At 63.8% G+C, this 51,876-nt stretch carries 52 protein-coding genes and 1 pseudogene (1 of these 53 running past the window's edge); 28 read left to right on the forward strand and 25 right to left on the reverse strand.

Annotated features, from left to right (window positions below; genetic code table 11):
• A protein-coding gene (locus tag ACB032_RS12885; protein ID WP_371138052.1) for a bifunctional aspartate kinase/homoserine dehydrogenase II crosses the window boundary here: on the reverse strand, positions 1 to 2,372 show its 5' portion. 97 nt of this gene lie to the left of the window's left edge; only the first 2,372 of its 2,469 coding nucleotides appear in the window; its start codon is at positions 2,370 to 2,372; the stop codon falls past the left edge of the window.
• Positions 2,372 to 3,535 carry a cystathionine gamma-synthase gene (gene metB / locus ACB032_RS12890; protein WP_139396787.1) on the reverse strand — a complete coding sequence of 388 codons (1,164 nt, stop codon included), beginning with the start codon at positions 3,533 to 3,535 and terminating at the stop codon, positions 2,372 to 2,374. Before metB ends, ACB032_RS12885 begins: the two co-directional genes overlap by 1 nt.
• A gap of 208 nt (positions 3,536 to 3,743) precedes the next feature.
• Here metB and metJ point away from each other — a divergent pair, with 208 nt between their 5' ends.
• From metJ to ACB032_RS12905, 3 genes are all read left to right on the forward strand, one after another.
• Positions 3,744 to 4,067 (forward strand): met regulon transcriptional regulator MetJ, encoded by a 324-nt coding sequence (gene metJ / locus ACB032_RS12895; RefSeq protein ID WP_005308521.1) that lies wholly within the window; start codon positions 3,744 to 3,746, stop codon positions 4,065 to 4,067.
• A 35-nt stretch (positions 4,068 to 4,102) separates the two neighbouring features.
• A complete protein-coding gene (locus ACB032_RS12900) occupies positions 4,103 to 4,855 on the forward strand; it encodes a helix-turn-helix domain-containing protein (RefSeq protein WP_371138053.1) in 753 nt (250 codons plus the stop codon).
• Positions 4,856 to 4,939: 84 nt separating this feature from the next.
• Complete coding sequence (locus ACB032_RS12905) at positions 4,940 to 5,278, forward strand: tRNA-binding protein (protein ID WP_016349351.1); 339 nt, start codon at positions 4,940 to 4,942, stop codon at positions 5,276 to 5,278.
• A gap of 73 nt (positions 5,279 to 5,351) precedes the next feature.
• Here the strand turns inward: ACB032_RS12905 and ACB032_RS12910 are convergent, their stop codons facing one another.
• The 3 genes from ACB032_RS12910 to nudE all read right to left on the reverse strand — a co-directional run bounded on the left by ACB032_RS12910 (position 5,352) and on the right by nudE (position 8,494).
• Positions 5,352 to 6,623 carry an aromatic amino acid transport family protein gene (locus ACB032_RS12910; RefSeq protein WP_044799096.1) on the reverse strand — a complete coding sequence of 424 codons (1,272 nt, stop codon included), beginning with the start codon at positions 6,621 to 6,623 and terminating at the stop codon, positions 5,352 to 5,354.
• Positions 6,624 to 7,035: 412 nt separating this feature from the next.
• Positions 7,036 to 7,848, reverse strand: coding sequence for a 3'(2'),5'-bisphosphate nucleotidase CysQ (gene cysQ, locus ACB032_RS12915; RefSeq protein WP_011704554.1), 813 nt, complete (start codon positions 7,846 to 7,848; stop codon positions 7,036 to 7,038).
• A 37-nt stretch (positions 7,849 to 7,885) separates the two neighbouring features.
• Positions 7,886 to 8,494, reverse strand: a complete 609-nt coding sequence (gene nudE, locus ACB032_RS12920; RefSeq protein WP_016349349.1) for an ADP compounds hydrolase NudE — start codon at positions 8,492 to 8,494, stop codon at positions 7,886 to 7,888.
• Between the two features lie 138 nt (positions 8,495 to 8,632).
• On the opposite strand from nudE, the gene yrfG reads away from it, so the two are divergent.
• On the forward strand, positions 8,633 to 9,301 hold the full coding sequence (gene yrfG / locus ACB032_RS12925; protein ID WP_371138054.1) for a GMP/IMP nucleotidase: 669 nt from the start codon (positions 8,633 to 8,635) through the stop codon (positions 9,299 to 9,301).
• 169 nt (positions 9,302 to 9,470) lie between these two features.
• Here yrfG and tyrS read toward each other — a convergent pair whose 3' ends face one another.
• Complete coding sequence (gene tyrS, locus ACB032_RS12930; protein ID WP_371138055.1) at positions 9,471 to 10,739, reverse strand: tyrosine--tRNA ligase; 1,269 nt, start codon at positions 10,737 to 10,739, stop codon at positions 9,471 to 9,473.
• Between the two features lie 155 nt (positions 10,740 to 10,894).
• On the opposite strand from tyrS, the gene ACB032_RS12935 reads away from it, so the two are divergent.
• Complete coding sequence (locus ACB032_RS12935) at positions 10,895 to 11,710, forward strand: helix-turn-helix transcriptional regulator (protein WP_164927534.1); 816 nt, start codon at positions 10,895 to 10,897, stop codon at positions 11,708 to 11,710.
• 60 nt (positions 11,711 to 11,770) lie between these two features.
• Here the strand turns inward: ACB032_RS12935 and exeN are convergent, their stop codons facing one another.
• The 13 genes from exeN to exeC form a co-directional block, all read right to left on the reverse strand.
• On the reverse strand, positions 11,771 to 12,526 hold the full coding sequence (gene exeN, locus ACB032_RS12940) for a GspN family type II secretion system protein ExeN (protein ID WP_011704549.1): 756 nt from the start codon (positions 12,524 to 12,526) through the stop codon (positions 11,771 to 11,773).
• A gap of 61 nt (positions 12,527 to 12,587) precedes the next feature.
• Positions 12,588 to 13,079, reverse strand: coding sequence for a GspM family type II secretion system protein ExeM (gene exeM, locus ACB032_RS12945; RefSeq protein WP_016349344.1), 492 nt, complete (start codon positions 13,077 to 13,079; stop codon positions 12,588 to 12,590).
• Entirely contained in the window at positions 13,076 to 14,260 is a 1,185-nt protein-coding gene (gene exeL, locus ACB032_RS12950; RefSeq protein WP_244089516.1) for a GspL family type II secretion system protein ExeL, read from the reverse strand. The genes exeM and exeL overlap by 4 nt, the downstream gene beginning before the upstream one ends.
• Positions 14,261 to 14,379: 119 nt before the next feature.
• Entirely contained in the window at positions 14,380 to 15,393 is a 1,014-nt protein-coding gene (gene exeK / locus ACB032_RS12955) for a GspK family T2SS minor pseudopilin variant ExeK (RefSeq protein ID WP_371138056.1), read from the reverse strand.
• A 189-nt stretch (positions 15,394 to 15,582) separates the two neighbouring features.
• Positions 15,583 to 16,212, reverse strand: coding sequence for a GspJ family T2SS minor pseudopilin variant ExeJ (exeJ, locus tag ACB032_RS12960; RefSeq protein WP_371138057.1), 630 nt, complete (start codon positions 16,210 to 16,212; stop codon positions 15,583 to 15,585).
• A gap of 68 nt (positions 16,213 to 16,280) precedes the next feature.
• On the reverse strand, positions 16,281 to 16,640 hold the full coding sequence (gene exeI, locus ACB032_RS12965) for a GspI family T2SS minor pseudopilin variant ExeI (RefSeq protein ID WP_005308487.1): 360 nt from the start codon (positions 16,638 to 16,640) through the stop codon (positions 16,281 to 16,283).
• A complete protein-coding gene (exeH, locus tag ACB032_RS12970) occupies positions 16,637 to 17,188 on the reverse strand; it encodes a GspH family T2SS minor pseudopilin variant ExeH (RefSeq protein WP_011704543.1) in 552 nt (183 codons plus the stop codon). Before exeH ends, exeI begins: the two co-directional genes overlap by 4 nt.
• Positions 17,185 to 17,304 carry a prepilin-type N-terminal cleavage/methylation domain-containing protein gene (locus ACB032_RS12975; protein WP_017408947.1) on the reverse strand — a complete coding sequence of 40 codons (120 nt, stop codon included), beginning with the start codon at positions 17,302 to 17,304 and terminating at the stop codon, positions 17,185 to 17,187. The genes exeH and ACB032_RS12975 overlap by 4 nt, the downstream gene beginning before the upstream one ends.
• A gap of 47 nt (positions 17,305 to 17,351) precedes the next feature.
• Positions 17,352 to 17,783: a GspG family T2SS major pseudopilin variant ExeG gene (gene exeG / locus ACB032_RS12980; protein WP_005308483.1), complete on the reverse strand. Its 432-nt coding sequence runs from the start codon at positions 17,781 to 17,783 to the stop codon at positions 17,352 to 17,354.
• Positions 17,784 to 17,971: 188 nt separating this feature from the next.
• Positions 17,972 to 19,192 (reverse strand): GspF family T2SS innner membrane protein variant ExeF, encoded by a 1,221-nt coding sequence (exeF, locus tag ACB032_RS12985; RefSeq protein ID WP_011704542.1) that lies wholly within the window; start codon positions 19,190 to 19,192, stop codon positions 17,972 to 17,974.
• Between the two features lies 1 nt (position 19,193).
• Complete coding sequence (gene exeE, locus ACB032_RS12990; RefSeq protein WP_016349336.1) at positions 19,194 to 20,699, reverse strand: GspE family T2SS ATPase variant ExeE; 1,506 nt, start codon at positions 20,697 to 20,699, stop codon at positions 19,194 to 19,196.
• Entirely contained in the window at positions 20,699 to 22,732 is a 2,034-nt protein-coding gene (gene exeD, locus ACB032_RS12995; RefSeq protein ID WP_024943634.1) for a GspD family T2SS secretin variant ExeD, read from the reverse strand. Before exeD ends, exeE begins: the two co-directional genes overlap by 1 nt.
• 21 nt (positions 22,733 to 22,753) lie before the next feature.
• Entirely contained in the window at positions 22,754 to 23,602 is an 849-nt protein-coding gene (exeC, locus tag ACB032_RS13000) for a GspC family type II secretion system variant ExeC (protein WP_301270965.1), read from the reverse strand.
• A gap of 214 nt (positions 23,603 to 23,816) precedes the next feature.
• Between exeC and hslR the strand changes: the two genes are divergently transcribed.
• From hslR to ACB032_RS13040, 8 genes are all read left to right on the forward strand, one after another.
• Complete coding sequence (gene hslR, locus ACB032_RS13005) at positions 23,817 to 24,215, forward strand: ribosome-associated heat shock protein Hsp15 (protein WP_016349333.1); 399 nt, start codon at positions 23,817 to 23,819, stop codon at positions 24,213 to 24,215.
• A 108-nt stretch (positions 24,216 to 24,323) separates the two neighbouring features.
• On the forward strand, positions 24,324 to 25,208 hold the full coding sequence (gene hslO / locus ACB032_RS13010) for an Hsp33 family molecular chaperone HslO (RefSeq protein ID WP_024943636.1): 885 nt from the start codon (positions 24,324 to 24,326) through the stop codon (positions 25,206 to 25,208).
• Positions 25,209 to 25,357: 149 nt separating this feature from the next.
• Complete coding sequence (pckA, locus tag ACB032_RS13015) at positions 25,358 to 26,983, forward strand: phosphoenolpyruvate carboxykinase (ATP) (RefSeq protein WP_045790733.1); 1,626 nt, start codon at positions 25,358 to 25,360, stop codon at positions 26,981 to 26,983.
• A gap of 176 nt (positions 26,984 to 27,159) precedes the next feature.
• Positions 27,160 to 27,825 (forward strand): GntR family transcriptional regulator, encoded by a 666-nt coding sequence (locus ACB032_RS13020; RefSeq protein ID WP_011704535.1) that lies wholly within the window; start codon positions 27,160 to 27,162, stop codon positions 27,823 to 27,825.
• 33 nt (positions 27,826 to 27,858) lie between these two features.
• Complete coding sequence (locus ACB032_RS13025; RefSeq protein WP_371138058.1) at positions 27,859 to 29,661, forward strand: aminopeptidase P family protein; 1,803 nt, start codon at positions 27,859 to 27,861, stop codon at positions 29,659 to 29,661.
• A 112-nt stretch (positions 29,662 to 29,773) separates the two neighbouring features.
• Positions 29,774 to 30,169: a nitrous oxide-stimulated promoter family protein gene (locus ACB032_RS13030; protein ID WP_026141154.1), complete on the forward strand. Its 396-nt coding sequence runs from the start codon at positions 29,774 to 29,776 to the stop codon at positions 30,167 to 30,169.
• A gap of 120 nt (positions 30,170 to 30,289) precedes the next feature.
• Positions 30,290 to 30,742 carry a GNAT family N-acetyltransferase gene (locus ACB032_RS13035; RefSeq protein ID WP_371138059.1) on the forward strand — a complete coding sequence of 151 codons (453 nt, stop codon included), beginning with the start codon at positions 30,290 to 30,292 and terminating at the stop codon, positions 30,740 to 30,742.
• Between the two features lie 137 nt (positions 30,743 to 30,879).
• Positions 30,880 to 31,356: a glycine zipper 2TM domain-containing protein gene (locus ACB032_RS13040; RefSeq protein WP_005308463.1), complete on the forward strand. Its 477-nt coding sequence runs from the start codon at positions 30,880 to 30,882 to the stop codon at positions 31,354 to 31,356.
• A 65-nt stretch (positions 31,357 to 31,421) separates the two neighbouring features.
• Here ACB032_RS13040 and ACB032_RS13045 read toward each other — a convergent pair whose 3' ends face one another.
• From ACB032_RS13045 to ACB032_RS13055, 3 genes are all read right to left on the reverse strand, one after another.
• A complete protein-coding gene (locus ACB032_RS13045) occupies positions 31,422 to 33,401 on the reverse strand; it encodes a bifunctional 2',3'-cyclic-nucleotide 2'-phosphodiesterase/3'-nucleotidase (protein WP_371138071.1) in 1,980 nt (659 codons plus the stop codon).
• Between the two features lie 127 nt (positions 33,402 to 33,528).
• The gene (gene lysE, locus ACB032_RS13050; protein WP_011704530.1) at positions 33,529 to 34,149 is read right to left on the reverse strand and encodes an L-lysine exporter; all 621 of its coding nucleotides are present in this window, start codon (positions 34,147 to 34,149) and stop codon (positions 33,529 to 33,531) included.
• A gap of 213 nt (positions 34,150 to 34,362) precedes the next feature.
• Positions 34,363 to 35,145 carry a LuxR family transcriptional regulator gene (locus tag ACB032_RS13055; RefSeq protein WP_005315931.1) on the reverse strand — a complete coding sequence of 261 codons (783 nt, stop codon included), beginning with the start codon at positions 35,143 to 35,145 and terminating at the stop codon, positions 34,363 to 34,365.
• 62 nt (positions 35,146 to 35,207) lie between these two features.
• Here ACB032_RS13055 and ACB032_RS13060 point away from each other — a divergent pair, with 62 nt between their 5' ends.
• The 11 genes from ACB032_RS13060 (at position 35,208) to ACB032_RS13110 (ending at position 48,014) form a co-directional block, all read left to right on the forward strand.
• The gene (locus ACB032_RS13060; protein ID WP_043125540.1) at positions 35,208 to 35,831 is read left to right on the forward strand and encodes an acyl-homoserine-lactone synthase; all 624 of its coding nucleotides are present in this window, start codon (positions 35,208 to 35,210) and stop codon (positions 35,829 to 35,831) included.
• 267 nt (positions 35,832 to 36,098) lie between these two features.
• Positions 36,099 to 36,998 carry a LysR family transcriptional regulator ArgP gene (locus ACB032_RS13065; protein WP_371138060.1) on the forward strand — a complete coding sequence of 300 codons (900 nt, stop codon included), beginning with the start codon at positions 36,099 to 36,101 and terminating at the stop codon, positions 36,996 to 36,998.
• A gap of 100 nt (positions 36,999 to 37,098) precedes the next feature.
• Entirely contained in the window at positions 37,099 to 39,120 is a 2,022-nt protein-coding gene (locus ACB032_RS13070) for an exoribonuclease II (RefSeq protein ID WP_371138061.1), read from the forward strand.
• A gap of 188 nt (positions 39,121 to 39,308) precedes the next feature.
• Positions 39,309 to 39,902: a TetR/AcrR family transcriptional regulator gene (locus tag ACB032_RS13075; RefSeq protein WP_371138062.1), complete on the forward strand. Its 594-nt coding sequence runs from the start codon at positions 39,309 to 39,311 to the stop codon at positions 39,900 to 39,902.
• 21 nt (positions 39,903 to 39,923) lie between these two features.
• Positions 39,924 to 40,970, forward strand: a complete 1,047-nt coding sequence (locus ACB032_RS13080) for a DUF418 domain-containing protein (protein WP_371138063.1) — start codon at positions 39,924 to 39,926, stop codon at positions 40,968 to 40,970.
• Positions 40,971 to 41,424: 454 nt separating this feature from the next.
• A complete protein-coding gene (locus tag ACB032_RS13085) occupies positions 41,425 to 43,347 on the forward strand; it encodes a PTS mannitol transporter subunit IICBA (protein ID WP_016349321.1) in 1,923 nt (640 codons plus the stop codon).
• Positions 43,348 to 43,384: 37 nt separating this feature from the next.
• Positions 43,385 to 44,530 carry a mannitol-1-phosphate 5-dehydrogenase gene (locus ACB032_RS13090; protein WP_371138064.1) on the forward strand — a complete coding sequence of 382 codons (1,146 nt, stop codon included), beginning with the start codon at positions 43,385 to 43,387 and terminating at the stop codon, positions 44,528 to 44,530.
• A gap of 114 nt (positions 44,531 to 44,644) precedes the next feature.
• Positions 44,645 to 45,166, forward strand: coding sequence for an MltR family transcriptional regulator (locus ACB032_RS13095; RefSeq protein ID WP_005308438.1), 522 nt, complete (start codon positions 44,645 to 44,647; stop codon positions 45,164 to 45,166).
• Positions 45,167 to 45,342: 176 nt separating this feature from the next.
• Entirely contained in the window at positions 45,343 to 47,130 is a 1,788-nt protein-coding gene (locus ACB032_RS13100; RefSeq protein WP_371138065.1) for a cation:proton antiporter, read from the forward strand.
• On the forward strand, positions 47,127 to 47,702 hold the full coding sequence (locus tag ACB032_RS13105; protein WP_371138066.1) for a DNA-J related domain-containing protein: 576 nt from the start codon (positions 47,127 to 47,129) through the stop codon (positions 47,700 to 47,702). The genes ACB032_RS13100 and ACB032_RS13105 overlap by 4 nt, the downstream gene beginning before the upstream one ends.
• A 63-nt stretch (positions 47,703 to 47,765) precedes the next feature.
• Positions 47,766 to 48,014, forward strand: coding sequence for a hypothetical protein (locus ACB032_RS13110; RefSeq protein WP_011704519.1), 249 nt, complete (start codon positions 47,766 to 47,768; stop codon positions 48,012 to 48,014).
• 42 nt (positions 48,015 to 48,056) lie between these two features.
• Here ACB032_RS13110 and ACB032_RS13115 read toward each other — a convergent pair whose 3' ends face one another.
• Both ACB032_RS13115 and zntB read right to left on the reverse strand, forming a co-directional pair.
• On the reverse strand, positions 48,057 to 48,575 hold the full coding sequence (locus tag ACB032_RS13115) for a mechanosensitive ion channel domain-containing protein (protein ID WP_029301879.1): 519 nt from the start codon (positions 48,573 to 48,575) through the stop codon (positions 48,057 to 48,059).
• A 9-nt stretch (positions 48,576 to 48,584) separates the two neighbouring features.
• The gene (gene zntB / locus ACB032_RS13120; protein WP_024943648.1) at positions 48,585 to 49,577 is read right to left on the reverse strand and encodes a zinc transporter ZntB; all 993 of its coding nucleotides are present in this window, start codon (positions 49,575 to 49,577) and stop codon (positions 48,585 to 48,587) included.
• Positions 49,578 to 49,682: 105 nt separating this feature from the next.
• Here zntB and ACB032_RS13125 point away from each other — a divergent pair, with 105 nt between their 5' ends.
• The 4 genes from ACB032_RS13125 (at position 49,683) to ACB032_RS13140 (ending at position 51,722) form a co-directional block, all read left to right on the forward strand.
• A complete protein-coding gene (locus tag ACB032_RS13125) occupies positions 49,683 to 50,135 on the forward strand; it encodes a YaiI/YqxD family protein (RefSeq protein WP_011704516.1) in 453 nt (150 codons plus the stop codon).
• A 121-nt stretch (positions 50,136 to 50,256) separates the two neighbouring features.
• On the forward strand, positions 50,257 to 50,526 hold the full coding sequence (locus ACB032_RS13130) for a PepSY domain-containing protein (RefSeq protein WP_011704515.1): 270 nt from the start codon (positions 50,257 to 50,259) through the stop codon (positions 50,524 to 50,526).
• 48 nt (positions 50,527 to 50,574) lie between these two features.
• On the forward strand, positions 50,575 to 51,129 hold the full coding sequence (locus ACB032_RS13135; RefSeq protein ID WP_101149842.1) for a cytochrome b/b6 domain-containing protein: 555 nt from the start codon (positions 50,575 to 50,577) through the stop codon (positions 51,127 to 51,129).
• Positions 51,130 to 51,221: 92 nt separating this feature from the next.
• Positions 51,222 to 51,722, forward strand: a complete 501-nt coding sequence (locus tag ACB032_RS13140) for a metal-dependent hydrolase (protein ID WP_371138067.1) — start codon at positions 51,222 to 51,224, stop codon at positions 51,720 to 51,722.
• A 45-nt stretch (positions 51,723 to 51,767) separates the two neighbouring features.
• Here ACB032_RS13140 and ACB032_RS13145 read toward each other — a convergent pair.
• Positions 51,768 to 51,876, reverse strand: a pseudogene (locus ACB032_RS13145) (IS1595 family transposase); the annotation flags it as partial.

Consider the following 51,876-nt stretch of genomic DNA (forward strand, 5'->3'; position numbering starts at 1 on the left):
CGATAGCTGTCACTCTCGATGGCGAAGATATTGTCGCACGGCAGCAGATTGGCGAACGGGTGGTGGGGCTCCAGCGCCTCCAGCCCGACCCGCGCCTTGCCGTCATGCTCGAAGCGGGCGACGTAGCGCAGCACCTTGCCGACCCGGCGTGCCCCTTCGAAGGCGGTCTGGATCGGGTCATCCAGATCCTTGAGCCTGTCCATAAACTGATCCGTGCTCACCTTGCGCAGGGAGACAGGCACCAGGTTCTCCAGCTCGATGTCGGCAGAGTCGAGCTCGAAGCCCGCCTCCCGCGCCAGAATGAGCAGCTTGCGCCGCACATCCTGGCCGGAGAGATCCTCACGGGGATCCGGCTCGGTCAGGCCGTGCTGCCACGCCTCGTCCACCAGCTCGGAGAAGGGACGACTGCCGTCATACTGCTGGAACAGCCAGGAGAGGGTGCCGGAGAAGATGCCGGAGACCCCCTGAATACGGTCGCCGCTCTGGCGCAGCATCTGGATGCTGGACTGGATCGGCAGCCCAGCGCCCACGGTAGCGTTGTAGCGCCACTGCACCTGATGGTCGCGGCAGGTCTGCTTGATGCGCTGGTAGAACTCGCTGTCGGCGGCGCCGGCAAACTTGTTGGCAGCGATGATGTGAATGCCGAGCTGGGCAAAGTCCGGGTAGTAGCGGCTCACCGTCTCGCTGGCGGTCATGTCCAGCGCAATCAGGGTATCGAAGCCGTGCTGCTCCAGCTGGGCCAGCAGCTCGGGCCAGATCAGCGGCTTGGGGTTGAAGTTGTCCTGCACCTTGAGCGGATCCAGCCCCTCTTCATCGAGCAGGCCCCCTTCCGAGCTGAACACCCCGTAGAGGGTGAGCGCCAGGTTCAGTTCATGCTCGAGCCGCGCCTTCTCGCGGGCATAGAGGTTCAGCCAGTGGCCGCCGATGTTGCCCTTGCCGAACACCACCAGACCGACCCGGTTCGGGCGGCTGAACAGGGCGCTGTGCAGGGCGATCAGCAGTGGCTCCAGCACCACCTGGCGCAGCACGGCCACCAGACTCAGGCCGTCTTTGGCCACCTGCACGAACTCCAGCGGCTGATCCGCCAGCAGCTGGTAGAAGCGGTGGCACTGCTCGGCGTTGTCGGTGACGCCGGCCCCCACCAGCGCCACCAGGCTGTAGCCTTCGCGCTGGATAAGACCGGTGAAGCTGCCCTGCAGCTGGAAGTCGCGCAGCAGCTCGAACGCCCCCTGCGCCACCTCGAGGGTGTAGGCGAGGCGCAGAATCCGGCGATCTGGCTGGCGCTGCAGGGTGAGCGGGTTGAGGCGATGGCGGGCCAGATGGGCCTCGATGGTGGCCACCGTCTGTTCATAATGGGTCTGCGGCAGCACCTTGAGCTCGATCAGGGCGATCTGATCCACCGAGGAGACGATGCGGGCGCCGCCGGAGCGGGGGGCACGGCGCAGAATGTGGGTGCAGCCCTCGTCCGGGTTGTAGCTGCAGCGCAGGGTGAGCCGCTGGCGGCTGTCGGCCACCGGTTGCAGGGTGCGCGAGTGCAATACCGAGGAGCCGAGGCGGGCCAGCTCGTTGGCTTCGGCCAGGCTCAGGCGCTCCAGCAGGCGCGCTTCTTTCACCCGGCGCGGGTCGGCGCTGTAGACCCCGGCCACGTCGCTCCAGATGGTGGTGGATTCGCCGTCCGCCAGCAGGGCCAACAGGCTGGCGCTGTAGTCGGAGCCGTTGCGGCCGAGCAGCAATGAGCGTCCCTCCATGTCGGCGGCGATAAAGCCGGTCACCACGATGCGCCCGGCGTGTTCCGCCAGCCGCGCCTTGAGCAGTTCGCTGGACAGCGCGGTATCCACCTTGACCAGAGCACCATCCTCGGCGCGCAGGAAGCTGCGGGCATCGAGCCAGATGGCCTTGTCGCCGCGACTGGTGAGTAGGGCCGCCAGCAGGCGCGCCGACCACACCTCGCCAAAGGCGAGCAGGCCGTTGCGCTCGAAGCGGTCAAACTGTCCCTCCAGGGTCTTGGCGATCAGTTGCATGTCGTCGGCCAGCTGCTGGCTCAGCTCGAGGTGGAGTTCCCCTTCCAGCAAACCGTCGATCAAACTCTGCTGATAGGCCTGCAGGGCCGAGATGGCCTCGCCGGCGGCTTCATCGCCAGCTTCGGCCAGCTCCACCAGCTGGATCAGCCGGTTGGTGGTCTTGCCGGCGGCGGAGACCACCACCAGCTCTCGCCCGCCCCCCTGCTGCTCGGCTTGTTGTTCGAGAATGCTGGCGACCCGGCGATAACAGACCGGATCCGCCAGACTGCTGCCACCGAATTTGTGGACGTGACGTCGCTTCAAGCCTGCTTCTGTTGCCACCGCGATCTCTCCTTGTTGCTGCTGTTCCATTACTTCGCCACCTGCTGTGCCTGTGCAAACGCTGCGGCCAGATCGGCCACCAGATCCTCACCGTGTTCGATACCGACCGACAGCCGCAGCAGTTGGCTGCTGATGCCTGCCGCCTGCTGGGCGGCCGGGGTCATGGCCCTGTGGGTCATGCTGGCCGGATGGGCCACCAGACTCTCTACCCCGCCGAGGGATTCGGCCACCGAGAAGAGGGTGAGGGCCGCCAGGAAGGCGCGAATGCCCGCCTCATTGCAATCGAGCTCAAAACTTAGCATGGCGCCGAAGCCGGACTGTTGACGGCGCGCAATATCGTGGCCCGGATGGCTCGGCAGGCTGGGGTGATAGATGCGTTTGACCAGCGGCTGCTGCTGCAGGAAGGCGAGGATGCGGTCGGTGTTCTCCTGATGGGCGCGCAACCTGGGGGCCAGGGTGCGCAGGCCGCGCAGGGTGAGGTAGGAGTCGAACGCCCCGGAGGTGAGCCCCAGACAGTTGGCCCACCACACCAGGGAGTCGGCCAGCTCGGGTTCCTTGGCGATCGCCACCCCGCCCACCACGTCGGAGTGGCCGTTGATGTACTTGGTGGTGGAGTGCACCACCAGATCGGCCCCCAGCGCCAGCGGCTGTTGCAACAGCGGCGAGAGGAAGGTGTTGTCCACCGCCACCTTGGCGCCCGCCGCGTGGGACGCCTCGGCGATGGCGGCGATGTCCACCACCCGCAGCAGCGGGTTGGAGGGGGTTTCCACCCACACCAGCGCCGGCTGCTGGGCCAGTGCCTCGGCCAGTGCTGCCGCATCCCCCTGATCGACGAACTGCACCCGGTAATGGCCCTTGGCCGCCAGGTACTCGAACAGGCGCCAGGTGCCGCCGTAGCAGTCGTGGGGGGCGATCAGCAGATCCCCCGCCTTGAGCAGGGCGGTGGTGACCAGATGAACGGCCCCCATGCCGGTGCCGGTCACCACGGCGCCGGCGCCCCCTTCCAGCGCCGCCAGCGCGTCCGCCAGATTGGTGCGGGTCGGGTTGCCGGAGCGGGCATAATCGTATTGACGGGGCTCGCCAAAGTCGGCAAAGGTGTAGTTGCTGGAGAGGTAGATGGGCGGCACCACGGCACCGTGTTGCTGGTCAGTCTCAATCCCGGTGCGCACTGCCTGGGTGGCCTTGTGGGTCATGTCACTCTCCTTGATGTCTCTTCACACGCTGGCATGCTGTTTCTGCCACGCGCCATCCCGCCATTGCGGGCTCATGGTGAACCACACTACGCCAGCTTAAAAAGGCCGTCAACACTTCTAGACGTCTAAATGGCTTTGCTGTTGGATTGCCATTAAATTCCTTAAGGGTTAAAATCCGCGCTCACGGCTAAATGAGAACAGGTGGATCATGGGTACAGAGTGGAACGGCGACTACGTCAGCCCCTACGCGGAACACGGTAAGAAGAGCGAACAGGTCAAGAAGATTACCGTCTCGATCCCGCTCAAGGTGCTGAAGGTGTTGACCGATGAACGCACCCGCCGTCAGGTGAACAACCTGCGTCATGCGACCAACAGCGAGCTGCTCTGCGAAGCCTTCCTGCACGCCTTCACCGGTCAGCCGCTGCCCTGCGACGAAGATCTGCGCAAGGATCATCCGGACAGCGTCCCTGCCGAGGCGCGTGCCATCATGGAAGCGCTGGGCAAAGAGATCGAAGATTTCGACGCCGAGTAATCCAGCAGCAGATGCCAGACAGCAAACCCCCTTCGATGACGCGGCCCCAGGCCGCGTCATCGCTATCCGCCCCTTTCAGCCTGCGTCGCTACCAGAGCGACATCTGCAGCCACAGCCACGACCATGCCCAGCTGGTGATCCCCCTCGACGGTCCCATCGAGATCGAGGTGCAGGGCCAGGGGCGGCGGCTCGCGCCCGGCTTTGCCTGCATCATCGCCCCCGGTGAGCGGCACGACTATGCCGCCGATCCGGCGCTCTCGTTTCTGGTGCAGGAGAGTCACTGGCTGCCCGGCGAGCTGGGCGAGCGCCCCTTCATCGAACTGGACCAGGCCCAGCGCCACTACCTCGCCTTCCTGCACCGCATGGTGGCCGAGGGGCGCCACGTGGCCGGCATGGAGCAGGTGTGGCTGGGTCTGCTGGCAGAGGCGCAGCAGGCAGGCTCGCGCGGCCGTGCCCGCCTCGCCCCGCGCATCGGCAAGGTGCAGCGCCATATCGAGGCTCATCTCGCCGGGCCCCTCAGCAACGAACAACTGGCCGCCATCGCCTGCCTCGGCCAGAGCCAGTTCAAGCACGCCTTCCAGCAGCAGGTGGGGATGAGCGTCTCCCACTACATCCGGGCGCGGCGCATGGCGCTGGCGCGTACCCTGCTCGCCCACACCGCTCTGCCTGTCGGCGAAATAGCCAGCCGCTGCGGTTACCAGAATCAGGGGGCCTTCGGCGAGCGCTTCCTGGCCGAAACCGGACTGACCCCTTCCCGCTGGCGCCAACAAAACGGCCGCTTGCCGTAACCGGGCGGCTGTTTGCCGAAGACGGCGCAGGTGGTTTCGAGGCATGCTGAGGCTCATGCAAGGTATGGGCAACGAGGAGCCAAGATGCAGACCATAAGCTGGCAGGATTTCGAGATGGTGGAGCTCAGGGTGGGCACCCTGGTGCGGGTCGAGCCCTTCCCCGAGGCGCGCCGTCCGGCCTACAAGGTGTGGGCGGATTTCGGCCCCGAGCTCGGGGTGCGCAAGAGCAGCGCCCAGATCACCGACCTCTACCAACCGGAGGAGCTGGTGGGCCGCCAGATCGTCGCCGTGGTGAACTTCCCCCCCAAACAGATAGGCCCGATCCAGTCGGAGTTTCTGCTGACCGGCTTCTACCGGCCGGACGGCGCGGTGGTGATCGCCATCCCCGAGCAGGCGGTGCAAAACGGCGCCAAGCTGGGCTGACGCCACCACCGGACCGATACAAGAGAGGCGACCCTGGGGTCGCCTCTCTTTTTTTGCGGCTGGTTGCTCGCCGTTACTTCAGCAGGCTGAAGATCAGCGCCGACACCGCCAGCGAGCCGGTCAGCAGGATGAAGCCGTTGGCCCAGCGGTGGCGGAAGCGGGCCAGCGCCTCCACCTTGTAGATGGCCACCACCGGCATGATGAACAGGATCATGGCGATCACCGGGCCGGAGAGGGTCTCCATCAGTCCCAGGATCCCCGGGTTGATGATGGCGGCGCCCCAGATGGAGAAGAACATCAGGGCGATGCCGAGCCGGTCTGCCTTGGCCAGCGACAGGCCGGTGGGCTTGGCGATCAGGCTTTTCAGGCTCTCGCGGGCGCCGAGGAAATGGCCGAGGAAGGAGGAGCTGATGGCGATGAAGGCGATGAGCGGCCCCAGGGTCACGATCACCGGGTTGTCAGTGATGTTGGCGAGATAGGAGAGCACCGAGACGTTCTGGGCCTTGGCCTCGGCCAGCTGGGCCGGCGAGAGGCTCAGCACGCAGGAGAAGACGAAGAACAGCACGAAGCCCACCAGCATGACGGTGGTGTTGCGCAGGATCAGGCTGCTCTTGGCTTCCGCCTGCTCGCCGTACTCCCGGCGCTGCACGTTGGCAAAGCCGGAGATGGCGGCGGCGTGGCTGAAGGCGAACACGGTGACCGGCAGCGCCAGCCAGACGGTATTGAGGAAGCTGCCGCCCTCCAGGCTGCCCAGCTGCGGCCACTGCCACTGGGGGATCAGGTAGCAGGAGAGCGCCGCCAGGATGGCCGCCAACGGATAGACCATGACGGCAAAGGCGCGCAGCATCGCCTTCTCGCCGGCCAGCATCACGGCGATCATGGCGAACACCAGCAGGCCGGAGAGCATCACCCGGTTCGGGGCATCCATGCCGAGCTGATTGATCATGAAGCTCTCCACCGTGTTGGTCAGCCCGACCCCGTAGATGAGCAGGATCGGGAAGATGGAGAGGAAATAGAGCGCCGAGATGAGGCGGCCGGCCATCTTGCCGAAGTGCTCCTGGGCCACCTCGGTGAAGTCGGCGTGGGGGCGCGAAGAGGAAAGCACGAAGCGCGCCAGCCCCCGGTGGGCCAGGAAGGTCATGGGACCGGCCAGCACGGAGACGATGATGAGGGGCCAGATCCCGCCCAGACCCAGATTGATGGGCAGAAACAGGATGCCGGCGCCGACGGCGGTGCCAAACAGACTGATGACCCAGTGGGTGTCGTGGCGACGCCAGGGGGTGGCGCTGACGGTGGTGGAGCAGGAACCGGACAGCTCCTTGGTGACGTCTACAGATAAACTCATTACTAATTCACTTTTTGTCAGTGTTTTAATCTGAGTTCATTGTGGTTTATCGGGATTTAATACTCAAAAATCCACCCTGAAACATATCACTACCATTACGGGCTTCAGCCAGTGAGATTGGGAATGGAATCGGGATCACATAAATGAGTAAAACTTAATTTAGTTAAAAACATGAAATTTAAAACCAATTTTTCACTCTTGGTCAATTTTTTATTTTGGCCAAATGATCGTTTGCAGAATTACCTGAAAAATCGTGCCATTCCGCTGCCCTCTCTTGTGATGATTCACTGTCATTCCCGCGCTTTGCCAGCGGATATTTCTGTTCATCCCCGATGAAACCAGCGGATCACACCATGCAATCAGGCGGCCATGGGGCCGCCTGATTGCCGTCAATGATGACCTGTTCACCCGCTCAGTGCGCCAGAATGCTGCCCCAGGCGAGATCCGGATCCCCCATCACGATGAAGTCCGGGTTCTCCAGCGACTCCGTCTCGTTGTAGCGCAGCGGCTGCAGCGCCAGGCTGAGGATGCGGCCACCGGCCGCCTCGACGATGCACTGGGCGGCGGCGGTGTCCCACTCGCCGGTGGGGCCGAGCCGCACGTAGCAGTCGGCCGCCCCTTCCGCCACCAGGCAGGACTTGAGCGAGCTGGAACCGAGCGGGATCAGCTCGTAATTGATGGCCGGGTTGAGACGGCGGGTCAGGTTCTCCAGCTTCTGGCGACGGCTGATGGCCACCACCAGCGAATCGGGCTGATCGTGCTCGTGATGCATGGCACTGATGGGGTGCACCTCGCCGTTCGCCTCCTTGAAGGCGCCATGACCGCGCACCGCCCAGTAGAGCACGTTCGACTCGGGGGCATAGATGACGCCGAGCACCGGCACATTGTCCTGCACCAGAGCGATCAGGGTGGCGAAGTCGCCGCTGCCGGCGATGAACTCACCGGTGCCGTCGAGGGGATCCACCAGCCAGTACTGACGCCAGTTGGCGCGCTGGCTGAAGGGGATGTCGGCCGCCTCTTCGGTCAGCACGGGAACATGGGGAGTGAGCGCCGACAGCGCCTGTTTGAGGTAGGCATCGGCAGCAAGATCGGCACTGGTGACCGGGGTCGCATCCTCCTTCAGCTGACGCTCGAACTGACCGCCGTGATAGATTTCGTGAAGGATCCGGCCCGCTTCGCGCGCGATCTCCTTGACCCCCGGCACCCAGGCCAACAACTCCTGCATCTTGTTATCCTCTGTATTCAAACTGCCCGTCTGCGGGCTACTCTGCCTGCTCCGCCAGCCAGCGTTGGGCCAGCAGCAGCGCACTGATGCTGCGCGACTCGGTGAAGTCGGGTCGCGCCAGCAATTCGTCGATCCGGTTCAGCGGCCAGGGGATCACCTCGAGGGGCTCGGGCTCGTCCCCCACCCGCTGCTCGGGGAAGAGATCCCGCGCCAGCAAGATGTCCATCCGGCTGGAGAAGTACCCCGGCGCCAGCGACACCTGCTTGAGCAGGGTCAGGCTGTTGGCGCCGAAGCCCGCCTCCTCCATCAGTTCCCGGTTGCCCGCCTCGAAGGCATCTTCACCCGGGTCGATCAGCCCCTTGGGAAAGCCCAGCTCGTAGGAGTGGGTACCCGCCGCGTACTCGCGCACCAGCAGCAGGGTGTGGGCATCAAACAGCGGCACCACCATGACGGCACCCCGGTTGCCGCCACGCATCCGCTCGTAGACCCGCTCCTCGCCGTTGGAAAACTTGAGGTGGAGGGACTCCACCTTGAACAGCCGGCTCTCGGCCACGATCTCGGCCTTGAGGATCTCCGGCTTGCTCTTGTCGTGCGCCATGGTGTCGACGCTGAGGTGGACGGGTTTGCGTTGGTGGAGGTCACTCATCGGGGCTGGCTGCTCGTTAAAAAATCGTGTTTCAAGAGTAAACGACTCCCCTCTCGAACACCACGGGGCAAGGGTGGGAAAGCGGCGGTAAAAATCCGTTATAATGCCCGCCCGTTTCGACCCGACCACCGAGGCCTCATGCCGACCCCACTGCCCTGGCACCAGATAGACACTGTCCTGCTCGATATGGATGGCACCCTGATCGATCTCCATTTTGACAACCACCTCTGGCAGCAGCTGGTACCCGAGCGCTATGCCGAGCGACTCGGCCTGCCGCTGGCCGAGGCCAGAGTGCAGATCGAGGCGCACTACCAGGCCGTCAGCGGCACCCTCAACTGGTACTGCGTGGATTACTGGAGCGAGACCCTGGGGCTCGACATCCGTGCCCTCAAGCAGGAGATCCTGGCCAAGATCCAGTGGCGGCCCCACGTCATCCCCTTCTTGGCCGCCCTGCGGGCCGCAGGCAAGCAGCTGGTGCTCTTCACCAATGCCCACCCCGCCAGCCTGTCGGTGAAGGATGCCCAGCTGGGGCTGGCCGGCCACCTGGATCTGATGGTGAGCACCCATGAGCTGGGCTGGTCGAAGGAGAGCCAGCACTGCTGGCAGGCACTGGCCGGGCGGCTGGCGTTCGACCCGGCCCGCACCCTGTTCGTGGATGACAGCGAGCGGATCCTGCGCGCCGCCGCCGACTACGGCATCGGTTATCAGCTCGCCATCCAGAACCCGGACAGTTGCCAGCCCGAGCAGCACATCACCGCCTTCCCGGCGATCCGCGATTACGCCGAGTTATTGCCGCTGGCCGTGTAAGCCGAGAGGCAGGGGAGCATCTGGGCAATCAGGCACCGCCTCCCCCATCCCTTCCGCGATTATGCCGAGTTATTGCCGCTGGCCATGTAAGCCAACAGGGCTACAAGGCTCTCGAACTGATGGATAAACAAAAGGGCTGCCCAGGCAGCCCTTGTCGATCCCGGGTCGCTCACCCCTGCCACATCACCAGCCGGTACTGTTTCTTGCCCCGGCGCAGCAGCAGGTAGCGGCCGAACAGCCGGTCAGCCGTGGTCAGTTGCTCATCCCGGCGGATCTCGCCGTTGAGGCTGATGGCGCCTGCCGCCAGCAGCTCGCGGGCGATGCGCCTGGAGTTGGCCAGACCGCTCTCCACCAGCAGGGTCACCAGGCTGGTTTCCCCCTCGATTCGGCAGCTTGGCATGCCATCCTGCGCCAGCTGGGCCAGATCGCTCTCACCAAGACGGGCCACCTCGCCGCTGAACAGCAGTTCGCTGATGCGCTGCACCGCTGCCAGCGCCCCCTTGCCGTGCACCAGCTCCGTCAGCTCGTCGGCCAGCACCTGCTGAGCCAGCTTGCGCCCTTGCCGCTTCGCATCCTCCGCCTCCAGCGCCTCAATCTCGGTCAGCGGCATAAAGCTGTAGTAGCGCAGGAAGCGGTAGACATCCTCATCCGCCGTGCCGAGCCAGAACTGGTAGAAGGCGTAGGGTGAGGTGAGCGCCGGATCGAGCCAGACCGCGCCCCCTTCGGTCTTGCCGAACTTGGTGCCGTCGGCCTTGGTGATGAGTGGCAGCGTCATGCCATACACCTGTGCCTGATGCAGCCGCCGAGTGAGATCCATGCCGCTGGTGATGTTGCCCCACTGGTCGTTGCCGCCGATCTGCAGGGTGCAGCCGAGCCGCTGGTTGAGCACGGCGAAGTCCTGGGATTGCAGCAGGGCGTAGGAGAACTCGGTGAAGGAGATGCCCTGATCCGGGCGGGCCAGCCGCTGGCGCACCGATTCCCGGGCCAGCATGGCGTTGACCGAGAAGTGCTTGCCAATGTCGCGCAAAAAATCGAGGGCGGACATCTGCCCCATCCAGTCGGCGTTGTTGACCAGCAGCGGCGCCGCCAGCCCTTCGCTGGCCGGCAGCAGCGCTTTTATCTGGGCCGACAGGCTGGCCACCCAGCCCTGCACCGTTTCGGCACTGTTGAGGGTGCGCTCGCTTGCCTTGAAGCTGGGATCGCCGATAAGGCCGGTGGCACCACCCACCAGCGCCACCGGGGTGTGGCCCGCCAGCTGGAAGCGGCGCAGCATCAAGAGCGGCACCAGATGGCCGATGTGCAGGCTGCCAGCGGTGGGATCGAACCCGCAGTAGACGGTGCGCGGGGTGGCAAGATGGTCAGCCAGCGCCACCGGGTCGGAATTCTGGGCCACCAGGCCACGTCGGGTCAGCTCATCGAGCAGGTGGGGGTTGATCATGGGTTCTCCAACAGCAGGGGGAAAAGCCCACATCCTCGCCGCTCTGGCGTGCGCCGAATATGTCCCCCAGGGGACAGTTTTGCCACTCTCGTGCTAGCATCCGGCTATCGTGTGACCATCGCGGGGAGCCTGCCCGCCACCCGGAAGCCATCGCCATGAACCAGACACTTGCCACAGATGCCCTGACCCGCAGCATGACCGAGGTAGTCGATGCCCTGCACGGCAGTGCCTTTCCGGCGGCACTGGTGCGCCTGATCCAGCAGCAGGTGGCGTTCGACTGCGCCCTGCTGCTCGGGGTGGGGCAACGCCCCGTCTACCTCTACGACAACCTGCATCACCAGCGGGCGCTGCTGTTCGATCGCTACCTCACCCGCCACTTCAGCCAGGATCCCTTTATGCAGGCGCTGGAGCAGGGCTTGCCTGCCGGGGTCTGGACCCTGGCGCAGGTGTCGCGCGGGCGGCTCGACCCCGAGTATCGCCACCACTTCTATCAGGCCACCGGCTGGCAGGAGGAGGTGGGGCTGATCCTGCCGGTGCGCGGCGGCCTCACCCTGATGCTGTTTCTGGGGCGGCTCGACAAGCGCAGCTCCCTCAGCCGTGACGAGCTGGCCCGGCTGGAGGCGCTGTTTCCACTGGTGCATTCGCTGTGCCGCCAGCACTGGCGGGAGGAAGCCGCCCTGCTGGCCCAGAGCCCGATGCTACCGGGTGGCGCCGATCTCAAGGCGACGGTGGAGCAGGCCATCGCCAGCGTGGGGGGGGCGAGCCTCACCCGCCGCGAGCGTCAGGTGGCGGGATTGCTGTTGCAGGGGCTGGATACCGAGGCCATTGCCGGTACGCTCGGCATCGGCAGCGGCACGGTGAAGAATCATCGCAAGCATCTTTATGCCAAGCTGCACCTGCGCTCGCGGGCCGAGCTGTTCCGCTTCTTCCTCAATCACCTCATCACGGCGCCAGCCGGCACGCCCCCATAACGACACTACCCCGCCGGGGCGGGGTGGTGTTGATGCTTGCCAGCTCAGACAGCAAGGCCGTCAGATGCGGCCCTGGTAGCGCAGCGGGAAGCGCCCCTGACCATCGGGCTGGCCGAGGAAGGGCAGCCCCTGCTTCATCTGCTCCGGCAGATCGGGCCCGGGTTTCAACGTGCCCTGGAACAGGTACTGGCGATTGGCCTGCAGCTCCAGCTTGCCCTGCACCTGCACCGCCTCCGAGCCCTGCTTGAGCTCGGCCACCAGCCGGGAGTCGATGCAGGTCAGCTTGATCTCGGGATCCCCCAGCACCAGCTTGCCGGCCGGGGTATCGGCATCGGCCCCGTACCAGTAGAGGTTGCCGTAGAGGTTGTCGCACCAGGGGTTTCCCTGGGCAACCTGATCGAGCTTGAGCTGCAGCTGGCCAGCCACCGTCACCGGCACGGGCAGTTGCATCGGCACCCGCGCCAGCAGCCAGGGGGCCGGCACGTTGAGGGTGATGTCGCGGCCAAAGGCGGCGCCGCTCCAGCCAACCACCCCCTGCCCGTTGAGGCCGCTGCGCTCGCCAAAGCGCAGGGACACCTCAGGGGCAAAGCGCAGCAGCGACCAGCCGTTGAGCTCCCAGCGCAGCTGGGTCAGCGACTCGCTGGCGTATTGCAGGCGGGCAACCTGGCCGCTCCAGAGGGTGCCGCTCACCCCTTCCAGCTGTACCAGGGGCGGCAGCGGCAGGTAGCGCACCACCAGAGACGCCGGCAGCTTGGCCAGCAGGAAAACCAGATAGGCCGCCAGAAACAGCACGGCAATCAGCACTCTTTGCTTCATAGAAAACGACTCGACTGCAAACGCCCGCTCAGGCATATAGCCCTGCTCGGGACGCGTGGTTTCATTGGGGACGGCTCAGCTGCAAGCGGCGTACCTTGACCAGGCCGGGCGCCAGATTCTCGCGGGCCACCTCGATCACCTGCACCTGCACGCCATGGCGATCCGCCAGGGTCGCCAGCCAGATCAGCAGATCATCGAACGCCACCGTGTCGATCCACACCTGCAGCTCCTGGCCCTGGGGCTGCAACCGGGCAATCTTGATCTTCTGGTTGAAGGCAGTGCGGTTGACCACCCCTTCCAGGGTGCCGCTGGTATCGAGCTGGCGGCCCTGGCCACCCTGCAGCGCCAGCACCTCTTCACCCTTCTCTTTCAGCCAGGCGAGGGTCTGCTGCTGGCTCAATACTTGCCGCTCGCGCTCGTCGATACGGTTGCCGATGGGCTGCCAGATGACCCAGTAGCAGAAGCCGATCAACAGCACGCTGCCGCCCACCGCCACCAGCCGCTGCTCGCGGGCGCTGATGCCGCGCCACCAGCCTTGTAGTTTGTCCATCATGATGATTTACCCTTCAGCACCAGTGCCCCTTCAACCTTGCCTTCGGTGCTCCGCACCTCCCCCTGCTGCACCTCGAAGCGCTTGCCGGCCAGCTCGCGAAAACGCTCGATCTCGGCAAAGCCGGGAGCCGTCACCTGCAACCTGAGCTCGCCGCGAGCCGCGTCGAAACGCAGCACCTCGGGCTTGAGGCCGGGCACTTCGGCAAAGGTGGGGGCCAGCTCGGTCAGCACCATCAGCACCCCGTCCTGCGGCGTCTGCCCCAGTTGCTGGAGGTGCTGGGTCATCTGGCTGCGCACGTTGACGATGCGGCTCTCCCCCGGGAAGATCCGGGTGTAGACCTGCCGGATCTCCGCCTTGAGCGCCTTGTCCTGCTCCGTCAGCTGATAGAGCTGCACGCCGCGCTGGGCGAACGCCACCACTAGCAGCGCCCCGGCCACCACCGCCACCTTGCGCCACTGCTGCCAGTAGCGGGAGTATTCGGTCTGCGGCCGGTAGGGCCCCTGCAGCAGGTTGGCCTGACTGGTCAGCGCCCCCCGGGCCAGCAGCAGCATGGGCAGCTCGGGATCGGCCGCCTGCCAGCTGGCCGCTGCAATGGCCGGCGGCGGGGTATGGCTGTGAATGGTCACCGGCGCCGGCTCCGCCGCCAGCAGCATGGCCAGCAGCGGCTCGTCGGCGACGATGCCCTGACAGGGGCCCTGACGCAGCAACCACTCCTTGCCCAGCTGCAGCGCCGACCAGCCCTCGCTCGCCAGCGGCAGCGCCAGCACGTCCGGCAGCAGTTGCCGGCTCTTGAGACCGGCCTGCTCCAGCCAGCCGAGCCAGGTCTGCATCTTCTCCTTGTCGACCGCCATCAGGTCCACCTCGTGACCCTGATGACCCAGCACCACCAGGTGCAGCTCATCCACGTCGGAGGCGATTTGCTCCTCCAGCAGATAGGGCAAGGCGGCCGCAGACTGGCGGCTGTATTTGCCCGGCAGGCTCACCCGCCGGAAGATAAGATCGCTGCCGGGCACCAGCACCACCGCCGGGCGGCCACCGGCCCGCTCCTGCAGCTCGCCAAGGGCATGGGCCGAGGCCAGGGTACCGGAGGCGATCACCTCCTCTTCCCCACCCGACCACACCAGCCACTCGACCGGCTGCTGCGCATTGGTCCCCAGACGGATGACCAGACTCTCGCTCACTAATGTCTCTCCTGCCATGCTCGCTCGCATCCCTCGGGATGGGCGGGCGCGCAGCCATGGGCTGCAGTCCAATCGGGGGATGGCGCGGGCCGGCCAACGGCCGTCGCCCGCCTCCCTTGTTATTCGGCGCCGCCGTTCAGACGGCGCAGCATCACCAGCTTGTTGTCCTTGCCGCGCACGAAGACGCTCTCCAGCCGGGCGCGGGTGTCACCCACCTCGGCAATCAGCCTGGCCTCGAAATAGCTGCTCTTGACGTCCAGCGCCGCATCCAGCCCCTGGATGTTGCCCACCTGCACCGGCATCTGGTCCGTCATCTCCTTCTTGTTCTTCCACCCCTTCTGGGGGCGGCTGGTCAACACCCGCTTGGCATCGTCCAGCCCCACCTTGTCCAGATAGAGCGCCACCAGCAGGGCCGACTGCTCCGGCCGGATGGTGTTGACGTTCACCACCAGCTTGTCGTTGGGCAGGGCGCACACATAGGGTGCCAGCCGGGCGTACAGCTTGGCGCTCACCCCGCGCACCGCTCGCAGCTCGTCGGTGCCGAGCATCCACTGGTTGGCGGTCAGATAAGGGGGGGTGAGCCCTTCGTAATAGGCATCCTCGGCGCCGTAGCTCGACACCAGCACGGTATCCTTGTCGGTCCAGTCGCGGATGGCATCGGTCAGCTGCACCGCCTCGTAATCTTCCACCTCGAGCTGCTTGAGCAGCACCTTGAACACCTTGACCGGATAGGGCTGCTTCTTCAGATCGTCGCCGCTGATCCCGTCCTTCAACGGCACGCTCAGGCTGTTGAGGTTGAAGCAGGATTGCAGATCCCGCACCCGGCCGGTGAGCTTGCCGTCATCCACCGGGAAGACCGCATCCTGGCGCGCCCAGTTCTGCCCCAGGCTGACCACGTTGGGGTCGTCCTTGAAATCCTGTGCCAGCACCTTGCTCACCAGCGCCTCCGCCGACATGGCATACCACCAGGCCTGCTTGCCGGCGGTGAGGTTGGCGGTGCGGCGCAGCTCCAGTTGCAGGCGGCCGCTCATGTTGCTGGCGATGATCACCATCACCGACAGGATAAGCAGCACCACCAGCAGGGCCATGCCCCCCTGGCAGCCGGGGCGGGAAAAACGACGATCAGCTGCCATTTTCAGCCCTCTGGCCACCGGCGCCGATCAGAAACTGGCGACGTCGAATCGTGCCGTCATCCTCCGTGACGGACAGGGGAAAAGGACGATCAGTTACCATTCTCTGCCCTCTGACCACCGGCGCCGATCAGGAACTGGCGGCGTCGAATAGTGCCGTTATCCTCCGTGACGGACAGGGGAAAATGACGATCAGTTACCATTTTCTGCCCTCTGGCCACCAGCACCGATCAGGAACTGGCGACGGATGGTACCGTAATCTTCCAGATCCAGCTCCACCGCCAGCCCGTAGGGCAGTACGTTGCGCTGGGTCCACTCCTCTTTCCAGGTGCCCTTGTCGTAGAAATAGAGCCGCAGCGCCGTCACCCGCTCCAGCATCGGCTGGATGCGCGGCTCGGTGCCGATCACCGGATCCGGGTAGAGGTAGCTCAGCCGCTCCAGCTTGTGATCCTTGAGGCGCCAGCCAACCCGCTGCAGGCCGGAGCGCGGCAGCATGCCGTCCGGGTTGAGCCAGCCGCCGCGCATGAAGGCCATGCCCCAGTCGTCGCTCTGCTGGCCGAAGCGGGAGGCCGCCAGCAGCACCTTGTTGTTCTCGCCGTCGATGCGGCCGCTGCGCGGCACCATCTGGGTGATGTCCCGCTCCAGCACGGAGAAGGCCAGTTGCAGCTCGGAAAGACGAGCCTCCTTGCGCTTGGCCACCTCGTCGCTGGTGAACACCCCTTGCAGCACCTGATAGGCGCCCAGGCTCAGGCCGGCGAAGATGGCGATGGCCACCAGCATCTCCAGCAGGGTAAACCCCGCCTGACGCCGGCTTCGGATCATGGAGACTCGTTGGTGAATGTTCATCGGCTGATGCCGGCTCCGGATCATGGAGACACCTTGATGCAGGTTCATCGGCTGATATAGGTCCGGATCATGGCCACCGGGCTGTCGGCCTTGGGCGCGGTACGCACTTCCATGTCCAGCGCCTTGAAGTTGCTGTCGGCGGTAGCGACACCGCGATAGCGCCAGTACCAGGTCTGACCCGCCATCTGCTCGTCCCCTTCCACCCAGCTGTCACCGGGCCACTTGGCTTCGAGCTTCTGCTGCACCAGCTGGTTCTCCACCACCCAGGTCGCCAGGGTCTTCTGTTCCAGATAGTTGAGGCCGGAGAGGTGCTCGCTGGCGGTCTTCATCACCGCCAGCCCGGCGATGGCAAACACCGCCAGCGCCACCATGACTTCCAGCAGGGTCATGCCGCGGGCGTTCATTCCTCTTCCTCCTCGTCCTGCAGCAGACGCAGACGGCCGAACTCGTCCGCCTTGACCGTGCGCACATAGCGCAGATCGTCGTCCTGCTGGGTCAGGGTCAGCACGAAGGGGGTCAGCTCGCCACCAGGAAAGATGAACACCTGCGGCGTGCGTTCCTTCTCGTCGCGCCCCTTCTCGTACTTCTCGTCGGATTCGGTCCGCCAGCTGAAGCCCTCGAGCTCGATGGCCAGCCGCATGTTGTCGGGCAACTCGACCCGATCCAGCAGCTTGTCACCGCTCATCACCTGCCACTTGCGATCCTTGGCCGCGCGCTGCATGAACTGCCAGCTGTTGTCCTCGACACGCAGGCCCACCAGCCGGCCATCCATCACCGAGTACTCCTGCGCCTGCTGCAGCACGGCCATGAAGCGGCGCGCCTGCTTGTCGAGCTCTCTATCCCCCCTGGCGCCACCCATGCTGAGGGTGACGGCAGTGGCAACCAGCCCCATCAACATGGCGACCAGCAACACTTCCAGCAGGGTAAAACCGGCCTGGCGACTATGTTTCATGGCACCAGCCTCAACTGCATGGCAGTGGCCTCGAGCCGACCCATCAACATGGCGACCAGCAGCACTTCCAGCAGGGTAAAACCGGCCTGGCGACGGGCAGAAGAGGCCACCTTCATTCAGGCAGCCCCGAGATGACTCGGTGAGCGCGACGCGGCGGGATCACTTATTGGAAGTCCTTCAGGTTCCAGTTGCCGATGTCGTCATCGGTACCGGCTTCGCCATCCAGCCCCATGGAGAAGATGTCGATCTTGCCGAACTGACCCGGGCTCAGCATCTGGTACGGGTTGCCCCAAGGATCCTGCGGCAGGCGCTTGATGTAGCCCCCTTCGCGGTAGCTGCGCGGCTCAGGTGCGGCGGTCGGCTTGTTGACCAGCGCGTCCAGCCCCTGCTCGGTGGTCGGGTAGCGATTGTTGTCCAGCTTGTACATGTCGAGGGCGTTTTCCAGCGCCACTATGTCGGAGACCGCTTTCTGCTGGTCCGCCTTCTCCTTGTTGCCCATCAGGTTGGGCACCACCAGGCTGGCCAGGATCCCCAGGATCACGATGACCACCATCACTTCCAGCAGGGTAAAACCCGATTGACGACGCTTTTGCATGACTTACTCCCTCACGAAATGAGATGGCATGAACCATCAACGATTAACTGTTAAACCACGATCGCTCGATTGGACTGGCAGGTTCGAATAGCGCAGCGTATTCGGACACCCGAACCTGCAGATTCACCATGTTGTTGAGCTCGAGCGAGTTGACCGCGAGATCGACCGATGTCACCCGCCCGCCAGCATCACAAATTCACCATATTGTTGAGCTCCAGGATCGGCTGCAGGATCGACATCACGATAAACAGCACCACCCCGGCCATGGAGACCACCAGCATGGGTTCGAACACCCCGAGGGCGATGTTCACCTGGGTTTCGAACTCCCGATCCTGGTTGTCTGCCGCCCGCTCCAGCATGTTGTCGAGCTCGCCGCTCTGCTCGCCGGAGGCGATCATGTGCAGCATCATGGGCGGAAAAATCTTGGTTTCATCCAGCGACTTGCGCAGGCTGGTCCCCTCCCGCACCCGCTCGGTGGCCTCACCGATGCGCATGCGGGCAAAGTCGTTGGAGAGCACTTCGCCGGAGATCTTCATCCCCTCCAGCAGCGGCACGGCGCTGGCGTTGAGGATGCTCAAGGTGCGGGCGAAACGGGCGGTGTTGAGACCGCGGCTGACCCGACCGATCACCGGCAGCCGCAGGATCAGCTGGTGCCAGTGACGGCGACGCTTGTCGTCGGTCAGCCACCAGCGCCAGACAAAGCCGCCCACCAGCAGCAGCAACAGGAACCAGAGGCCGTAGTGCTGCATCAGCTCGCTGGTACCGATGAGGAAGCGGGTGGTGGCCGGCAGTTGCTGCCCCATGTGTTCAAACTGGGCTACCACCTTGGGCACCACGGCGGTGAGCAGGATGGAGATGACGCCGATGGCGACGCAGGTCAATACGATGGGGTAGATCATCGCCTGCAGCAGCTTGGTACGCATGTGTTGACGCTGCTCGGTATAGTCGGCGAGGCGGTTGAGCACCTTCTCCAGGTGACCGGACTTCTCGCCGGCCGCCACCATGGAGCGGAACAGCTGATCGAACACATGAGGAAAGGCCGCCAGCGAATCGGCCAGCGAATAGCCCTCCACCACCTTGCTGCGCACCGTGGCCACCATGCTGCGCAGGTGAGCCTTCTCACACTGCTCGGCGACGGCCTTGAGCGCCTCTTCGATGGTGAGCCCAGCCCCCACCAGGGTGGCCAGCTGGCGGGTGATCATCGCCAGCTCGGCAGTGCTGGCACCACGGCGGAACAACACGAAGCGGTTCGCCTCGCGCTTGGCCTTCTCGGTGGTCTCGTTCACCTCGAGCGGGGTCAGCCCCTGCTCGCGCAACAGCTGGCGTACCTGGCGGGCGGAATCCCCCTCCAGTACGCCGCTCTTGTTGCGTCCCTTGCCGTCGAGGGCCTTGTATTCGAATGCTGCCATCTCAGTCTTCCCGGGTCACGCGCAGCACCTCTTCGAGGCTGGTCTGCCCCTTGAGTACCTTGTCGATGCCGTCGCGGCGGATGCTGGGGGTGTGACCCCGGATCAGCCGCTCGATGGCCAGCTCGCCGCTGGCGCTGTGGATCGCCTCGCGCACCGCTTCGTCGATCACCACCAGCTCGTGGATGCCCGTCCGGCCGCGATAGCCGGTGTGGTTGCACTGCTCGCAGCCCACTGGCCGCCACACCTGCTGATCCGGCGCCAGCTCGATGCCCATGGCAATGCGCTCCTGCTCGGTGATGGGGCGCGGCGCGCGGCAATCGGGGCAGAGGGTGCGCACCAGCCGCTGGGCCAGTACCGCCAGCAGTGAGGAGGAGAGCAGGAAGGGCTCGATGCCCATGTCCCGCATCCGGGTGATGGCACCGATGGCGGTGTTGGTGTGCAGGGTCGACATCACCAGGTGACCGGTCAGCGACGCCTGCACCGCGATCTGGGCGGTCTCGAGGTCACGAATTTCCCCCACCATCACCACGTCCGGGTCTTGGCGCAGAATGGCGCGCAGACCGCGGGCGAAGGTCATGTCCACCTTGCTGTTGACCTGGGTCTGGCCCACCCCTTCGAGGTCATATTCAATGGGGTCTTCGACGGTCAGGATGTTGCGATCCCGCGAGTTGATCTCGGAGAGGGCCGCGTAGAGGGTGGTCGACTTGCCCGAACCGGTCGGGCCCGTCACCAGAATAATGCCGTGAGGCTTGCGAATGAGTTCGCTGATGATGTTGCGGTTGGCCAGCGTCATGCCGAGCTGCTTGAGCTCGAGCCGCACGTTGTTCTTGTCGAGCAGTCGCAGCACCACTCGCTCGCCGTAGCTGGACGGCATGGTGGAAACCCGCACGTCCACCGCTCGGCCGCCGATGCGCAATGAGATGCGGCCATCCTGCGGCACCCGCTTCTCGGCGATGTCCATCCGCGACATGACCTTGATGCGCGACACCAGCAAGGAGGCGAGCTTGCGGTGGGGACGCAGGATCTCCCGCAGCACCCCGTCGATGCGAAAACGGATCACCAGGGCCCGCTCGAAGGTCTCGATGTGGATGTCGGACGCTTCTTCTTTTATCGCCTCGCTCAACATGGCGTTGATGAGGCGGATGATGGGGGCGTCGTCGTCGGCGTCCAGCAGGTCTTCACTCTGGGGCAGCTCTTCGGCCAGCGCGAAGAAGTCCATCTCGTTGCCGAGATCCTCCATCAGCTGGCGTGCCTCGGAGGAGTCGCGCTGGTAGTGGGCCATCAGCAACTCTTCGAAGGCCTCGCCGTCCATCTGCTCCACCGTGAAGGCGCAGCCCGCCACCCGCCGCACTTCCAGCAGGGTTTGCGGCGTCACGCCCTGGCGGCAGAGCAGCACCGGGGCCCCCTGCCGCTCGGTCAGGATCACCCCGAAGTTGCGGGCGAAGGCAAACGGCAGCTCGGGCAGGGCTGCCGGCATGTCGACGCCATCCAGCTGGTATGCCGCCATTACTTGTTACCCACGAATGGCTGGGACCCGCCGCTCGTCTGCGGGGCCGACTGTGTCTGTTGGAGCTGCTTCTGCACCTCGGGCGACATGGTCACGCCCTGGCCGTACTCGGGCAGCACCTGGCGCTTGGGCGAGGTGAGGTAGCCCTCCTGCGCCGCCGCCTCCTGCTGCTCGGAGCGGAACTGGGAGTACTTGTTGCTGGAGATACCGCTGTAGACATCGGCATCACGCAAAATGGTCGGTCGGATAAAGACCATCAGATTGCGCTTGGAGGTCGAGTTGGAGGTCGAGCGGAACAGATAACCCAGCACCGGGATGTCGCCGAGCAGCGGCACCTTGGAAACCTTCTCCTGGGTCTTCTCGTCCATCAAGCCGCCCAGCACCACGGTCTCGCCGCTCTTCACCAGCACAGCGTTCTTGATGGTACGGGTATCGAAGGTCGGGCCCAGCGTGCTGGTACCGGGTGCCTGGGTCTGCGCCACGCTGGAGACCTCCTGCTCGATATTGAGCAGCACGGAATCCCCCTCGTTAATCTGCGGCGTCACCACCAGCTTGGTACCCACCGTCTTGCGCTCGATGGTGTTGAACACCTGATCGCTGGTGGTGGAGCTCTGGGAGCCGCTCTGCACCGGCACTTCCTGGCCGACGTTGAAGGAGGCTTCCTTGTTGTCCATGGTGACGATACTCGGCGTGGAGAGAATATCGTTCTTGGTATCGGTGGAAAGCGCCGTTACCAGCGCGGCCCAGTTGCCCTTGTAGAAGCCGGCCGCCATACCGTTGAAATCCTTGGCCAGCGAGGCCAGGCCGGTGGTGGTGCCGTTCTTCTGGTAATCCTTGGCCGCGATGGCCACCGAACCGATGGGCAGACCGGTATCGGTAAACTGGGTGCCACCGCCATTGGTGTTGGCCCACTGCACCCCGAGGTTGAGGCCGTCGCCATCGGCGATCTCGACGATGATCGCCTCCACCAGCACCTGGGCACGGCGGATGTCGAGCTTGGCGACCACCTGCTCCAGCTCGGCCATCACGTCCGGCTGGGCGGTGATCACCAACGCGTTGGTGGTCTCGTCGGCGGAGATGGCCAGCTTGCCACCGCCGATGCTGGCACCGCCACCGCCTGTGGTGGTGGCCGCGCCGCCCTTCTTGTCCGCCTCGATGCTGGAGCTGACGCCCTTGAGCACCTCCACCAGATCCTTGGCCTTGCCGTATTTCAGATAGAAGACCCGGGTGTTGCCCTGGCTCTGCAGGTCACGGTCGAGCTGGTGCACCATCTGGATGATGCGGGCGCGCGCCTTGGGCTCGCCGCTCACCACCACCGAGTTGGTGCGCTCGTCGGCCACCACCTTGGGTGCCAGCAGCAGGGAGGTGTTGCCGCCCTGATTGTTGCCATCCTTGTTGAGGTTGGTTACCAGCCGCACCATCTCGCCGGCGGAGGCGTACTTGAGCTTGACGATGTCCACTTCCTGGTCGCCCGCCTTGTCGACCCGGCGTACCACTTCCACCAGCCGATTGACCACGGCGGCACGGCCGGTGATCAGCAGCACGTTGGAGGGGTCGTAATGGACCACGTTGCCGCCACCGGCGTTGTCGTTGAGCTGGCGCAGCAGCGGCGCCAGTTCACGTACCGAGACGTTGCGCACCGGTACAACCCGGGTCACCATCTCGTCGCCGCTGCCGGGGTTGCTCTCGTCCACCACCGGGATGGCGGAGGTCTTGGCATCCTTGGAGCGCACCACCTTGAGCACGCCGTTGTCCATCGGGACCACGGCGAAGCCATAGACGTCGAGCACGCTCAGGAAGAACTGGTAGTACTGGTCTTCGTTGAGCAGGTCATAGCTGCGGACGTTGATCTTGCCGCGCACCGAAGGCTCGATGATGATGGTCTTGTTCAGGTTCTTGCCGACCGTGTTGATGAACTCTTCGATGTCGGCATTCTTGAAGCTGGCGGAATATTCGGTGGCCCAGGCAGAACCTGCCATCATCAGCGCCGCAGCCACGGTGGCCAGACGCCAGCCCTTCCCTTTATTTATCATTCTTGGTGCTACTCCAAATCATTATTCTGACAAGCCGACATAAACGTCGTAGAGCTGTCCTTGCCGCTCGACGGTGACGGTCATTTCCGTTGCGCCAGCCACCTGCTGCATCGCCTGCATGGCCTGAGCGTTATCCCGCAGATCCAGCCCATTGATGCTGACCGCCATGTCGTTGGCGACCAGCCCCAGTTGATTGAACAGTTCCGGATTGCTGCCCGGATTGAGGCGATAGCCGACCATGCGACCATCGACCCGGACCGGGGAAATATTGAGGTAATCGGTGATCTTGCCGGGGTTGCCCATCAGCTCGTTGCGTACCGAGGAGAGCTTGCCGTCCTGGTTGCCCGGCTTGGGCAGCGGCTTGCCGTACTCCTCCCCGTCCAGCATCAGGGTCTCGTCACGGCCGTCCCGCTCGATGATGACCCGATCCGGGAACACCTGGCGGATCTTGGCCTGGGTACCATCGATGAGATCACCGATGCCGTAGGAGTTCTGCAGCCCGTTGTGGGCGATGATGGCGATGGATTTGGCGGGATCCGAGCTCGCCAGCACGCCGTTGAGCTGGGCATTGAGCTGGGTCTTGGGAGCATCGGCTGCGACAACATCGGCCGCCTGGGCCTGCTGTTTGGCCTTGCCAAACAGTGCCAGCCGGCTGACGCCGCTCAGGTCGAGCCGGTTTGTACCCTGGCTCTGATTGGCGACCACCGACGGTTGCCAGGACTGGCTGACGGGCCGGCTGCCGAGATCCAGCAGACGCCAGGTGAGACCGGCACACTGGTGGGCCAGCAACAGCAGCAGAAGCCAGAACAGAGGCTGGCTAAATCGGGAGAGTGGCACGGTTTTACAACGGGCCAGAAGGGAGCTCAACAAGTCATCCCTGAACGGTAGCGTCATGTTTATCAATATTTTCTGGCATCCAAATCGGTTGGCTATTGTGTACGGCAATGGACCCAGAGACAACCGACCGGATGGGATGAAGCTGCGAAAATTGACATTCCGTCACACCATCAGCCCCCCTGTTTCTATCCCGGGGCCCGCCTCTGGTATAATCAGGCACCCCTTTCAGCCATTCCGGAGTCGATTCATGCCGAACCCCGCAGAAACCCCAGCCCTGGTCCGTCTCGACAAGTGGTTGTGGGCGGCGCGTTTTTACAAGACCCGCAGCCTGGCCCGCGACCAGATTGAAGGGGGCAAGGTGCATTACAACGGCCAGCGCAGCAAACCGGGCAAGCATGTCGAGGTCGGCGCCCTCATTCGCTGCTGGCAGGGCCAGGACGAACGGGAAGTGCGGGTACTCGAGGTGAGCGAGCAGCGCAAGTCCGCCCCGCTGGCCCAGCAGCTCTATGAAGAGACCGAGGCCAGCCTGAAAAAGCGGGCTGAAAACAGCGAGGCACGCCGCTTCAACAGCCAGTTTGCGCCAAGCCCCGAGCGTCGCCCCGACAAGCAGGAGCGGCGCCAGCTGATCAAGGTCAAGCAATATTGACCCGCCAAGATGGCCCTTTTATGACGACAGTTGCCGGAATAAGTTCCTAACCAGCTGTTTATTAATGTTTTTATCTATTTACCCCACCGAAGAACCCAGGAATGCATGATGAGTAACCAAGATCTCCTGTATCGCTATCTGTTCGAAGAGTACGAAGTCCGGGGCGAGCTGGTCCAGCTGGACCACACCTACCGCCACGTGGTTGAGGCCCAGAACTACCCGGTACAGGTGCAAAAACTGCTGGGTGAACTGCTGGTCGCCACCAGCCTGCTGACCGCCACCCTCAAGTTCGAAGGCTCCATCACGGTGCAGCTGCAGGGCAACGGCCCGGTACGGCTGGCCGTCATCAACGGCGACAACAACCAGCAGCTGCGTGGCGTGGCCCGCTATGAAGGGGAACTGCCGAGCGACGACAAGCTGCAGAGCCTGATCGGGGAAGGCCAGCTGGTCATCACCATCACCCCGGAGCAGGGTGAACGCTATCAGGGCATCATAGCGCTGGACGCCGACACCCTGGCTGGCTGCCTGGAGCACTACTTCGCCCAGTCCGAACAGCTGGCGACCAAGCTGTGGATCCGTACCGGCTACCACCAGGGTGAGCCGCGCGCCGCCGGCATCCTGCTGCAGGAGCTGCCTGCCCAGAGCGAGGATCACAGCGACGATTTCGAGCACCTGACCCAGCTCACCAGCACCATCAAGGATGAAGAGCTGTTCGGACTGGAAGCGGAAGAGATCCTCTACCGCCTCTACCACCAAGACAAGGTGCGGGTGTTCGATCCGCAGGCGGTCGAGTTCCGCTGCACCTGCTCCCGCGCCCGTTGCGAAGGGGCTCTGCTGCAGATAGAGAAGGAAGAGGTGATGGAGATGGTGCAGGAGCTCGGCAAGATCGACATGCACTGTGATTATTGCGGCGCCCAGTACCAATTTGATGGGATCGACGTCGAAACCCTGTTCAGCAGGGCTCCCGGTAATGATGCAAACAAGTTACACTAATTGAAGGCGGGCAAAACCCGCCTTTAACTTAAATAACAAAAAAATACCCTATTTTATAAAGTTTGATGGCGATCGCTAAACTCTACCACCTAAGTGATAGGATGAACGCCAGATAGAACCCTACCAACCTCTGAACCCAGGAGAATACAATGACAATCGTGGCAGAACCCACCCTGGCCAAGCAATTAGGACTGGACCAGTACGGTATCAAGAACTCCACTGAAATCCTGCGCAACCCTTCCTACGACCAGCTGTTCGCGGAAGAGACACGTGCCGACCTGGAAGGGTTCGAGCGCGGCGTGGTGACCGAACTGGGCGCCGTCAATGTCAATACCGGCATCTTCACCGGCCGCTCCCCTAAAGATAAATATATCGTCAAAGACGCCACTACCCAGAATACTGTGTGGTGGTCTGACCAGGGTAAAAACGATAACAAAGCCATCACCCCGGAAGTGTGGTCACATCTGAAATCCCTGGTGACCAAACAGCTCTCCGGCAAGCGCCTGTTCGTGGTCGACGGCTTCTGCGGTGCCAACCCGGACACCCGCTTGGCCGTGCGCATCATCACCGAGGTGGCCTGGCAGGCGCACTTCGTGAAAAACATGTTCATTCGCCCGAGCGATGAAGAGCTGAAAACCTTCAAACCGGACTTCGTGGTGATGAACGGTGCCAAGTGCACCAACCCGAACTGGAAGGAGCAGGGTCTCAACTCCGAGAACTTCGTCGCCTTCAACCTGACCGAGAAGATCCAGCTCATCGGCGGCACCTGGTACGGTGGCGAGATGAAGAAGGGGATGTTCTCCATGATGAACTACTTCCTGCCCCTGCGCGGCATCGCCTCCATGCACTGCTCCGCCAACGTGGGTCAGGACGGTGACGTGGCCATCTTCTTCGGCCTCTCCGGTACCGGCAAGACCACCCTCTCCACCGATCCCAAGCGTCAGCTGATCGGCGATGACGAGCACGGCTGGGACGACGATGGCGTGTTCAACTTCGAAGGCGGCTGCTACGCCAAGACCATCAAGCTCTCCAAGGAAGCCGAGCCGGACATCTACAACGCCATCCGTCGCGATGCGCTGCTGGAGAACGTGACCGTGGCGGCCGACGGCACCATCGACTTCGACGATGGCTCCAAGACCGAGAACACCCGGGTCTCCTACCCCATCTATCACATCGAGAACATCGTCAAGCCGGTCTCCAAGGCGGGTCACGCCAACAAGGTGATCTTCCTGACTGCCGACGCCTTCGGCGTGCTGCCCCCGGTCTCCAAGCTGACCAAGGAGCAGACCAAGTACCACTTCCTGTCTGGCTTCACCGCCAAGCTGGCCGGTACCGAGCGCGGCATCACAGAGCCGACCCCGACCTTCTCCTCCTGCTTCGGCGCAGCCTTCCTCTCCCTGCACCCGACCAAGTACGGTCAGGAGCTGGTGAAACGGATGGAAGCCGCCGGCGCGGAAGCCTACCTGGTCAACACCGGCTGGAACGGCACCGGCAAGCGCATCTCCATCAAGGACACCCGCGCCATCATCGACGCCATCCTGGATGGTTCCATCGAGAAGGCCGAGACCAAGGTGCTGCCGATCTTCAATCTGGAAGTGCCGACCGCCCTGCACGACGTGAACCCGGCGATCCTCGACCCGCGCGACACTTACGCCAACAAGGCCGAGTGGGACGCCAAGGCGGTTGACCTGGCAGGACGCTTTATCAAGAACTTCGAGCGCTTCACCGACAATGAAGAGGGCAAGCGTCTGGTCGCGGCAGGCCCGCAGCTGTAACAGCCAGACCCGTTTACTGCCAATCTCATACCGGTCAGCCCAGCTGGCCGGTATTTTTTTGAGCAGAGCGCGGCGTTTGACTCCTGCCAAACCTTGCCTTGTGGGCCCTTGCGCGTTAGATTCAGCCCAACTTTATACAATATACAATTTTGTAACGATTCCCCTGTGACCCGATCATGACCCCACCCTACAAGACCCGTACCCAAATGGTGATGGAAAACCTCCGTGGCCGGATCCTGCGCGGTGAGTTTCCCGCCGGCGCCCCCCTGCGTCAGGACGCCATCGCCAAGGAGCTGGCGGTGAGCCGTATTCCGGTGCGCGAAGCCCTGATGCAGCTGGAAGCGCAGGGGCTGGTGAAGTTCGAGGCCCACCGCGGCGCCGTGGTCACCATGCTGGATGCAGCGGCCATCGAGGAGCTCTTTTATTTGCGAGCCCTGCTGGAAGCCGATACCCTGTTCCACGCCGTCGACCTGATGACGGAGGAGACCTTCGCCCGGGCGCAGGCGATCCTCGCCCAGTTCGACCAGGCCCTCGAGTCGGGCACCCAGATCGAACGCTGGGCCGAACTGAACCACAGTTTTCACGCCACCCTCTATCAGGCCGCCGGCCGCCCCCAGGCACTGGAGCTGATCGCCCAGATCAATCTGAGCTGTGACCGCTATGTGCGCTTCGAGCTGCTGTTCGCCAGCGATGGCGTCGACAAGGCAGAACGCGAGCACGCCCAGCTGCTGGAGCTGTGCCGCGCCCGCCGCAAGCACGAGGCGGTGGTTCTGCTCAAGCAACATATCGAGGCGGCCGGCCAGTCCATCAAGCGGATCCTGGACAGCGGCCACAACCACTGAACACTCACATCACAACAATCTGGCATTAACGACATGAATCATTTCGAGATTATTGAAACCCGCGTCGCCCAGGTCAGGGCCGAACTGGCCATGATGGAGCTGGACGCCTTCATCGTCCCTCACGACGACGAGCACCTGGGGGAGTACATTCCCGCCTACGCCGAGCGGCTGGACTGGATCACGGGTTTCAACGGCTCCGCCGGCCTCGCCATCATCCTGGCGCAGCGGGCGGCCCTGTTCATCGACGGTCGTTACACGGTGCAGGCCCGCATGCAGGCACCGGCCGAGCTCTTCGAGTTTCTCCATCTGGTGGAAGATCCCCATGTGCAGTGGCTGGCGGATCAGCTGCCGTCCGGCGCCCGGGTCGGCTTCGACGCCCGCCTGCACAGCCTGGCCTGGTATCACAATGCCAAGGCGGTACTGACCGAGCGCGGCATCGAGCTGGTGCGCGTGGAGCAGAACCCCATCGATCTGCACTGGAGCGATCGCCCCGCCCCCACCAAGAACCCGGCCATCCTCTACAGCGAGGCGCTGGCGGGCCAGTCCAGCCAAGCCAAGCGCGAGATGCTGGCCAGCGATCTGCGCAAGCGCGGTCTGGATGCGGTGCTGCTGACCCAGGCCGAGCCCATCAACTGGCTGCTCAACCTGCGTGGTCGCGACGTGGAGCGGCTGCCGGTGGTACTCGGCTTCGCGGTGCTCTACGCCAACGCCACCATGGATTTCTTCGTCGACACCGACAAGATCGACTGCTTCGCCTTCAGCCAGCACGTGGGGCAGGATGTCTCCGTCTACCCCATCGACAAGCTGGGTGACGTGCTGCAGCGCATCGGCGAAGATCAGCAGAAGGTACTGGCCGATCCCAACACCGCCAACGCCTGGACCCAGCTGGTCATGGAAGAGGCGGGCGCCATCCTGGTGGCCGGTCAGGACCCGACCATGCTGCCGAAGGCGTGCAAGAACGAGGTGGAGCTGGCCGGCATGCGCGCCGCCCATCTGCGCGACGGCGTCGCCGTCACCCGCTTCCTGGCCTGGCTGGATCGACTGATCGCCAGCGGCGAGTTCGACGGGGTGGATGAAGGTACCCTGGCCGACCAGCTGGAAGCCTTCCGCCGCGAGCAGGAGCACTATGTCGAGCCGAGCTTCGACACCATCTCGGCGCTCGGCCCCAACGCCGCCATGTGCCACTACCGCCACACCAACGGCATCCCGCGCACCTTTGGCCAGGACAGCATCTATCTGGTGGACTCCGGCGCCCAGTATCTGGACGGCACCACCGATATCACCCGCACCATCAAGGTGGGTGAACTGACCGACGAGCACAAGGCGATGTTCACCCGGGTACTGCAGGGCCACATCGCACTGGATCAGGCCCGCTTCCCGCGCGGCACCGCCGGCATCCAGCTCGACGTGCTGGCCCGCCAGCCGCTGTGGCAGGCCGGTTACAACTACGACCACGGCACCGGCCACGGCGTCGGCCACTTCCTCAGCGTGCACGAAGGCCCGCAGCGCATCGCCCCCAAGGGCAGCCTGGTGGCCCTGCAGCCGGGCATGGTGCTCTCCAACGAACCTGGCTACTACCGGGAAGATGCCTTCGGCATCCGTTGCGAGAACCTGGTGGTGGTCACCGAGCAGGAGCAGATCGGCGAGCTGCCGATGCTGGGCTTCGAGCGGCTGACCTATGTACCGTTCGATACCCGCCTCATCGATCGCAGCCTGCTGAGCCCGGCCGAGTTCCGCTGGATCAACGAGTATCACGCCGAGGTCTACCGCCGCCTGAGCCCGCTGCTGGAAGGCGAGGATCTCGCCTGGCTGGAGCAGGCGACCAGCCTCATCTAAGTGCAGACAACTCTGCTTGTCTGATGAAACAGGGCCCGCGGGCCCTGTTTTTTTGCCCGCCGGTTTGACCTGTATCAAGACCCCGTCGCCCCAGGTCCGGACAATGCCCTGCATGACGACCCATCACTCCCACCCCACGCGCCCGGCCCGTGCCGACAAGGCGCCCGTGCATCCCAGGCTCAAGCGGGAGCAGCAGACGGTCAGCGCCATGATCCGCCTCTACTGCGACCACCATCATCAGGACCCCGCCTGCCGCCACTGCCAGCAGTTGCAGGAGTTCGCCCACCAGCGGCTGCGCCGCTGCCGCTATGGTCACGGCCACAAGCCCACCTGTGCCAACTGCCACATCCACTGCTATGCCCCGGCCATGCGCAAACAGATCCAGCTGGTGATGAAGTGGAGCGGCCCGCGCATGCTGTGGCATCACCCCTGGCTGGCCCTGCGCCACCTGCTGGACAGCCGCCGCAAGGCCCCCAAACGACCGGGCAGCCGTCCCCTGCCGCCCTGAGTCGGGGCCGCCCTACCGCTCAGCGCCCCAGACCCGCTTGCATCAGTCCGGCGGGCCCACTACCCTGTGGCTCCTTTTTGACTGCCGCCCGGCAGCACGTACGACACCACAGGAGCCCGGATGCACCAGCCCCCCGTTTTGAGAGTGGCGCGCCACACCGACATGCACGCCATCTGGCAGATCGACGTCAATGTATTCGGGGAGGATGTCTATCCCGGCTTCTTCTTCCGCCAGGCCATGGATCTGTGGCCCGAGCTGCTGCTGGTGGCCGAGCTGGGCGGCAAGCTGCTGGGCTATGCCCTGGGTGGACTGGGACAGGATCGGTCGCAGGGCTGGCTGCTCTCCTTGGCGGTACTGCCGGAGGCGCGCGGCTTCGGACTGGCCGAGCGCATGATGCTGCAGGTGGAGCAGTCACTGCTGACACTGGGGATCGAGCGGGTCAGACTGACGGTGGATCCGGCCAATCCGGCCCAGCGCCTCTACTTTCGACTCGGTTATCAGCAACTGGCCGAGGAGCGCGACTATTTCGGCCCGGGCGAGGATCGCCTGCTGCTGGAAAAACGGCTCGACTGAGCCGGCGGTGACGGGGTTTGCCGGGCCCGGGCCTTATAATTGGTTACACTTTGCTGGTTTCATGCTCAATCCGGTTGGCGTAGAGTTGAATCACTGACCGAACAAACCAGATTAGATGCCAGCCCAGGAGGCCCATCATGTTGAAACGCATTACCCTCATCGCCCTGTTGGCCACCACCACCGCCACCACCCTCAGCGGCTGTGCCAACAGCGACGTCTACTCCGGTGACGTCTACACCAAGGATCGCGCCAAGCAGGTGCAGACCGTCAGCTACGGCACCATCCTCTCCACCCGCCCGGTCAAGATCCAGGCCGATGAGAACTCGCTGATCGGCACCATCGGCGGCGCCGTGGTCGGCGGCCTGCTCGGCAGCACCATTGGCGGCGGGCGCGGCAGCGACATCGCCGCAGCCGGTGGCGCCATCGCGGGTGCGGCAGCGGGCAAGGCGGCCGGTGACAAGCTCAACCAGGTGGATGGCGTCGAACTCGAGATCAAGAAAGAGAACGGCGAATCCATCGTGGTGGTGCAAAAGGCCAGCCCCACCTTCGTACCGGGCGCCCGGGTACGCATGACCCAGGGCAACGGCACCATCAACGTGGCCGTGGTCAACTAAGCCCTCCGCCCATGAAAAAGCCCTCGCAGTGCGAGGGCTTTTTTTACTGCCATGTCGGCCGGGAATTACTGACGGATCAGCCGGAAGATGGCGTAGCCAGGGTGCTGGGCATCATCCATCGGCAGGGTGGACTTGTACTCCAGATCCGCACCGGCCAGCTGTTTGGCCTCCTCGCGAGGCGAGGAGTAGAGCCGCACGTCCACGTTGGCCGGCAGGGCCTTCATGTGCCAGTTGTTGTTGGCCGCCGGGCTGAAGCCGGCCGGGTTGTCAGCAGACTGGGCCTTCAGGTACTGGGCGATGATTTCGCGCGTCTCGAAGGGATCTTCATGCACTATGTTGCTGCCGTCGATGCCCGGGAAGTGGCCGCCGCCGCTGGCGCGGTAGTTGTTGGTCACCACGTAGAACTTCTGGGCCGGATCGATGGGCTGGCCGTTGAAGGTGAGGCTGCTGATGCGCTGGCCGTCGCTGACCTTGGCCCCTTCCTTGTTGTAACGGGCCGGCTGGGTGATATCCACCTCGTAGTTGACCCCGTCGATCACGTCGAAGTTGTAGGTGGGGAACTTCTCGTTCACCAGCCACTGCACCTCGGTCTTTCCGATGTCGATCTGGTTGAACTGACCGGCACTCATCTCCAGCCACTCCTTGACGGTGGCCCCGTTCACCTCGACCACCTGCAGGGTGTTCGGATAGATGTAGAGGTCAGAGACGTTGCGCAGGGAGATGTCACCCTGAGCCACGTAGGTGAAGTCATTGATGCCGTTGCGACCGCCACGGAACGGGGCCGCCACCGATAGGATGGGGTAGGACTCCTTGAGCAGGCCGTCTTTTTGCAGCTGCTCGGCATGCTTGCGCTGGGCATCGCTCACCAGCTGTACCGAAGGGTCATCCTGCACCAGGGCGAAGAAGCTGTGGATGGAGGAGGTGATCTTGCCGAGCGGCTCGTCCAGCCACTGGTTGGTGGCGTCGTGATCGGCCTGTACCAGGTCTACCACCCGTTGATCCACCGCACTGCCCTCGCTGGAGTCGATCTTGCGCAGGCTGGCCTGGCTCTGTTTCACCTGCCACTTGCCGTCCACCTGTTCCAGCTTGAGGTCGATGATGCCGAGGTGGTTGCCCCAGTAACCCGGCATCACGGTCGGAATACCGCTCAGGGTGCCGGCCTTGTTGTCCACCTCCGGCAGATCCGGGAAGTCACCCGGGAAGTTCTTGTGGGCATGGCCCAGCATCAGGGCATCCACCCCCTTCACCTTGGCCAGGTGCCAGGCGGAGTTCTCCATCATGGCCTCGTAGCTGCTGGCATTGATGCCGGTGTGGGCTACCACCACCACGATATCGGCGCCCTTGGCGCGCAGCTCGGGCACATAGTGGTTGGCGGTCTCGACCATGTCGGCCACCACCACCTTGCCTTCCAGATGGCGCTTGTCCCACTGCAGCACCTGCGGCGGAGTCAGCCCCAGGATGCCGACCTTGACGGTCTGCAGCTGGCCCTTGTCATCCTTCACCTTGCGCTCCAGCAGCAGGTAGGGGGTGAACTTGTTGCCGTTCCAGTCTATTTGCCCCTTGGCATCGCGCTTGAAGGCGCCCGCCTCGAACACGTTGGCGTTCACATAGGGGAACTTGGCTCCCTGCAGGGTCTTGGTAAGGTAATCCAGCCCGTAGTTGAATTCGTGGTTGCCCAGGTTGCCGGCATCGTAGCCGAGCTCGTTCATCGCCTTGAACACCGGGTGGGCCTGCTTGTCGAGGTACCCGGCACCGGACTGCTCGAAGATGTAGTCAGCCAGCGGCGTGCCCTGGATCAGGTCGCCGTTGTCGAGCAGCAGGTTGTTGGGGTTTTCGGCGCGGGCCGCGCGGATCAGCAGCGCGGTGCGGGAGAGGCCAAACTTGCGATCTTCCTTGTTCTGGTAGTAGTCGTAGCCCAGCACGTTGGAGTGGATATCGGAGGTCTGGATCAGACGCAGGGCAACCTCACCCGGTTGCGCCTTGCTGTCGTTTTCATTGCTACAGGCAGATAACAGCACGATGGCTGCAATAGCACCCAGCTTCATGGTTTTATTCACTGTCTTGTCCCTTTTATTATGAGTGTCGCTTTACCAGCGACGGGAATTTAACAGACGAATATGTCAGCGCATGAAGCCGGGATTAATTTTTATGAGGTGCGGCACAAAAATAGCCTTATGACGCCAGCAAAGCCCCGCTCGCCAGCTGCAACGCCAGCCCCAGCATGATGAAACCAACAATAGTATCAATAGCTTGCTGAACCCTGCCGCGAGCAAGCCAGGGCGAGAGAGCGGCCGCCCCGAACGCCAGGCTGTAGAACCAGACCAGCGAGGCCAGCATGGCCCCCGCCGCAAAGGCAGGCCGCAACTCTTCGGCAAACTGGCTGCCGAAGGAGCCGAGCAGCATCAGGGTATCCAGGTAGACGTGGGGGTTGAGCAGGGTCACCCCGAGGGTCATGGCCAGCACGCTCTTGACCCCCATCAACTGGGGAGAGTCCGCAAGCTTGGCTCCCTGCCCGCGCCAGGCACTGCGCAGGGAACGGATACCAAACCAGCCAAGAAACAGCACGCCGCCCCAGGTCAGCAGGGCCAGTCCGATCGGGCTGGCCGCCAGCAGGTTGGCCCCGCCAAACACCCCGATGCCGATCAGCACGAGATCGCACAGGCAGCAGAGGGTCGCCGTCAGCAGATGGTGGTTGCGGTGGATGCCCCGACTCAGCACGAAGGCATTCTGGGCACCGATGGGAATGATCATGGCAAGGCCGAGGGTGAAGCCTTGCAGGGTGGTAGCAAACATGGATGAACCGTCCAGCAGAGTGATTGGACGGCACTATAAAGGGGGCGGTTCTATTTAGAGAAATTCATTGATCTGCTGAGCCATTGGTTTTGCTAATGACTGCAGGACAGGCATAACCCCTTCGGGGCAGAAGGGCCGCCATTAGGCCATGACTGTCAATTGCAGGATCTGACAATTGTTAGCCAATCACTCTGCCCCGAGAATCATCGGGTTTTATTGCATCAGCTTGGGGAAGTTGGTGACCACGACCTGCTCGAGATTGGGCAGCAAAATGCCACTGCTCACCCCCTTGGCGATGGCCTGGTAGCGATTCATCGACCCCGTTTTACGGGTGACCTGATTGAGGTGGTAGTTCACGGTTCGCTCCGTGATCCCCAGGATGCAGGCGATTTCACCCGACGTTTTCCCTTCACTGGCCCAGAACAGGCATTCGGTCTCCCGGTCAGTCAGGGCCTCCTGAGGGTCATCTTCCCGCAGACTGACCCGCACAATCCGGATCGCCGCCTCGAAGATGTAGTTGGACATCCAGGAGAGGATGGGCGAGGACTCCAGCAGCAGATCGCTCGATGCCCGCTCGGCGGTGATGAACGACAGTATGCCGTTCTCCCCTGCCGCACCGTGCAACGGGAACGAAATTCCGTTGCGCAGCCCAAACTCCGCCGCCAACCCCATCACGTCAAGACTGCCCTCTTGCAGAAAACGCGCCCGCTCATCCAGCCGGTTCCAGTAAATGGGCAAGGTCTGCTTGCGGGCCAATTGAATGATGGGATCACAGGCCAGCATATGGTTGGCCGTGTAGGCCTGCACCCAGGAGTCTGGGCACTGGTTGAACAGCACCACCTTGGGTCTTTGCATCGACATGGGAATGATCAGCGCAAACCGGTAGTAGTCGTAACCCATACCGAGCGTGAACCGACCGATCAACTCGGCCAAACGATCCCCGTCCGTTACCGAAGTGAAATGTTCGAGGTACTCAAGCAGTTGGTCTTGTTTCATATGCTAGCCCCCCTGGCCAGGGCCTCGATTATAGCGCCGAACACTGAAATGGAGACATCTGAATGCTTGTTTTCAAAGGAAAATTAAAAGAACACCCCAGATGGGAGGTAGAAAACGAGCTTTATCGCTTTCGCAATCGCGTCTTCTCCGATCGCCTCGGCTGGGATGTGGAATCCCACCGTGGTCTGGAGCAGGACAGTTTCGATACCCCTGACACCCACTGGGTGCTGATCGAAGACGAGGAAGGCCTGTGCGGCTGCATCCGTCTGCTCAGCTGTGCCAAGGATTACATGCTGCCCAGCATCTTCCCTACCGCCCTCGCCGGTGAAGCCCCGCCGCGCAGCAACGACGTGTGGGAGCTGACCCGCCTCGCCATCGATGCCGAACGGGCGCCCCGGCTCGGCAACGGCATCAGCGAACTGACCTGCATCATCTTCCGCGAGGTCTATGCCTTCGCCAAGGCGCAGGGGATCCGCGAGCTGGTTGCCGTGGTCAGCCTGCCGGTAGAGCGGATCTTCCGCCGTCTCGGCCTGCCCATCGAACGGCTCGGTCACCGCCAGGCGGTGGATCTGGGGGCCGTGCGCGGGGTCGGGATCCGCTTCCATCTGGATGAGCGTTTCGCCCGTGCCGTCGGCCAGCCCCTGCAGGGTGCCTATGACGAAGCGCGCGAACTGGTCACCGAATAAAGACGACGCAAAAAAATCCCGGGGTAAGACCCGGGATTAAAAGTTCTCGCTATGGCCCGTTTCCACCCCATGCAAAAACGGACGCAAAAGAGTATCTCCTGAATACCTTTTGACCACCACTGTCACATCTCACAGTGACAAATCCGCTTTGACCCCACAGCCCTTGTCACGCCTGGTCTGCCGACATTTTCAGCGATCCTCGGTTGTTCTCCCGCCACCACTTGAGTAGCATCCCTTCTCAATTCCCTCTGTTGATAAGGCATGCTGATGAAGGCGTTGGATTACAAGCTGCTGCTGGCGCTGGATGCGGTGATGCAGGAGCAGAACTTCGAGCGGGCCGCCCAGCGTCTGCACATCACCCAGTCCGCCATCTCCCAGCGCATCAAGCAGCTGGAGCAGCAGTTTGCCGAGCCGCTGCTGATCCGCGGCCAGCCGCTGCAGGCCACCGCGCTCGGTCAGAAGCTGCTGGCCCACTACCGTCAGGTGCGCCAGCTGGAGCTGGAACTGGCCGGCGAACTCTCCCCCACCGAGCCGCAGGCGCCGATCCGGGTCAGCATCGCCGTCAACGCCGACAGCCTGGCTACCTGGTTTCTACCCGCTCTGGCCCCGCTGCTGGAACAGCACCCCATCGAGCTGAATTTGCTGGTGGATGACGAGAGCCGCACCCTGGATCGGGTGCGCGAGGGGCAGGCGTTCGGCGCCGTCAGCCTGCACGGCCAGCCGCTGGCCGGCTGCTGCGTCGACGAGCTCGGCGAGATGCGCTACCTGCTCACCGCCAGCCCCGCCTTCGTCGCCCGCCACTTCCCGCAGGGGCTGACCCTGGCGGCGCTGGCCAAGGCGCCGGCGGTGGCCTTCGATCAGCGCGACGACATGCACGTCAGCTACATGGCCCGCCACTTCGGGCTGGAGCCCGGCGGCTACCCCTGCCACACGGTGCGCTCGTCCGAGGCCTTCGTCGCCATGGCCGAACAGGGACTGGCCTGCTGCCTGATCCCGGAATTGCAGATCCGCCGCCAGCTGGCGGAGGGCAGCCTGCTCGATCTCGGCCCGGACCAGCATCTGGTCGAGCGGCTCTACTGGCACCGCTGGGTGCTGGAACGGGGGCTGCACAAACAGATATCCCAGCGCCTGATCGAGCAGGGTCGCCGGGCACTGCAACCCGGCTGAACCGGCCATTCACCTTGGCTTTGGAGGGGTAAAAACGTATAGTGCTGGGCGATCCTTCATCAGGTCTCCACCCAGGTTTTCCACTTCAGGTTCCTCACTTATGTTCCAAGACAATCCGCTGCTGGCCCAGCTCAAGCAACAAATCCGCGAAAACATCCCCAAGAAAGAGGGTGTGATCCGCGCCTCCGATCGGGGCTTCGGCTTCCTGGAGGTCGATGAGAAGACCAGCTATTTCGTGCCGCCTCCCTACATGAAGAAGGTGATGCACGGTGACCGGGTGAGCGCCCTGATCCGTACCGAGAAAGAGAAGGAAGTGGCCGAGCCGGATGCCCTGCTGGAGCAGGCGGTGACCCGCTTCGTGGCCCGCGTCAAGATGTTCCGCGACCGTCTCAACGTGGTCGCCGATCACCCGCTGATCAAGGACGCCATCAAGGCCCGCGTCAAGAAGGGGCTGGACGAGAAAGAGTTCAAGGAAGGGGACTGGGTGGTTGCCACCCTCAAGCGTCACGCCCTGGTGGACGGCAACTTCTCTGCCGAGATCACCCAGAAGATCGCCTCGCAGGAAGATCACAACGTGCCCTGGTGGGTGGTGCTGGCGCGCCACAACCTGGCCCAGGTCGAGCCGGCGGATCTGCCGGAGTGGAAGGTGATCGAAGAGGAAGAGCTGCCGCGCACCGATCTGACCGCGACCCCCTTCTTCACCATCGACGGCGCCAAGACCAAGGACATGGACGATGCCCTGGCCATCCGCAAGCTGGACAACGGCTGGGAGCTGCTGGTGGCCATCGCCGACCCGACCGCCTACGTGGCCGAGGGCAGCGAGCTGGACCAGGAAGCCGCCCAGCGCGCCTTCACCGTCTACATGCCGGGCCGCAACGTGCCGATGATCCCGCGCACCCTCTCCGACGAGCTCTGCTCCCTGAAAGAGGGCGAGGAGCGCAACACCCTGTGCGCCCGTCTGCTCATCGCCGAGGATGGCCTGCTGCTGGAAGAGACCGAGTTCTTCGCCGCCCGCATCAGCTCCCACGCCCGTCTCACCTATGACGACGTCTCCGACTGGGCCGAACACGGCAAACAGCTGGATATCGACGCCGGCGTGCTGGCCCAGCTGCCGCTGATGAAGGCGATGACCGAGGCGCGCATCGCCTGGCGTACCGAGCACGCCCTGGTGTTCCCGGATCGTCCCGACTACGATTTCGAGCTGGGCGAGAACGGCGAAGTGCTGGCCATTCACGTCGAGCCGCGCCGCATCGCCAACCGCATGGTGGAAGAGTCGATGATCGCCGCCAACATCTGTGCCGGCCGCGTGCTCGGCAAGCAGGTCGGCTACGGCATCTTCAACGTCCACACCGGCTTTGACGAAGAGTCCCTCGACGGCGCCATCGATCTGCTGAAAAGCGCCGAGGCCCCGTTCGAGAAGGAAGAGATCGCCAGCCTCTCTGGCTTCTGCGCCCTGCGCCGCTGGATCGACAACCTGGACACCCGCTGGCTGGACGGCAAGATCCGCCGCTTCCAGAGCTATGCGCTGATGTCCGCCGAGCCGGGCGCCCACTACGGCCTGGGGCTGGATGCCTACGCCACCTGGACCTCACCGATCCGCAAGTACGGCGACATGGTCAACCATCGCCTGCTGAAAGCCGTCATCGCCGGCAAGACCCCGGGTGAGCGCCCGAGCCTGGAGCTCACCGAGCACCTGACCGCCTGCCGCCGCCTGCACCGCATGGTGGAGCGCGACATCGGCGACTGGCTCTATGTCCGCTACCTCAAGGCCGATGCCGGCACCGACAAGGTGTTCAACGCCGAGATCATCGACGTGATGCGCGCCGGCCTCAAGCTGCGTCTGCGCGAGAACGGTGCCGTGGTGTTCATGCCCGCCCGCCATATCCTCGACAACAAGGATCGGCTGGAGTGCAACTGGGACAACGGCCGCGTCTATCTGGACAAGACCGAGGTGGTCTACGAGCTCGGCCAGATCATCGAGGTCAAGCTGACCGAAGCGGTGGAAGAGACCCGCTCCCTCATCGCCAAGCCGGCGGTGGAGCTGGTGCCGGGCCCGGCGCCGGTCGCCCCCACCAGCGAGGCCGATGCTGCGCCTGCCGACGAGGCCCCCAAGGCCGAATAAGCCAGGCTTCCCCACCTTGTAAAAAGCCCGCACCCTGCGGGCTTTTTTATTGGACCATGCCGCCCGCCGAGTCCAGCGATCATTTTTTGTACGTCCCGGGCTTGCCAGTTGCTTGTTACGAGCATAGAGTGAATCCACAAATGAACGAACGTTCGCTCATATTGAGTTTTCAGGCACGAGGCATCCCCATGACCACCAACAACCTGCGGCTGGAGCAGCGGCGCGAGCAGATCATCCAGGCGGCGCTCGGCTGCTTTATCGAGCGAGGCTTCCACCAGACCGGCATGCGCGACATCGCCGCCGCCGCCGGGGTGAGCCTCGGCAACCTCTACAACCACTTCGCCCGCAAGGAGGAACTGATCGCCCTGATCGCCTCGCTGGAGGCGGCCGAGCTGCAACCCCTGCTGGATGAGCTGGTCCAGGGGCCGGCCCGGGCGGCGCTGGCCCGCTTCGCCGCCGGCTACCTCGCCTGGTCGCTGACCCCGGAGAACCTGCTGCTCGGCACCGAGATCCTGGCCGAGCTGACCCGTCACCCCGAGATGGCAGCCACCTTCGCCAGCAACCAGCGCCAGCTGTGCGATACCCTGGCGGCGGCGGTGCGCCGTGGCCAGCAGGCGGGGGAGCTGGCTGCACACCTGCAACCGGATCTCACCGCCCAGCTGCTGCTGGACGCACTGGAGGGGCAGGCGGTGCGCCACGCCCTGGCCCTGCATCCACAGCAGGCACCGGTGGAACAAAGGTTGCCGTCCCTGCTGGACTTGCTGCTGGGTCCGGCCCGCTGATCACCCCAAGGAGTCACCACCATGACGACCCCGCACAATCGACTGGAAGGACTGGATCTGGCCCGTGCCATGGCGCTTATCGGCATGGTGCTGGTGAATTTTCGCATCGCCATGGGGGTGTTGGCGGGGGGGCCGACCTGGCTCAAGCCCCTGCTGGATGCACTGGAAGGGCGCTCCGCCGCCAGCTTCGTGGTGCTGGCCGGCATCGGGCTGGGGCTGTCGACCCGCAAGCTGGCGTGGTCGGCGGCCATGAGCCACACCGCCAGGCGGGCCCTGTTCCTGCTGATCGTGGGGCTGCTCAACTACCTGGTGTTTCCGGCCGACATCATCCACTACTACGCCGTCTACTTTCTGCTGGGGGCCTGCTGTCTCCGGCTTCCCTCCCCCTGGCTGCTGGCCCTGATCCCGCTGCTGGCGGCAAGCTTCGTCGGCCTGCTGTTCCTGCTCGATTACGATCGGGGCTGGCAGTGGCACAGCTTCAGCTATCCCGAGTTCTGGACCCTGGCCGGCTTCATCCGCAATCTGCTGTTCAACGGCTGGCACCCGGTGGTGCCCTGGCTGGGCTTTCTGCTCTACGGACTCTGGCTGAGCCGTCAGTCTCTGGCCAATCCGGTCACCCAGCGCTGGCTGCTGGCCGGCGGGGTGAGTGCCATGGCGCTGGCCAAGGGGCTGTCGCTCTGGTTGCCGACCCTCTTGCCGGCCCCCGAGCTGGCGCCGCTGCTGGCGACCCAGCCCATTCCCCCGGCGCCGCTCTACCTGCTGTTCGGCATGGGTGCGGCCAGTACCCTGATCGCCCTCTGCCTCTGGCTGGGACGCGTCCTGCCCGAGGCCCGCTGGTGGCGAGTGTGGCTGCCGGTCGGCCGGCAGACCCTGACCCTCTATCTGGCCCACATCATGTTCGGCATGGGGATACTGGAGGCGATTGGCTGGCTGCAGGGGCAGGATCTGCCCGAGGTGGTGCTGGCCGCCACCCTCTTCGCCCTGGCGGCGCTGCTGTTTGCCAATCTCTGGAGTCAGCGCTTCGAGCGAGGCCCGCTGGAGTGGCTGATGCGTCGGCTCTGCGGCTGAAGGAGATCATGAAAAACTGAAAGTGGGTTACAAAATAATTGATTCATTGGTTATTTGAATGTGTATTCAAGCAATTCATCGTCAACACCCTCACTTTTCAGGTCAGGCGAATTGCTCCAATTGAATACAAATAATAGAAATGAGAAATGGATCACATTGACATCGGGTTTGCGCAAACAACAGAAGGTGATTCACATCACATAAAAACGATGCTGGTGGCAGAAAAGATCGAAATGTAGCCGAAATACAGAGAGTGAATGTGATCGACATCACTATGAAGGGAGGGGGGTGGTCGGGGTATTTGAGAGCTGCGTCACAAGACACCCCGTTTTCAGCCTAATTTGATCACAAGCTGGTAGATTGAAGTTGCTTAGACGACAGGGATGGCGGTTCGGCAAAACCGGCCAGCCCGACTACCACTTTTAATCAAACAGGCTTAAAACGGGGTCCCGACATGTTATCACCGGATACCAAAGTCAAGATACAGAATTTTGGACGCTTCCTGTCCAATATGGTCATGCCCAACATAGGCGCCTTCATCGCCTGGGGCTTTATTACCGCCCTCTTCATCCCCACCGGCTGGCTGCCGAGCGAAACCTTGGCCAAGCTGGTCGGTCCCATGATCACCTACCTGCTGCCGCTGCTGATTGGCTATACCGGCGGCAAGCTGATGGGCGGTGAGCGCGGCGGCGTGGTCGGTGCCATCACAACCATGGGCGTCATCGTGGGGACCGACATTCCCATGTTCATGGGCGCCATGATGGTCGGCCCGCTCGGTGGCTGGGCCATCAAGCGTTTCGACAAGGCGATGGAAGGTCGCGTCAAGAGCGGCTTCGAGATGCTGGTCAACAACTTCTCCGCCGGCCTCATCGGCATGCTGCTGGCGATCCTCGCCTTCTTCGTGATCGGCCCCTTCGTCAAGGTGCTCTCCGGCGTACTGGCCGGTGGTGTCGGCTTCCTGGTGGACAACAACCTGCTGCCGCTCACCTCCATCTTCGTTGAGCCGGCCAAGATCCTGTTCCTCAACAACGCCATCAACCACGGCATCTTCTCACCGCTGGGGATCCAGCAGGCCACCGAGCACGGCCGCTCCATCTTCTTCCTGATCGAAGCGAACCCGGGCCCGGGCATGGGCGTGCTGCTGGCCTACATGGTATTCGGTCGCGGCGCCGCCAAGCAGTCCGCTGCCGGTGCCTCCATCATTCACTTCTTCGGCGGCATCCACGAGATCTACTTCCCGTACGTGCTGATGAACCCGCGCCTCATCCTGGCGGTAATCGCCGGCGGCATGACCGGGGTGTTCACCCTGACCCTGTTCAACGCAGGTCTGGTCTCCCCCGCCTCACCGGGTTCCATCTTCGCCGTGCTGTTGATGACGCCGAAAGCCTCCCTCATCGGGGTGCTGCTCTCCATCGTCGCCTCCACCACCGTCTCCTTCCTGGTCGCCGCCGTGTTCGTGCGTGCCCAGCAGCCGGAAGCCGACGAGGCCGATGCCCTCGGTGAAGCTACCCGCAAGATGAAAGCCATGAAGGGTGCCAAGCCCGAGACCGCAGCGGCCAAGAAGCCGGGCGGCGAACTGATGGCGGTGCGCAACATAGTGGTCGCCTGCGATGCGGGCATGGGCTCCAGCGCCATGGGCGCCGGCCTGCTGCGCAAGCGGGTGCAGGCCGCCGGCCTCGACATCAGCGTAACCAACCGCGCCATCGATCAGCTCGACGATCAGGTGGACTGGGTCATCACCCACAAGGATCTGACCGAGCGGGCCCGTCGCCACGCGCCGCACGCCCACCACATCTCGCTCACCAACTTCCTCGACAACGGTCTCTATCAGGAGCTGGTACAGAGCCTGACCCAGGCCGCCAACGATGACGTCGCCAACCCGCAACTGCTGGTGGCCGCCAACGACGACAGCTACGAGCCGCAGGCCGCCGAAGTGTTCACCCTGAGCCGTCATGACGTGCACCTGGGACTCAAGGCCGACAACAAGGAGGCCGCCATCCGGGCTGCCGGCAAGCTGCTGGCGGAGCGGGGCTACGTGGCGCCCGACTACGTCAACGCCATGCTGGAGCGCGAACAGCTGGTCTCCACCTACCTCGGCGAATCCATCGCCGTGCCGCACGGCACCATCGCCGCCAAGGAGTTTGTGAAGCGCACCGGCATCGTCATCTGCCAATACCCGGCCGGGGTCGCCTTTGGCGAGGCGGCCGATGAAGTGGCGCGGCTGGTGATCGGCATCGCCGCCCGCAACGACGAACACATGCAGGTGATAACCCGCCTGACCAATGCACTGGACGAACCCGGCCTCATCGACCGGCTGGCCAGCACCCAGGATCCCCAGGAATTCCTGGATCTGCTGGGTGCCGAACAGGCTGCCTGATCGTCCTTCATCGTCTTTGGTTCAAGAGGTTAATATCATGAAAACATTGCATTTTGGTGCCGGCAACATCGGTCGCGGCTTCATTGGAAAACTGCTGGCTGACGCCAGCCATCAGGTCACTTTCGCCGACGTCAACGAGACCCTGATCGACCAGCTCAACCACCGCCAGGAGTACAAGGTGCACGTGGTGGGGGCGGATCAGAAGCTGGACGTGGTACGCAACGTGGCGGCGGTGAGCTCCGCCGGCCACGAGGTGATCGCCCGCATCATCACCGCCGATCTGGTCACCACCGCGGTCGGCCCCCACATTCTGGACAAGATTGCCAGCACCCTGGCCAAGGGGCTGCAGGCCCGCTTCGATGCCGGCAACCTGACGCCCCTCAACGTCATCGCCTGCGAAAACATGGTGCGCGGCACCAGCCATCTCAAGCAGGAGGTACTCAAGTACCTGCCGGTCGCGTATCATGCCACCCTCGACGCCTGCATCGGCTTCGTCGACTCGGCGGTGGACCGCATCGTCCCGCCTGCGGCGGCCAACGATGATCCGCTGGAAGTGACGGTGGAGAGTTTCAGCGAGTGGATCGTCGACCAGACCCAGTTCAAGGGCGAGCTGCCGCAGGTGGCGGGCATGGAACCCACCGACAACCTGATGGCCTTCGTCGAGCGCAAGCTGTTCACCCTCAACACCGGCCACATCGTCACCGCCTACCTCGGCAAGCTGAGGGGCTATCGCACCATCCGCGAGGCGATCGAGGATCCGCTGATCCGCAGCAAGGTGCGCCGCGCCATGGAGGAGAGCGGCGCCGTGCTGGTGCAACGCTACGGTTTCGACCCGCGCCTGCACGCCGCCTACATCGAGAAGATCCTGGCCCGCTTCGCCAACCCCTATCTGGTGGACGAGATTGACCGGGTCGGCCGTCAACCGCTGCGCAAGCTGGCGGCGGGGGATCGGCTGGTGAAGCCACTGCTCGGCACCCTGGAGTACGGCCTGCCGAGCGATCACCTGCAGGAGGGGATCGCCGCGGCGCTGCACTATCGCAACGCCGATGACCCGCAGGCGGTTGAGCTGCAACAGCTGCTGGCGGAGCTGGGCCCGGCCCAGGCTCTGGCCCGCATCACCGGCCTGGCTGCCGACAGCGACATCGTCAGCGCCATCGTCACCCGTTATGGCAATTTGAAGTGACCTGATGAGGCGCCGTCGCCGCCGGCCCACTAAGGCCGGCCACCAAAGCGCCTCATACGATAAAAACCGGGAGAGAGGCCCACTCTCTCCCTGTCAGCTGGACCCAATGCACTTATGACCACACACCAGGAAGATGAAGTACTGGAGCGACTGAACGAGCAAGATGGCCCTCGCGGCTTCTTTCTCGAGGTCGTGACCATCCTGGAAGAGGCGGTCGACTCTCTGATGCGACGCGCGTTCCGTCAGGAGGAGTATGCCGTCAAATACGCCATCGAACCCCTGCTCAACCAGAGCGGCCCTCTCGGCCAGCTGGAGGTGCGCCTCAAGCTCATCTTCGCTCTCGGCCTCATCTCTCTCGAACGCTATCAGGATCTCGAGGCTTACCTGAAGATCCGCGATTTTCTGGTGCGCGACCCCAAGGATTACCGCTTCAGCGACAAGCCGATCCGCGATCTGCTGGCACGCCTGCACGGCGTCAGCCAGGGCGGCATGATGCCGCAGGAGGCCCCCGCCAACGAGGAGGATTGGCCCTTCTACCAGATGCAGCTGAACCGGCTCGATCAGGTGGTGCGCTCGGCGCTGGTGCTGGCGGTGGCCGACTGCGTCACCGAACTCCACAAAGAGAGCCCCATCTAATCCGGCTGGTGGCCGCAGCCAGCGGCCACACCCCGCCCCTCTCCCACAGCAGGTAACCCGTGACTCCCGCTGTCGCGCGATCCGCTTCCCCCCTTGTTCCCGCCTACGGCGGGTGTCAATCTGACCATCTTCCCCACTACACTTCCTCCAGGTTCATCGCCTTAATCGAGGTCTGCATGATTGCTCTCTCCCTGGCCGGGATCGCCCTGGTCTCAGTGCTGGCTCAGTGGCTGGCCTGGTCGCTGCGGGTGCCCGCCATCCTGTTTCTGCTGCTCACCGGCCTGCTGCTGGGCCCGGTCAGCAGCCTGCTCGACCCCGACGCCCTGCTCGGCGACCTGCTGTTTCCGCTGGTCTCCCTGTCGGTCGCCATCATCCTGTTCGAGGGGGCGCTCACCCTGCACCTGGCCGAGCTAAAAGGGATCGGCAAGGTGGTGCGCAACCTCTGCTCGGTGGGCATGCTGGCCAGCTTCGCCGTCATCGGCAGCGCCGGTTACTTCTTGTTGGGGCTGGACTGGCGGGTCGCCATGGTGCTCGGCGCCGTGCTGGTGGTGACGGGCCCCACCGTGGTCGCCCCCATGCTCAACGTGATCCGTCCGACCCGGGAAGTGGACCGCATCCTGCGCTGGGAAGGGATCGTCATCGATCCCATCGGCGCCCTGTTTGCGGTGCTGGTGTTCGAGGCGGTGCGCCTCGGCAGTCAGGGAGATCTCATCGGCCACACCCTGCTGGCGCTGGCCAAAACGGTGGGGGTAGGCTCGCTCATCGGGGTCGGCGCCGGCTGGCTCACCACCCTGCTGATCCGCAAGGACTGGCTGCCGGTTAGCCTGCACAAGTTCGGGGTGCTGGCGCTGGTGCTGGTCACCTTCAGTCTCTCCAACTGGCTCAGCCACGAATCCGGCCTGCTGGCAGTCACCGTGTTCGGCATCTGGCTCGCCAATCAGGAGGGGCTGGATCTGGAGGAGGTGCTGGCCTTCAAGGAGGATCTCGCCGTCATCCTCATCTCCTCCCTATTCATCCTGCTGGCGGCCCGCCTCGATCTGGCCCAGCTCTGGCTGCTCGGCCCCATGGTGCTGGCGCTGCTGTGCGTGGTGCAGTTCGTGGCGCGCCCGCTCTGCATTCTGGTCTCCACCTGGGGATCCGATCTCTCCTGGCGGGCCCGCGCCCTGCTCGGCTGGATTGCGCCGCGCGGCATCGTCGCGGCGGCGGTCAGCGCCTCCTTCGCCATCAGCCTGCACCAGGCCGGTATTCCCGATGCCGACAAGCTGGTCCCCCTGGTGTTTGCGGTGATCATCTCCACCGTGGTGCTGCAGAGCCTCACCTCGGCGCCGCTGGCCGGCCTGCTCAAGATGCGCCAGAGCGCCCCCAACACCTGGCTCATCATCGGGGCCAACTCGGTGGCGCGGGCCATCGGCAAGGCGCTGGCGGATCAGGGGGTGCCGGTTCAGCTCTGCGATCCCGCCTGGGAGTTCTGCAAACAGGCGCGGATGAGCAACCTGCCCTGCTACTTCGGCAACCCGCAATCCGAACACGCCGAGCTGCACCTGCCGCTCACCAGCATCAGCACAGTGCTGGCGCTCTCCCCCAACCGCCACAACAACGCCCTCGGCGTGCTGCACTTCGCCCACCTCTACGGCGAGGAGAAGGTCTACTCCCTGCGCTCCAGCGAGCAGCACGGCAAGGCCAATCGGGAGAGCGCCACCTTTCGCGCCCGCCAGAACCTGTTCGGTCCCGACATCAACTACGCCCGGTTGAGCGGCCTGCTGAGCCGGGGCGGCCAGATCAAGGCGACCCGGCTGAGCGAGGCGTTCGATTGGACCCAGTACCAGGAGGCCAACCCGGGCGCCATTCCGCTGTTCGTGCTGGACGGCAAGGGGCGGGCCCGCATCGTCACCGGCCCCGTCGAACCGCTGGCCGGGGAGCTGCTGATCGCCCTGCAACCGCCGAAGGAGACGGCCACCCCATGAGCGAGACACGGCCCAACCCGCTGTTGGCTCCACTGCTGACACTGCTGCGGCAGGCAAGCGGCAGCTACAAGGTGCACGAGCTGCTGGCCGAGCTGCGCCGCCAGGAGGTCATCCCGCCTCTGCCGGGGGATGAGCAGCTGCAGCTGTTTCGGCTCAACTTCCTCATCATGAACGCCCTCTACCAGCTGCAGGCCGAGCTTCATGGCGAAGGGTGGTGGCTGGTGATCAGCACCCTGGATATCCGGCTCGAACCGCTCACCACCCGCGAGGGAGTAGGCGCCCTCGCCCAGGGCGAGGCGCTGCGCAGTTACTACCTCGACTGGCAGGTGTTCTGGCAGACCGACCGGGAGGAGGTGGAGGCGCTGCTCGGCAGCTTCTGGCGGGCCTGTGAGCGAGATGAACACAGGGCCGAGGCGCTGACCCTGTTCGCCCTGCCGACCGAGGCGGGGCCCGACACCATCCGCCGCCGCTGGCGAGAGCTGGCGCTGCAACACCACCCGGATCGCGGGGGCGATGCCGACACCTTCATCCGCCTGCGCTGGGCCTGGGAGCACCTCAAATCGGCCAAATGAGCCGGCCGACCCTGACCGCAACCACTAGACTTGAAGTGGCATCAAGCGTCACGGGAGGATGTCATGACAGTCAGCGAACTTCGCCAGCTCTATCAGCAGCAAGCCTTCAAGGAAGCCGAGATCCTGCAGGACGCCATCCTGCCCGGCTGGATCGTGGAGTTCAGGGGTCAGGACGGCAAGCTGTACGAGATGACCGACACCCTGGGCTGCCCCCGCTACTTCGGCTCGGTCGAGGAGGCCCGCCAGCACGTGCACCTGGTGGCGGATTGCCCGATCCAGGTCGAACACCTCTACCGCTTCTTCGAACGCTGAGGGATCGGCAGGCTCAAAAAAGGCTCCCAAGGGAGCCTTTTCTCATTCCGGTTGCAGCGGTTCCGCCCCCTTGCCCTCCAGCCGCCTGACCGGCTTTTGCAGGATCAGGTTGGCCGGATAGGTGACCAGATCGCCGTTGTCATCGCGCACCCGTACGTAGAAGAGGCCTATCTCGGTGATGACCCCGGTGACCGAGTCATCCTTGTCGAGGATCCGGATCCGGTCGCCAATCTTGTAGGGGAAGGCGAAGAAGATGGTGATGCTGGCGGTGATGTTGGAGAGGATCGACCACTGCGCCACCATGGCGACGCCCAGCACCGCGAAGAAGGAGGAGGCCAGCACCACCAGCCGCGAGAAGTCGAGCCCCCACACCCCGGCCAGGATCAGCAGGGTGGCGCAGCCGAGCAGGAAGTGGAACACGTGCTCCACGTAGAGCACCCGGTTCTCGCTCACCTGCCGGGTCTGGGCCAGCGCCAGCAGGCTCTTGTGAATGAGCCCGCGAACGAGGGTGTGGCCCAGCAGCAACAGCAGGGTCACGCCAAAAGATTCCCATGTCGTCATGTCTGCTCCTTACCACCAGCGCCGATGTTTGAGCCAGACCGCCAGCCCGGTCGCCAGCGCCACCAGGGAGCCGCAGAAGATCCAGAAGGCGGTCGGGCTCTCGGCCCCGGGAATGCCCCCCAGGTTGATGCCGAACAGGCCGGTCAGGAAGCTGGCGGGCAAGAACAGCAGCGCCATCACCGACATCTGGTAGGCGCGGCGGTTGGTCGCCTCCGCCATCAGGTTGTTGATCTCGTCCGCCAGCACGGCGGTGCGCGCCACCCCGGCATCCAGATCGTCCAGCCAGCGCCGCAGCCGATCGGCGATGTCGAGCAGACGCCGCCGGTCATCTTCATCCAGCCAGCTGATCTTCTCGTTGGCGAGGCGTGCCACCAGATCCCGCTGCGGCGAGAGGTAGCGGCGGATCATGATGAGCTGTTTGCGGATCAGCGCCAGCCGGCCGTTGGCGGGCAGGTCGCGCATCAGCACCATCTCCTCCAGATCCAGGATCTGATCGTGCAGCTCCTCGACGAACTCCCCAGCCCGGTCGGTCAGGGCATCGCAGATCTCCACCAGCCAGTCGGCCGGGGTATCGGCGCCGCCCCCCAGCTTGAGCTGGTTGAACACATCCTGTTCTGACAGCAGCGGCCGGCGCCGGCTGCTGATGATGAGATCCGGGGTGATGTAGATGCGCAGCGCCACCATCTCTTCCGGCCTGTGATCCTTGTTGTGGTTGATGCCGCGCAGGATCAGCAGCACCGTCTCCCCCATCCGGACCAGCTTGGGGCGATTGCTCTGACCGAGCAGCGACTCGCGCGCCGCATCATTGAGCAACGGGGTCTGCAGCAGCCAGCGCGCCGCCTCCGGATTGCCGTAGTCCAGATGCAGCCAGCCCGGCTGCTGCGCCGGTATCTCGCTGCCCGCCACCAGTGGCTGCATGCCACCCCTGCCATCCAGGGTCAGGCCATAAATTACGTCACTGGGCACCCGATCCATCTGCTCGTCCTTTTTGCTCATGTTCATCGGCCCAGCTTACACCAAAGCCGGGCCCGACTCAGCCCCGGGGCAGCCGCCCCGCGCCGGCCGTGTTAAGATGCGCCACTCGTTTCAGACACAGGAAGCCCTGCCATGCCCATCTGGGTTGATGCCGATGCCTGCCCCATTCCGGTCAAGGAGATCCTTTACCGCGCCGCCCACCGTGCCCAGGTGGTGACCACGCTAGTGGCCAATCAGGGGCTGCGGGTGCCCCCTTCCCCCTTCATCAAGACTCAGCAGGTGGAGAAGGGCTTCGATGTGGCAGATCATGTCATCGCCCAGCAGGTCAAACCCGGCGATCTGGTGATCACCGGCGACATCCCGCTCGCCTCCTGGGTGATCGACGCCGGCGGCGAGGCGCTCAATCCTCGCGGCGAGATCTACACCCGCGAGACCATCAAGGCGCGGCTCGGCATGCGCAACTTCATGGAAGAGCTGCGCTCGGCCGGGGTGCAGACCGGCGGCCCGGCCCCCCTCAACGCGGCCGACAAGCAGCGTTTCGCCAACGCCCTCGACAAGTGGCTCATCCGGGGCAAGCTGAGTTGATTGCCCCCTCCCCGGTCGGCCACCGGGGAGACCCATTCATTTCCCTTTGCGCTTAATTCTTTCTTAAGGCAGGTGAACTAACCTTGTGGCTGTTGACCCAACCACCCGCAAGGAGCAAGCAATGAAACTGACCCCCCTGTTGTTACTGATCCCCCTGTTGAGCGGCGCAGCCCTGGCCGACCCCCAATGTACCCAGGCCGACAAGAGCAAGTGGATGAGCGAAGCCGACGCCCAGCAGCAGATCAAGGCGATGGGCTACGACATCAAGAAGTTCAAGGTCACCAAGACCAACTGCTACGAGATTTACGGTTGGGACAAGGAGAAACGCAAGGTCGAGATCTACTTCGACCCGACCGATCTGAAGAAAGTGAAAGAAGAGATCGACGAATAATCCGGCCATGGGCCGGTCTCCTGCCGGCCCTTTCTATGGAGCCACGCCATGACAACCTCTGAAGTGAAAGTCTGGGATCCCCTCATCCGGGTGTTTCACTGGGCCACCGTCACCCTCTGCCTGCTCAACTTCTTCGTGCTGGAAGAGGGCAGCAAGCCCCACAAATATGCCGGCTACGCAGTGGGCATCCTGCTGATCATCCGCCTGCTGTGGGGGCTGGTCGGTCCCCATTACGCCCGCTTCGGCCAATGGTGGCCGACCCCGGCCCGGGTTCGCTACTACCTGCGTCAGCTGGCCCAGGGCCGTCACCCCTACTACCTCGGCCACAACCCGGTCGGCGCCCTGATGATCTGGCTGCTGCTGCTGTCGCTGGTCGGCACCGTCGTCACCGGCTGGCTCACCACCTGGGATGCCTTCTGGGGCGAAGAGTGGCTGGAGGAGCTGCACGGCATCATTGCCAACACCCTGATGGCCGCCGTCGGCGTCCATGCGGCCGTGGTGATCCTGACCGACCGCCTCACCCGCAGCGATCTGGTACGCGCCATGGTGCTGGGCAAAAAACGGGTGCCCGCCGATGCCAAGGTGGAAGATCCGCGCAGTTAATGACCGGGCTGCCCATCGGGCCCCGGTTTTTTGCTGCATTGGCCCGCGACACTGGTAAGATGCGCCGCCATTTTCCCCATGTCGTAGCCATCATGACCGCCCAAGGGCACCTGCTCTTCTCCGTTACCTGCACCCTGCTCGCCCACAAACTCCAGCTGACGCCGGCCCTGGCCGACGCCAGCCTGTGGCACACCATTCCTGCCGCACTGGCCAGCGCCCTGCTGCCGGACCTCGACCACCCCAGGTCGGTGCTGGGGCAACGCCTGCCTTGGATCTCCAAACCCTTGTCGCGGCTGTTCGGCCATCGCGGCTTCACCCACAGCCTGCTGGCGGTGGCCGCCGCCATCTGGGGACTGGATCAGAGCCTGGCTCCCGCCATGCTGCCCACCGGCGTCAAGGATGCCCTCATCATCGGCTACCTCAGCCACCTGCTGGGAGACTGGCTCACCCCGGCCGGCATTCCGCTGCTGTGGCCCAGCAAGCGCCGCTACCGGCTGCCGGGCTGGCCGCTCAAAAGCGGCGGCGCCGTCGAGACCGGCTTTTGCACCCTCACCCTGCTGGCCGCCGGTTACTGGGCCCACTGGCCAGGCTAGCGGTCCGTCAGGCCAGCTAGCACCTGCTGTTGCCAAAAAACAAGGCTATGTCCCAATTACGTGTTGCATGGGGCGCCCCAGCGCCTCATGCAAGCAACGTGAGATATTCACTTCCCTCCCATAGCGCTCCAACATCCTTCGCCAACCTAGATAA

Origin of the sequence: Aeromonas sp. S5(2024) (genome assembly GCF_041403025.1) — a bacterium.
GTDB lineage: Bacteria > Pseudomonadota > Gammaproteobacteria > Enterobacterales > Aeromonadaceae > Aeromonas > Aeromonas hydrophila.

Coding starts and splice junctions, on each gene's coding strand:
- yrfG (WP_371138054.1), top strand. CDS start 8,633: ATGCCGACCCCACTGCCCTGGCACCAGATAGACACTGTCCTGCTCGAT.
- ACB032_RS13110 (WP_011704519.1), top strand. CDS start 47,766: ATGACAGTCAGCGAACTTCGCCAGCTCTATCAGCAGCAAGCCTTCAAG.
- ACB032_RS13125 (WP_011704516.1), top strand. CDS start 49,683: ATGCCCATCTGGGTTGATGCCGATGCCTGCCCCATTCCGGTCAAGGAG.
- ACB032_RS12905 (WP_016349351.1), top strand. CDS start 4,940: ATGCAGACCATAAGCTGGCAGGATTTCGAGATGGTGGAGCTCAGGGTG.
- ACB032_RS13115 (WP_029301879.1), bottom strand. CDS start 48,575: ATGACGACATGGGAATCTTTTGGCGTGACCCTGCTGTTGCTGCTGGGC.
- exeF (WP_011704542.1), bottom strand. CDS start 19,192: ATGGCAGCATTCGAATACAAGGCCCTCGACGGCAAGGGACGCAACAAG.
- metJ (WP_005308521.1), top strand. CDS start 3,744: ATGGGTACAGAGTGGAACGGCGACTACGTCAGCCCCTACGCGGAACAC.
- ACB032_RS12900 (WP_371138053.1), top strand. CDS start 4,103: ATGACGCGGCCCCAGGCCGCGTCATCGCTATCCGCCCCTTTCAGCCTG.
- ACB032_RS13080 (WP_371138063.1), top strand. CDS start 39,924: ATGACGACCCCGCACAATCGACTGGAAGGACTGGATCTGGCCCGTGCC.
- ACB032_RS13075 (WP_371138062.1), top strand. CDS start 39,309: ATGACCACCAACAACCTGCGGCTGGAGCAGCGGCGCGAGCAGATCATC.
- exeE (WP_016349336.1), bottom strand. CDS start 20,699: ATGGCGGCATACCAGCTGGATGGCGTCGACATGCCGGCAGCCCTGCCC.
- ACB032_RS13055 (WP_005315931.1), bottom strand. CDS start 35,145: ATGAAACAAGACCAACTGCTTGAGTACCTCGAACATTTCACTTCGGTA.
- ACB032_RS13100 (WP_371138065.1), top strand. CDS start 45,343: ATGATTGCTCTCTCCCTGGCCGGGATCGCCCTGGTCTCAGTGCTGGCT.
- ACB032_RS13090 (WP_371138064.1), top strand. CDS start 43,385: ATGAAAACATTGCATTTTGGTGCCGGCAACATCGGTCGCGGCTTCATT.
- hslR (WP_016349333.1), top strand. CDS start 23,817: ATGCCGAACCCCGCAGAAACCCCAGCCCTGGTCCGTCTCGACAAGTGG.
- pckA (WP_045790733.1), top strand. CDS start 25,358: ATGACAATCGTGGCAGAACCCACCCTGGCCAAGCAATTAGGACTGGAC.
- ACB032_RS13045 (WP_371138071.1), bottom strand. CDS start 33,401: ATGAAGCTGGGTGCTATTGCAGCCATCGTGCTGTTATCTGCCTGTAGC.
- ACB032_RS13025 (WP_371138058.1), top strand. CDS start 27,859: ATGAATCATTTCGAGATTATTGAAACCCGCGTCGCCCAGGTCAGGGCC.
- tyrS (WP_371138055.1), bottom strand. CDS start 10,739: ATGATCAACCCCCACCTGCTCGATGAGCTGACCCGACGTGGCCTGGTG.
- ACB032_RS13040 (WP_005308463.1), top strand. CDS start 30,880: ATGTTGAAACGCATTACCCTCATCGCCCTGTTGGCCACCACCACCGCC.
- exeH (WP_011704543.1), bottom strand. CDS start 17,188: ATGAAACATAGTCGCCAGGCCGGTTTTACCCTGCTGGAAGTGTTGCTG.
- zntB (WP_024943648.1), bottom strand. CDS start 49,577: ATGAACATGAGCAAAAAGGACGAGCAGATGGATCGGGTGCCCAGTGAC.
- ACB032_RS13070 (WP_371138061.1), top strand. CDS start 37,099: ATGTTCCAAGACAATCCGCTGCTGGCCCAGCTCAAGCAACAAATCCGC.
- exeG (WP_005308483.1), bottom strand. CDS start 17,783: ATGCAAAAGCGTCGTCAATCGGGTTTTACCCTGCTGGAAGTGATGGTG.
- ACB032_RS13130 (WP_011704515.1), top strand. CDS start 50,257: ATGAAACTGACCCCCCTGTTGTTACTGATCCCCCTGTTGAGCGGCGCA.
- exeK (WP_371138056.1), bottom strand. CDS start 15,393: ATGGCAGCTGATCGTCGTTTTTCCCGCCCCGGCTGCCAGGGGGGCATG.
- ACB032_RS13065 (WP_371138060.1), top strand. CDS start 36,099: ATGAAGGCGTTGGATTACAAGCTGCTGCTGGCGCTGGATGCGGTGATG.
- exeN (WP_011704549.1), bottom strand. CDS start 12,526: ATGAAGCAAAGAGTGCTGATTGCCGTGCTGTTTCTGGCGGCCTATCTG.
- ACB032_RS12910 (WP_044799096.1), bottom strand. CDS start 6,623: ATGAGTTTATCTGTAGACGTCACCAAGGAGCTGTCCGGTTCCTGCTCC.
- lysE (WP_011704530.1), bottom strand. CDS start 34,149: ATGTTTGCTACCACCCTGCAAGGCTTCACCCTCGGCCTTGCCATGATC.
- ACB032_RS13095 (WP_005308438.1), top strand. CDS start 44,645: ATGACCACACACCAGGAAGATGAAGTACTGGAGCGACTGAACGAGCAA.
- ACB032_RS13020 (WP_011704535.1), top strand. CDS start 27,160: ATGACCCCACCCTACAAGACCCGTACCCAAATGGTGATGGAAAACCTC.
- ACB032_RS13030 (WP_026141154.1), top strand. CDS start 29,774: ATGACGACCCATCACTCCCACCCCACGCGCCCGGCCCGTGCCGACAAG.
- exeD (WP_024943634.1), bottom strand. CDS start 22,732: ATGATAAATAAAGGGAAGGGCTGGCGTCTGGCCACCGTGGCTGCGGCG.
- exeJ (WP_371138057.1), bottom strand. CDS start 16,212: ATGATCCGAAGCCGGCGTCAGGCGGGGTTTACCCTGCTGGAGATGCTG.
- ACB032_RS12935 (WP_164927534.1), top strand. CDS start 10,895: ATGAACCAGACACTTGCCACAGATGCCCTGACCCGCAGCATGACCGAG.
- ACB032_RS13105 (WP_371138066.1), top strand. CDS start 47,127: ATGAGCGAGACACGGCCCAACCCGCTGTTGGCTCCACTGCTGACACTG.
- exeI (WP_005308487.1), bottom strand. CDS start 16,640: ATGAACGCCCGCGGCATGACCCTGCTGGAAGTCATGGTGGCGCTGGCG.
- ACB032_RS13085 (WP_016349321.1), top strand. CDS start 41,425: ATGTTATCACCGGATACCAAAGTCAAGATACAGAATTTTGGACGCTTC.
- ACB032_RS13060 (WP_043125540.1), top strand. CDS start 35,208: ATGCTTGTTTTCAAAGGAAAATTAAAAGAACACCCCAGATGGGAGGTA.
- nudE (WP_016349349.1), bottom strand. CDS start 8,494: ATGAGTGACCTCCACCAACGCAAACCCGTCCACCTCAGCGTCGACACC.
- exeM (WP_016349344.1), bottom strand. CDS start 13,079: ATGATGGACAAACTACAAGGCTGGTGGCGCGGCATCAGCGCCCGCGAG.
- hslO (WP_024943636.1), top strand. CDS start 24,324: ATGAGTAACCAAGATCTCCTGTATCGCTATCTGTTCGAAGAGTACGAA.
- ACB032_RS13135 (WP_101149842.1), top strand. CDS start 50,575: ATGACAACCTCTGAAGTGAAAGTCTGGGATCCCCTCATCCGGGTGTTT.
- metB (WP_139396787.1), bottom strand. CDS start 3,535: ATGACCCACAAGGCCACCCAGGCAGTGCGCACCGGGATTGAGACTGAC.
- ACB032_RS13140 (WP_371138067.1), top strand. CDS start 51,222: ATGACCGCCCAAGGGCACCTGCTCTTCTCCGTTACCTGCACCCTGCTC.
- ACB032_RS13035 (WP_371138059.1), top strand. CDS start 30,290: ATGCACCAGCCCCCCGTTTTGAGAGTGGCGCGCCACACCGACATGCAC.
- ACB032_RS12975 (WP_017408947.1), bottom strand. CDS start 17,304: ATGAAGGTGGCCTCTTCTGCCCGTCGCCAGGCCGGTTTTACCCTGCTG.
- cysQ (WP_011704554.1), bottom strand. CDS start 7,848: ATGCAGGAGTTGTTGGCCTGGGTGCCGGGGGTCAAGGAGATCGCGCGC.